We start from the raw sequence: 54898 nt of genomic DNA, 5'->3' as shown, positions 1-54898 counted from the left end.
AAGCCCCAGCCGCCCGTCGAGTCTCCCTGGCCGGAGCGCGCTCACGCCGTGTCTCACATCGGCGTTGCGGGTTGGCGTTCCTCGCTCACCGGGCCGGCGAAGCAAAATCGGGACACCGATGAGAAAATCGAGCGCATGCGCGTCGTGCAGAAGCTCGATGCGGTCAATCGTCTGCGCGGCGGCGTCGCGCACGATCTGAACAACAAGCTGATGATCATCAGCGCGAACGTGGATGCTGTCGCCAAGCAGATCAAGGATCAGCCGACGCTGCAGAGAAAACTGCTCTCCGCTCTCGTCGCTTCCGATCAGGCCGCCGCATTGATCTCTAAGGTTCTGACCTTCACGCGGCGCAACGACCCGGAAGTGCAGTACGTGGATGTGGCGAAGCAGATCGGCTCCGTCGCTATGCTGCTCGGACGCTCGTTCCGTAGCAGCGGCGTCGATGTGCGGTGTTCGATGGTCGACAAGCTCTGGCCGGTGCGGGTCGATCCGCAGGAGCTGGAGGCGACCATCGTGCATCTCGGCGTTTATATCCGCGATGCGATGCCCAATGGCGCGACAGTTACCATCGAGGCCGCGAACAGGTCTCTCGAAAGGGGCGCTCTGGCCAATGCCGACCTGTTCGGCGACTGCGTGCAGGTCACGATCCACGGCACGCAGCCGAGCCTGCCGGTGGAAGATGCGGGGGGCATCGTCGATCCTCTGTTGATGTCGTTCGAAGCGCATGATGCGTCGGGCGATCCGGGGCTCGATCAGGTGCTTGCCTTCGTGCGCGAAAGCGGCGGCGCGGTCGAGATCGGGCAACTCGTCGAAGGTTCGATCTCCGCCTTCCTGTACCTGCCTCGCGCAGAGCTGCCTGCGCGCATCGGCGCACATGACGGGTCGGACGAAGCGATTGCTGACGATGGAAAGATTTCGGCGGACATTCTCGTCGTCGACGACGAGCTGGAAGTTGCGCTCGCGCTGCAGAGCATGCTCGAGGAATCCGGGTATGCCGTGCGTATCGCCACCGGCGTCGATGAGGCCGTGGCCAAGCTCAACCGGAACAAGCCGGACCTCATCATCGCGGATGTGACCATGCCGGGCCCGATGGATGGCGTGACGTTCGCGCGGGAAATCAGGCAGGCTCATCCGGACCTGCCTGTGGTGCTGTTGACCGGCAACACGGTCGTTCCCGAAGAGTGGAGCGAATTCACGCTGCTGCACAAGCCGATTGTCAGTGGCGATCTCGACGCCGCGATCCAGCGCCATCTTCCGCGCCCGAACGACGGCAAGATCGTGCCGTTGTTCCAGGCCTGACACCCGCCGGCTGTCATTTCCGACAAAGAGGGTGGCTTTATTCCCACGTTTCGCGCTAGAAGCGCGAAACCATGACCACGATAGACAATAACGATAAACGCCAAGCTTGGTTGTCGGAACTTAAAGCCACCCTTTCCTTGAGTTGGCCTCTGGTTCTGACGAACGTTGCGCAAAATGCCCTCATGACGTCCGACGTCATCCTGATGGGATGGCTCGGATCGGATGCGCTGGCAGCAGGCGCGCTGGGGACCAATCTGTACTTCGCCGTGCTGATCTTCGGCATCGGCCTGATGAGCGCGACATCCCCGCTCATCGCGGAGGAGCTTGGGCGCAAGCGCCATTCCGTGCGCGATGTGCGCCGCACGGTGCGCCAGGGCCTGTGGTGCGCGGTGACGGTGGCCATTCCGATCTGGTGTGTGGCGTGGAATGCGGAGCGCATCTTGCTCGCCATGGGACAGGAGGCCGTTCTCGCGAAAACGGCGGGCGATTATGTCCGCGCGCTGCAATGGAGCCTTCTGCCTTTCCTGTTCTATCTGGTCTTGCGCTCCTTCCTCGCCGCGCTGGAGCGACCGGGCTGGGCGCTGGTGATCGGCATCATTGCAGTGCCGCTCAATCTCGGCGCGGCTTATTGCCTGATGTTCGGCAAGTTCGGCCTGCCGAACTTCGGTCTTATCGGCGCGGGGCTCGGCACGGTGTTTTCCAGCACCTTCATGTTCGTCGCGCTCGCGCTGGTGATCTCGTTCGATCGCAAGCTCCGGCGCTATCACCTCTTCGGGCGCTTCTGGCGCGCCGATTGGCCGCGTTATCGCACGCTATGGCGCATCGGCGTTCCCATCGGCCTGACGGTGGCGTTCGAGGTGACGATCTTCAACGCAGCGGCGCTGCTGATGGGCCGCATTGGAGCGAATGAACTCGCCGCCCACGCCATCGCCCTGCAGATCGCCTCGTTCTGCTTCATGGTGCCTTTCGGTTTCGGGCAGGCTGTGACCGTGCGCGTCGGGCGTGCCTTTGGTGCGCAGGATGAGGCAGGCATTACCCGTGCGGGGTGGACCGCCTTTGCTCTCGGCGTCGGCTTCATGGTCTTCACGGCCTCGCTGATGCTGTTCGTGCCGCACCTGCTCATCGGCGCGTTTCTCGATCTCAGCGACCCGAAGAACACGCCTGTGGTGGAGTTCGCTGTCTCCTTCCTGGTCTTCGCTGCGCTTTTCCAATTGGCGGACGGCGCTCAGGCCGTGGGTGGGGGCATGCTGCGCGGGCTGCAGGACACCAAGGTACCGATGTTCTACGCCGGGTTCGGCTATTGGGGCGTCGGGTTGCCGCTGGGTGTCGCTCTGGCGTTCGGCCTTGGTTTTAAGGGGGCCGGAATTTGGATCGGACTCGCAGCGGGGCTGGCGGTGGTGGCCGCCCTCATGCTGTGGCGCTGGCTGCGCCGCGACAAGCTTGGCCTAACGATCGCGCCGGGCTGACAGTCCTAAAAGCCGCATCGCAACGCTTTTACAAAGGAGCGCAGGGTCCCCCTTGCGCTCCTTTTCGCATGTCGCTGGCCCGTCATGGAGCCGCGTATGGGTTGCTTTGTTCCGGTTTCCGCAACCCGTGCGAGTAACATTTCGTTACGGTATGTTACAGGTAAAAGCTATATAATATTGTACCCTTGCGAACCTTCACAGGTAGAAACTAGGCTTTTGCTCAAGCTTAGCCATATAAAGCAAGAACCGTTCCAACGCAGAAAGTAGCTTAGCGGGTCTTATTCTCGCCTCTTTGCGCCACATTTTCCCCGGCCAAGCCAACGTAATAGGGGAGATGAATTGTGAAGAACATCCTCGTTCGCGCGCCTATTCTTGTCGCGTTCCTTAGTGTTGCTGCTTGTAACGCTACGACAGCTGAAGTAACGGGATCGATCAGAAAGCCGGTCGGTCCGGAAATACAACGGGGCGGTGCGTCCTGGTACGGCCCGGGCTTCCACGGACGTCGCACGGCCAGCGGTGAATCCTTCAACGCGAACGCCATGACGGCAGCACATCGTACCTTGCCCTTCGGAACGCGAGTCCGGGTGGTGAACGAAAAAACCGGGCAATCCGTCGTCGTGAGAGTGAACGACCGCGGGCCCTTCATACGGGGCCGGATCATCGATCTCGCGAGGGGGCCCGCGCAGGCCCTCGGCGTGACCGCGACCGGCACCGCCTATGTGTCCCTGCACAGGGTCGATACGGTTCAAGACTAACGCTCTTTGCTTGGAGGTGTGCAGGCGAAGAAACAGAATGGGAGGCGCCTCAACCTTCCGTTTCGCGGATTAGGCGCTTCTTAAGGTCTTCTGGCGATCCTTGGTCTCGATTCGGGACCAAGGGTTGCTTAGATGGAAACGACATCTCTCCAGCAGACGAACGTCATCCGCTTTCCGGGCGCGCGCTCGTCGGCTTCTCCACGGCGCGATCAGAAAAGCTTCATGGATGCGGTCTACATGGCCGGCTCCCTGCCCATCGCGGCGGAGGACCGGGCGACCAAGGCCATGGCGACCCGGCTGAACATTTTCGGCTTCGTGACGATCGATGAAGTGCTGGACGACGGCTCTGCGCGCCGCCTGCGGGCGTCGGAAGCCTTTCAAGGCTCCACGGAGCGTCCCTGGCGCGTGTCGCGGCCCTCATCCCGCCCTTATGCCGAGATGCTGAAGGCCTGAAGTAACGCGCCCTGCAGCGGCGCGGATCTTTCGGCGGGGCGGTATCCCCTTCGCCGTGTCGCGCCCTAGGATCTTGGCATGCATCTGGTCCAGATCCTGCTGCCCATGACAGATCCTGCAGGCCATCGCTTTTCCGGTGAGGCCTATGGCCGGGTGCGCACGGAGCTTGCCGGCCGCTTCGGCGGTGTGACGAGCTTCACCCGCGCGCGGCTCGACGGAGCCCGGCGGGAAAACGGGCATCCGGGCCACGGCGATGTGGCGGTGTTCGAAATCATGACCCGCGACATCGATCATACCTGGTGGGAAGACTATCGCGCCGAGCTCGAACGGCGGTTCGAGCAGGAGGCCATCGTCGTGCGGGCGCTCAAGGTGGAGATGCTGTGAGCATAAACGCCCATGTCAAAGCCGCTGATCGTCTCCATTCCGCACAATCTCGGCAAGGATGAAGCCGCCCGCCGCCTGCAAAGCGGCCTGACGCGGCTCGAGACGGAATTCAGCGAGGCGATTGCCTCCCTCAAGCACGAATGGAACGGCGACCGCATGAACTTTCACCTCGGTCTTATGGGCCAGTATGTGGAAGGGCTTGTGGACGTGATGCCGGATCAGGTGCGGATCGAGGTGCAATTGCCCTGGTTACTCTCGCTCATCGCCGAGAAGGCAAAGAGCTTCATTCGCAAGCAGGGAACCCTGATGCTGGAGAAGAAATAAGAGCCTCGTCGAAGGCTCCTCTGACGGTGGCGTTAAAATAAAGCCATCTTCTCCCGCCCTTAAAGCTCGACCGGACAACGGACCTTCCTCCACGGAGGAAGATTTTCGGGCAAAACGCCCTCCAACAGCATCCGCTTGCGCGTTGCCGCCCCCATGGTGACGTTTTCGAAAGTGATTCGCGGGCAAATAGCGCGAATCGAGAAGAGGCCGATTGAATGAAAAATCCGAAGCAGTGGCGCGTTTTGGCCATGGCCGTGGCCCTGAGCCTTGGCTTTTCCGGCCTCGTGGAGGCTCAGCCGCAAGCGCCGGCCAAGCCTGCGCCGCAGGCTCCCGTGGCGGCCCCGGCTGCCCCCGCTGCCGCTGTGCCAGCCTCTGCCGCGCCTGCCGTTGCCGCTCCGGCTCCCGAGACACCGGCCATTCCGCTGTCGAACGAGACCAAGGCCGCCCGCGCCAAGCTCGATGGCTTCAAGGCCGATCTCGATCAGAAGGAAGCCAGCCTGCAGGGTCGCCCGCTCTCGAGCACCGAGCTGCAATCCTTGCGCGACACCCTTGAGCCCCTCAGCGCGAAGATCCGCGCGATCATCGACGAGCAAGCCCCGAAGCTCGAAGCGAGCCGTGCGCGCCTCACGCAGCTTGGCCCGAAGCCGAAGGAGGGTCAGCCCGAGGAAAGCGCTGACGTCGCGAAGGACCGCAGCGAGCGCGAAGCTGCCGTTGCCGAACTCGATGAGACCCAGCGCCTCGCACGCGCTCTTCTCGTGCAGGCCGATCAGATCGGAACGCAGGTCGTCGACCGGCGACGCGCCTCCTTCACTCGTGCGTTGTTCGAGCAGGGCAACGGCGTGTTGAGTCCCAGTCTCTGGATGGATGTGCTGCAGGCGATCCCGCGCGAATTGCGTGTGCAGCGTGTCACCGTGACTGACACGCTGGAGCACTTCAAGCGCAACGCGACCTTCGCCACGCTCTTCTTCCTCGGCCTTTCCATTGGCATCGCCGTCGCGCTTTACGGCGCGCGCCGTTCCATCGCGCCGCGTCTTTCAAGGCGCGATCCGGCGATCGAAGATCCGAGCCGCCGCAGCCGCCTCCTCGCCGCCGTGGTCACGCTCGTTCTCGGAGCCGTGCCCGCGGTTGCCGGAAGCTGGATTGTGTGGATCGCGTTCGATTCCGCGGACCTCTTTCCGCCGCGCCTCGAACGGGTCGTCGCGGCGCTCCTTCAAGGCCTTGCCTTCGTCGCCTTCGTCCGCGCCTTGATCGACGCCATTCTCTCGCCGGATCACGCTGCCTGGCGGCTGATCACGGTGAGCAACGTCGCGGCGACGCGGATCATGCGGTTCGGCGTGTTGCTTGCCTCCGTTATTGTGACGGGCAAGGTTCTCGAAGCCTTCAACCAGGCTATCGCGGCGGTGCTGCCGATCACGGTTCTTACGCGTTCCCTCTTCGCGCTGGCTGCAGCGTTGGTTCTCGCGGAGCTGCTGCGCCGGTTCGCGACGCGAGATGCGAGCGACGAGAATTGCCTCGGCCCTTATGTGGCGAACGAGGTGGATGTCAGCGGGCCGTTGCGCACCTTCGGCTGGGCTGTCGATGTCGCCGTCATCTTCAGCGTCATCTCAGGGTATGTGGCGCTCGCTTCCTTCCTCGTCGATCAGGTGATGTGGATTTCCATCCTCGTCGCGCTGCTCATTCTCGGCATCATGCTGGCGGATGAATTCATCGGCGGCTCGCTGACCAGCGACAGCAGGTTCACGACGACGTTGCAGGCCAACACGGGCCTTCGCCGCCGCTCCATCGAGCAGATCGGCGTTCTCGCGACCGGAGCGGCGCGTCTTGCCCTTATCCTGCTCGCGCTGCTGCTGGCGCTAGCGCCGTGGGGCATCGAATCGACGGATGTTCTCGGCTCCGTACGCGCCGCCTTCTTCGGCTTCAGTGTCGGCGACATGACGATTTCGATCTCCTCGATGCTGATCGCCGCGCTTCTGTTCGGCGTCGGTTTCACCGTGACGCGGCTGATCCAGCGTTGGCTCGACAACACCTTCCTTCCGGCGACGGATCTCGATTCTGGCCTGCGAAACTCCATCCGCACGGCGGCGGGTTATGTCGGCATCATCGTCTCAGGCGTCGTCTGCTTCACCTATCTGGGGCTCAGCCTGGAGCGTTTGACGCTCGTTGCCGGTGCGCTGTCGGTCGGTATCGGTTTCGGCCTGCAATCCATCGTCAACAACTTCATCTCCGGCCTGATCCTTCTGTGGGAACGTCCGATCCGCGTCGGCGATCTCGTGGTCGTCGGCGATGGCGAGGGCTATGTGCGGCGCATCAACGTGCGCTCGACTGAAATCCAGACCGGCGACCGCTCGACGCTCATCGTGCCGAACTCCAACCTCATTTCCGGCGTCGTGCGCAACCGTGTGCGCAACGACCGCATGGGGCGCGTTCTCGTGTCTGTGCCTGTGCCGCGCGCGACGGACCCCGATCTCGTGGCCGACATCATGCGCAAGGCCGCACTCGCCCACCGCGAGGTGATGAGCGAGCCCGCCCCGCGCGTGCTGTTCAAGAAAGTGACGGAAAACACCATCGACTTCGACCTCGTCTGCTTTGTCGATGAAATCGACACCGCCGGCCGGGTGGCGAGCGACCTTTATTTCGAAATCTTCCGTGCGCTACGCAAGGCAGGAGCTGAGGTTGCAGCCCCATCGCCCGCCGCTATTGCGGAGGAAGAGGAACCCGAAAAGAAGAGCGAGCCCGCGCCGAGCGAGGATCCGCTTTCCATGCTCAAGGACAACGCCCCGTGATGACCCGCCTTTCCATCCCCGTCATCGTCGCGCTTCTGCTTTCCGCCTGCGCGGCCCCACGCCCTGCAAATCAGGTCCCGAGCTTCTACCGCTCGATGGCGAGCGCGAATGCCGTCATCGATTCGGCAACCGCTGCGGACATGTTCAGTTCGTACCGCCGCAACAAGAGGCTTGGCGCTCTCACCGTCGATCCGGAATTGACCGCCATCGCGGAAGCGGAGGCCGATGCGATGGCCGGCAGCGACAAACCCGCTTCCGCCGATGCAGTGAAGGCGCGCCTTGCGGCAGCCGGTTTCATCGCGCCCGCCGCCAATCTCTCGGCGGGGTATCATACCCTCGCGGAGGCGTTCTCCGGATGGCGTGAGAGCGCGCAGCATGACCGCGTTCTGCTCGATCCGCGCGCGACCCGCATGGGCATCGCCACGGCCTACACGCCGAACTCGAAATACAAGGTCTACTGGGTTCTCGTGGTCGCATCCGGCAAGCGCTGAGGTCGCAAAGGCTTGCCGGGTCTCTTCGGGAGCTTAGCTCTGTAGTACAATGCGCGCGAAGGCCGCATTGTGGCTTGGCCGTGGAATGCTGATGGGTAGGTGATCCCGCATGTGGCTGATCCGTCTTTATGTGCGCGTCCTCGGCCAACTCGGTTCGGATCTGAAAATCGGAGCCGTTCTCGCCCTCGCCAACGTGGCGCTGGCAATCTCCGCCTTCGCCGAGCCGATCCTGTTCGGGCGCATCATCGACGTTCTGACGCAGGCGCAGAGCACGGGTGGGCGACCCGTGACCTTCGGCGTTTTGACGCCGCTCATCGTCGCCTGGGTCGGTTTTGCCTTCTTCGCCATCGCGGCGGGCGTGCTCGTCGCGCTCTACGCCGACCGCCTGTCTCATCGCCGCAGGCTCGCGGTGATGGCGGATTATTTCGAGCATGTGCTCGAACTGCCGCTCGCTTTCCACACGTCCACCCATTCGGGACGCGTGTTGAAGGTCATGCTCGACGGTTCGAGCGGCATGGCGTGGCTCTGGCTCGGCTTCTTTCGCGAGCATTGCGCGGCGCTGGTGGCGCTCGTGGTGCTCATGCCGCTGACGGTGTTCCTGAACTGGCGTCTTGGCCTTCTTCTTCTGGCGCTCGTCGTGGTCTTCGCCGTTCTCACAACGATCGTGTTGCGCAAGACCGAGAGCCTTCAGGGGCGGGTGGAGCGCTTTCATTCGACGCTTGCCGAACGCGCCTCCGACGCCCTCGGCAACGTGCCGGTGATCCAGTCCTTCACGCGCATCGAGGCGGAATCGCGGGCACTTGGCCATATCATCGAGCAACTGCTGAAAGCGCAGAACCCGGTCCTCTCCTGGTGGGCCATCGCCTCCGTCGCCTCGCGGGCCTCCGCGACGATCACCATCACCGCGATCTTCATCGTCGGTACGGGGCTGCATCTTGCCGGGCTCGCCACCATCGGCGAGATCGTGATGTTCATGAGCATCGCCAACATGCTCATCGGGCGGCTCGAGCAGGCAGTGAACTTCGTCAATCAGCTCTTCATGCAGGCGCCGAAGATGCGCGAGTTCTTCGAGATTCTCGACACCGCGCCCGCTGTCCAGAACCGGCCCGCCGCGAAGACCATCGACCGCTTCAAGGGCGAGGTCGCCTTCGATAATGTGAGCTTTTCCTACGACGGCAAACGCTCGGCGGTGCTGGACGTTTCGTTCCACGTCGCTCCCGGCGAGACCGTGGCGCTTGTCGGCGCAACGGGCTCCGGAAAATCGACGACCCTTGGCCTTCTCCACCGCGCTTTCGATCCGCAATCGGGCGCGATCCGCATCGACGGCGAGGACATCCGCGACATTACGCTCGCCTCGCTGCGGCGGAACATCGGCGTGGTGTTTCAGGAGCCGATGCTGTTCGCCCGCTCCATCCGGGAGAACCTGCAGGTCGGCCAGCCCAACGCGACGGATGAGGACATGATCGCCGCGCTGGAGCGTGCGCAGGCGAGCGAGTTCATTTCCCGCCAGAGCGAAGGGCTTCGCACCATCATCGGCGAGCGTGGCCGTTCGCTTTCAGGCGGTGAGCGCCAGCGCCTGTCCATCGCGCGGGCGCTTTTGAAGAACCCGCCGATCCTCATTCTCGATGAGGCGACGAGCGCCCTCGATGCCGCCACCGAACAGAAGCTGCAACGGGCGCTCGAAGAGGTGATGAAGGGCCGCACCACCTTCGTCATCGCGCACCGCCTGGCGACGATCCGCAATGCGGATCGCATCCTCGTTTTCGATCACGGCCGTGTGGTGGAAAGCGGCACGTTCGACGAGCTTGTCGCGAAAGGCGGGCGTTTTGCGGAACTTGCCAAGGCGCAGTTCATGGCGACGGCCCCGAAGCCCGCGCCCGTCGTCGCGTCGATCACGCCTGCTTCCGCGCAAGCAAAACCGGCGTGATCTTGAGCGCGGTGATGCGGTTGCGGGATTTGCGCAGAACCTGAAAGCGGAAGCCGTGGAATGTGAAGGCCTGGCCCGTGTCGGGAATGGTCTGTGCTTCATGGATCACGAGGCCGGCGATGGTTGTCGCTTCCTCGTCCGGCAATCCCCAGTCCATCACGCGGTTGAGGTCGCGGATCGGCACGGAGCCGTCCACGTTCACCGAGCCGTTGGGCTGCGGGCGCACGCCCTGGACGGAAAGATCGTGCTCGTCCTTGATGTCGCCGACGATCTCTTCGAGGATGTCCTCGAGCGTCACCAGCCCCATCACCTCGCCGTATTCGTCGACGACGAGAGCGAAGTGGGTTTTCTTGGAGAGGAACGCCTTGAGCTGATCGCGCAAGGAAGAGGTGTCGGGCACGAACCAGGTTTCGAGCGCGATGTCTTCCACGTTGAGCTTGCTCGCATCGCCACCGACGGCATCGAGGGCGCGCAAGAGATCCTTGGCGTGCAGAACGCCGATGATGTTCTCCTGACTGCCGCGCCAGAGCGGAATGCGCGTATAGGGCGAGGCGAGAACCTCGCGCACGATCTCTTCGGATGAAAGATCGGCGTCGATGGTGCGCATCTTCGTGCGGTGAACCATCACGTCGGAGACGGAAAGCTCTTCGAGATCGAGAAGGCCGCCGAGCATGTCGCGCTCAATTTTCGCGACGCCGCCCTCCCGGTGCAGCAGATTGACCTGTCCGCGCAGCTCGTCCGCGGCCGAGAGAATCGAAACATTCTCACCGATGCGGATGCCGAAGGGCAGTAGCATCAGGCGCACCAGCTTTTCCGTGGCGTGTGTCAGTGGGCCGAACAGGGCGACTGTCCAGGCGACGGGGCGAGCGATCAGGAGCGAAACGCGTTCCGGCGCGCTGATCGCGAGCGTCTTCGGCATCACTTCGGCGAAGACGATGACGAGGACCGACATGACCACCGTGGCATAGACCACGCCCTCCTTGCCGAACACGCCGACAAGGACGCTCGTCGTGAACGAGGATGCGCCGATGGCGACGATGTTGTAGCCGATCAGCATGGCGCCGATGAACCGTTCGCGCTGGTTCAGGAGGCGGTTGACGATGCGCGCGCGGGTGTCTCCCGCATCCTGAAGACCGAGCATCCGGGCCCGTGAGGATGCCGTGAACGCCGTCTCAGCCGCCGCGAAGAAGGCGGAAAGGATCAACGAGAGAGCGACGATGCCGCTCGCAAGCCAGAGAGAGATGGAAATATGGTCCTCGGACATGGACTCTACCGGGATTGAAGTTGCTCCGCCAGGAAGGCGCGAACCTTCTCAGCCTCCACGCCTTTGGCGATGAAGCTCTGGCCGATGCCCTTTGCCAGGATGAAGGTGAGAGCGCCGCCGCTCACCTTCTTGTCCTGCGACATGGCGTCGAGAAGTTCGTCCGGCGTTCCACATCCGCCGGGCACCTGATCGAGGCGGGTCGGAAGGCCGACCTCCTTGAGATGCGCCTCGACCCGCTCGGCATCGGCCACGGGCGCAAGGCCCAGCGCGGCGGAGAAACGGAAGGCGAGCACCATGCCGATGGCAACGCCCTCGCCGTGTACGAGGCGCTTGGAGTCGTAGGCCGTGATGCGCTCCAACGCGTGGCCGAAGGTGTGGCCGAGGTTGAGAAGCGCGCGGTCGCCGTCCTCGCGCTCGTCGCGGACGACGACAGCCGCCTTCGCGCGGCAGCTTTGCGCCACCGCCTCATCACGCTCCGGCCCGCCCGCGAACACGCCGCGCCAGTTCTTCTCGCACCAGGCGAAGAAGGCGGCATCGTTGATGAGGCCGTATTTCACCACTTCCGCGTAGCCCGCGCGCATCTCGCGCAAGGAGAGACTGTCGAGAAGGGCGGTATCCGCCAGAACGAGGCTCGGCTGATGGAATGCGCCGACGAGATTTTTGCCGTGGGGCGAATTGATGCCGGTCTTGCCGCCGACGGAGGAATCCACTTGTGAAAGCAGGGTCGTCGGCATCTGCACGAAGCGCACACCGCGTCGCACGATGGCCGCCGCGAAACCGGTGAGATCGCCGATCACGCCGCCGCCGAGCGCAATCACGAGATCGCCACGCTCGATCCTGGCTGCGAGAATGGCGTCGCAGACCTCTTCCAGCCGCGCATAGGACTTCGTTGCTTCGCCTGGCGGCAGGGTGACGATGGAGGCGGTCAGACCGTTCTGGCGCAGCGCTCCGGCGAGCGGCTCCGCATAAAGCGGGCCGACATTGGCGTCCGTGACGATGACCGCCGCGCGTGCCTTCAACGCGGCGATGCGCGCTCCGGCCTCGGCGAGAAGCCCGCGTCCGACGAAGATGTCGTAGGCCCTGTCGTCGAGGGGCACCGGAACGGTGGTGAAGGCTGCCGCCGCCTGTCGCGCCGCTGCGCCGCTCATGGTCAGGTTCTCCCTTGCGCCTTGAACCAGGCGGTCAAGGCGTCGATGATGTCGAGGACGACCCGGTCGTGCGGCGCTTCATGGGAATCCACCGTCAGGTCCGCCGTGGCGTAGACCGGATGGCGCTCATCCATGAGCTTTCTCATGGTGCCTTCCGGATCGGGGTTTTGCAGAAGGGGCCTGTTGCCACGCTTGCGCACCCGTTTCATTAAAACGTCGAGGTCGGCCCGAAGCCAGACCGAGATGCCCGATTCCTCGATCCGTGCGCGGGTCTCCGCATTCATGAAGGCGCCGCCGCCGGTGGCCAGCACCATCGGGCCCTGCTGCAGAAGCCTGCCGATCACCCGCCGCTCGCCGTCGCGGAAATGCCCCTCGCCGTGAATGGTGAAGATGTCCGGAATGGTCATGCCCGCCGCGGTTTCGATTTCATGGTCGGCATCACGGAAGGGCAAGCCGAGCTTCTGCGCCAGCCGGCGCCCGACCGTGCTCTTTCCGGCGCCCATCAGGCCGACGAGCACGATGGAGCGCGCGCCGAGAAGGTGGCTGACCGGGTGGCCGCCCTCGGGTGTCTCCACATCCTGCCCGCCGCCCTCGTCCTGGGGGTTGAAGCGGCTGAAATTGTTCATGCCTTGTCCTAGCACGGGAGGGCGGCCCCTGTCACAGCCTTCCCGCAGGCTCCCGCAGTCAAGGTAAAGGCGGGGAGGGCGGGGCTATTCAGGCGGGCTTGCCTCGAACGGCGTGTCATGGTGTATCGGCGGCAAGCTTTTCGAGGATCCCGTGCCGACCCTGTTCCGGTTTCTCGTCGTCATCGCCATTCTCGCCGGCCTTGGGCTCGCGGCGGTTTTCGTGCTGGCGACATTCGTTCAACCGGATATCCGCGAGATCACGGTTCCGATCCCCGCCAACCGTCTGCCGTCCAAATGAGCGGCGCGCGCCACGCCAGCCTCTTTCTCGACATGCTCGCCGCCGAACGCGGAGCGTCGAAGAACACGCTCGACGCCTATCGGCGCGACCTTGACGATTATCTGGAATACTTACGCGAGCAGAAGGCCGAGCCTGCGACCACCCTTGCCGCCACGGTGCGCGGCTTCATGGCGAGCCTTGAGGAGCGCGGCTTGAAGGCCTCATCCGCAGCCCGTCGCCTTTCGGCGGTGCGCCAGTTTCACAAGTTTCTCTATGTGGAAGGCTACGCGCCGGAGGACCCGACGGCCGCCGTCTCCGCGCCGAAGCGCGGGCGAGCCCTGCCCAAGGTGCTCTCGGTCGAGGAGGTGGATCGCCTCCTGCATGTCGCGCAGGAGGGCGCGGACAACGCCAAGGCCAGCTCCGCCGAGCGTCTTCGCTCTGCGCGCATGGCGTGCCTTTTGGAACTGCTATACGCGACGGGTCTTCGCGTCTCCGAACTCATCTCGCTCCCGCGCAGCGCGGCAAAGACCCGCGACCGCTTTCTCGTGGTGCGCGGCAAGGGCGCGAAGGAGCGCCTCGTGCCGCTGACCGACGCGGCGCGGGAGGCGGCGCAAGCCTATCTCGCGTTGCTGGAGGAGAAGGGGAAGGTGAGCGGCACCTGGCTTTTTCCCGCCGACAGTGAGAGCGGTTATCTGACACGGCAGGCTTTCGCCCGCGATCTCAAAGCCACCGCGGCCGCAGCGGGATTGCGCGGCGACAAGGTGAGCCCGCACGTCCTGCGCCATGCTTTCGCGAGCCATCTCTTGCAGAACGGCGCGGACTTGCGCGTCGTGCAGGAATTGCTCGGCCATTCCGATATTTCGACGACGCAGATCTACACCCACGTTCTCGACGAGCGCCTGAAAAGCATGGTGCGCGATCTGCATCCGCTGGCGGCGAAGGAGGGGTAGGTGAGAGAGGCCCGTCATCCCGGGGCCGCGTAGCGGAGCCCGGGATCGTCAGCAGTCGATGCCGCCATTCTCGTCACGCGATCCCGGATCGCCTTTGGTGTCCGGGATGACGCCAATCAGCTCCGCTTCAGCAGAAACACGCCCTGTGCGCCGAAGAGGTTCCACACCCACCAGGGCAGGGCGACGCGGATCGGGTGGCCGCCGGCGTCGAGGGCGACGGCCTTTTCCATCTGCGCGCCGACTTCGTCGCACAAAGCCACGAAGTCGCGAATGGTGCAGAAGTGGATGTTCGGTGTGTCGTACCAGGAGAACGGCATGTTCTCCGTCACCGGCATACGTCCGCGAAAGGCGAGGTCGAGGCGCACGCGCCAATGGCCGAAATTCGGGAACGAGACGATGGCCCGCCGCCCGATGCGCAACAGGTGCTCCAGCACCACCTTCGGCTGGCGTGTCGCCTGGATGGTCTGTGACAGGATGACGTAGTCGAAAGCGTCGTCTGGATAATCCGCAAGGTCCGTGTCGGCATCGCCCTGAATGACAGCGAGCCCCTTGGCGAGGCATTCGCTAACGCCCTCGCGGGAGAGTTCGATGCCGCGCCCGTCCACGTCGCGGCGCTCGCGCAGGAGTTCGAGGAGCGAACCGTCGCCCGAGCCGATATCGAGAACGCGCGAACCCCTCGCCACCATGTCGGCGACGAGGAGGAAGTCGAGGCGTGTCGTGGTCTGCTCCGTCATGCGAGCCCCCGCACGCGCGCCGCCGCGTCGATGAAGCCGCGGGCGGCGGAAAACATTTCCGGCTCGTCGAGCAGGAAGGCGTCGTGCCCCTTGTCGCTCTCGATCTCCACGAAGCCGACGGAGGCCGCCGCCGCATTCAGCGCATGCACGATGGCGCGGGAATCGGAAGTCGGGAACAGCCAGTCGGACGTGAAGGAGATCACGCAGAACCGTGTCGCCTTGCCGCGAAACGCATTGGCGAGCGAACCGCCATGCTCTGCGGCGAGGTCGAAGTAATCCATCGCCCGCGTCACATAGAGATACGAATTGGCGTCGAAGCGTTCGACGAAGGAGAGACCCTGATAGCGCAGGTAGCTCTCGATCTGGAAATCCGCATCGAAGGAGAAGGTCGGCGCGCTGCGGTCCTGGAAGTTGCGCCCGAACTTCCGGTGCAGGGCCATCTCGGACAGGTAGGTGATATGCGCGCCCATGCGCGCCACCGCGAGGCCCTTCGTGGGGCGCGTGTCCTCGGCAAGGTAGCGACCGCCGCGCCAATCGGGATCGGCCATGATCGCCTGACGGCCGACCTCGTGAAAGGCGATGTTCTGCGCCGAATGGCGCGCGGCGGTGGCAATCGGCAACGCTGCGAAAACCCGCTCCGGGTAGCTTGCGGCCCATTGCAGCACCTGCATGCCGCCCATCGAGCCGCCGACCACGCAGAACAGGCTCTCGATGCCGAGCCGGTCGATGAGCGCGGCCTGCGCCCGCACCATGTCGTGGATCGTCACCACCGGGAAATCGAGGGCATAGGGCTCGCCCGTCGCCGGGTTGATGGAGGCGGGCCCCGTGGTGCCCATGCAGCCGCCGATCACGTTGGCGCAGATCACGAAGAACCGGTCCGTATCGACCGGGCGGCCCGGTCCGACCATCGTCGACCACCAGCCGGGCTTGCCCGTCACGGGGCTGACATTGGCCACATGCTGGTCGCCGGTGAGCGCATGGCAGACGAGGACGGCGTTGCTCTTGTCCGCGTTGAGAGTGCCATAGGTCTGATAGGCGATCTGCCAGGGCGCGATGGCGACACCCGCATCCATCATCAAGGGCTCGTCCGCCCCGAAACGCGCCACAAGGCTCGACGGATCGTCGACCTGGCTGCGGGGTTCGGCGGGAACGGTTGGATGGGCCATGAATACCGAAAGAATACCGAAATCGTTCGTCCTTCCGAACACCGGTAATTCGCGGCGGGGCGGGCGTCAACGAGAATGGGCGCAATCCTGCCGCCCGCACACTCCCCCTTGGCAGGGAGGCGCGAGGCTGCGAAAGAAGGGCGGCCTTTTCAGGATCATGCTTATGACCGCTCAACAGCCCGCCCCCTCTCTCGTTGAACTGCGCCAGGAGATCGACCGGATCGACGAGACGATGCACCGGCTTCTGATGGAGCGGGGCACCATCATCGATCGCCTCATCAAGGTGAAGAAGACCTCCGAATCCGGCTCCGCCTTCCGGCCCGGGCGCGAGGCCTCGATGATGCGCGCGCTCGCCGAGCGTCATGAGGGGCTTCTGCCCCTCGATACGGTGGAGAGCATCTGGCGCGTCATCATCGCCACCTTCACCTATGTCCAGGCGCCCTACACGGTGCATGCGGACATTTCCGGGGGCGATGCGCCGATGCGCGATTCAGCCCGTTTCCATTTCGGCTTCACGGTTCCTTATGTGAGCCACCCGAGCGCGGGGGCGGTGATCGAGGCGGTGGCCGGCGGGCGCGGGGATCTCGGCATCTTCCGTATCGATCAGGGCGCCTCGAGCGGGGCCTGGTGGCGGACGCTCGCAGTAGAGGAGCGGCCCAAGATCATCGCCCGTCTGCCCTTCATCGAGCGCCCGGACCATCCCGCCGGAACGCCGGTCTTCGTCATCTCCAAGCCGCTGGCCGATGCCGCCGTCCGCGACGTTGTGCTCTATGCCGCCCAGTTCGAGCGATGGCATAAGGGCGTGAATGCCGTCCTGGCCGAGCTTGGCGGTGAGGTCGTCGCCAGCGCCGCCGACGCGGAGGGGCTCTCGGCCCTCATTGCCATGCATGGCCGTGTGGCGCAGGGCGATCTTCATGGTGCGCTCACCAAGAGCGGTGCCAGCCTCACCGACCTCACCGAAGTCGGAAGCCACGCGGAACGTTTCCACGTGAAATAGAGAAAAACCTGCGCTAGAGCCTTTCCCGTCGAATTCTTTCAGGAAGACCCATGTCCGTTCGTCCCCAGCCGCGTCCCGGCGTGATGCAGATCGAAGCCTATGTGCCCGGCAAGAGCGCCGCCACCGGCGTCGTGAAGATTCACAAGCTCTCCTCCAACGAGACGCCGCTCGGCCCTTCGCCGAAGGCTATCGAGGCGGTGAAGGCGGCGAACCATTTCGAGCTTTATCCGGACGGGTCGGTCGCCAGGCTGCGCGAGGCGATTGCCGGGAAGTTCGGGCTCGATCCCAACCGCATCCTGTGCGGCGCGGGCTCGGATGAACTTCTCTCGCTCATCACCAACGCCTATGTGGGCCAGGGCGATGAAGGCATTTTCTCGGAACACGGCTTTCTCGTCTACCGCATCGCGATCCTTGCCGCCGGCGGCACGCCGGTCGTGGCGAAGGAGAAGGACTACAAGACCGATGTGGATGCGATCCTTGCGGCGGTGACGCCGAAGACCAAGATCGTTTTCCTCGCCAATCCGAACAACCCGACGGGCACCTACGTTCCCTTCGACGAGGTGAAGCGCCTGCAGGCCGCATTACCGCCGCATGTGCTGCTCGTGCTCGATGCGGCCTATGCGGAATATGTCCGCAAGAACGATTACGAATCCGGCCTCGAACTCGTCGCTACCAGCGAGAACGTGGTGATGACGCGCACCTTCTCGAAGGTCTACGGCCTCGCCAACCTGCGGCTCGGCTGGATGGTGGCGCCGGCGCATGTGATCGATGCGGTCAACCGCATCCGTGGGCCGTTCAACATCAACGGCCCCGCGATGGCCGCCGGCATCGCCGCGATTCAGGATGACGCGCATCTCGCCAAGGCGCTTGCGCATAATGATCAGTGGCTCGCGTGGCTGACGAAGGAGATCGAGGCGCTTGGGCTTAAAGTGACGCCGAGCGTCGGTAACTTCCTTTTGATCCACTTCCCGAAGGAAGCGGGCCGCACCTCCAAGGATGCCGATGCGTTCCTGACGAGTCGTGGCCTGATCCTGCGCCGCATCGACGCCTACGGCCTGCCCGACGCGCTGCGCCTGACCGTCGGCGACGAGGAGGCGAACCGCCTCGTGGTCTCGGCTTTGCGCGAATTCATGAGCGGTAAGCCCCATGCCTGAGCGTCTCGGTCCGCCGCTGAAAGAACCGCTGTTCGAGCGCGTCGCCATTATCGGCCTCGGGCTCATCGGCTCCTCGATCATTCGCGCCGCGCGCCAGCTCAATCTTGCGCGTGACCTCGTGGCCGTTGACGCCAATGAGGCCGTGCTGGCGCGGGTGCGCGAACTGAAGATCGCCGACGAGGTGACGGCGGATGCCGCCGTCGGCGTCAGAGACGCGGATCTCGTCATCCTGTGCGTTCCTGTCGGCGCGTGCGGCGTGGTGGCGAGGGCCATGCGCGGCGGGCTGAAAGCGGGGGCCATCGTCTCGGATGTCGGCTCGGTGAAAGCCTCGGTGATGGCGCAGGTCGAGCCGCATCTGCCCGACGGCGTGCATTTCGTGCCAGCGCACCCGGTCGCAGGCACGGAGCATTCCGGCCCCGATGCTGGCTTCTCGACGCTCTTTCACAATCGCTGGTGCATTCTCACGCCGCGTGAGGAAACGGACGAAGCCGCCACCGGGCGCGTGCGCGCCTTCTGGGAGGCGATGGGCTCGAATGTCGAGGTGATGAGCGCGCAGCATCACGACTTGGTGCTGGCGATCACGAGCCATGTGCCGCATCTCATCGCCTACAACATCGTCGGCACGGCGGCGGATCTCGAGACGGTGACGCAATCCGAAGTCATCAAGTTTTCGGCGGGCGGCTTCCGCGACTTCACGCGCATCGCCGCGTCGGACCCGACCATGTGGCGCGATGTCTTCCTGCACAACAAGGAAGCGGTGCTCGAAATGCTCGGGCGCCTCAACGAGGACATCGCGCTTCTTGCCCGCGCGATCCGCTGGGGAGAGGGCGACAAGTTGTTCGACCTCTTCACCCGCACCCGCGCCATCCGTCGCGGCATCATTTCGGAAGGGCAGGACGCGGCGGAGCCGGATTTCGGCCGCCGTCGTCAGGGGTAAGGCTAAGGTTAGTAGAGCGGCATCAGCCTTACGCCCGGAACCACGAACGGCCCCATCGCCAATTTGCCGTTGTCGATCCGCAAGGGCGGCATTGGCACGAGCTTCGGCTGGCCGTTCGCCGACCGCTGGCCCTGGCCGAGCAGCGCGCCGATGAGCGCCCCCGCCGCCTTGTTGCCCGTGGCGTTGCCGAGAAGCCCCTCAAGCCCTGCCGCCGCGATCTCGAACTGTCCCGCCGGGCGGTGCAATTCGTCGAGCCAGAGCGCGCCCTTGCCCTCGAGCTTGCGGTTGCCCTTGGTGAGGGAGAGCATTAGCACGTCCACCTTGCCGTCCGCCGCGCGCCAGCGTTCCAGCTCTTCGACCGCCGGGCGGCCGCGAAAGCCCTGCGCCTTCGTTGCCGTCACATCGAGCTGGAGGTCGGTCGGCTCACCGCCGCCGATCAGGTTGTCGAGGGCCGGGATTTTGGCCTGACGGCTGCTGATGGCGACATCATAGGCGCCCTCGGCGGCGCGTGAGGGGTTGGGCCGTAAGTGCGCCTCGAAATGAGCGCTCGACGTGCCGATCTCTGTGGGCGCAAGGCCGGTAACGGTAAAATTCGGAGCCTCCGCGACGAGCGAGGCGCGCTGCAGGCCATCGGGCGCGGCGTGAACGCTGGTCTGCATCAGGTCCCAGGTGCCTTTCACCGTCACGACGCCATCTGTCAGGGTGAGCGGGCCTTCGATCTCGGTGATGACGAGGCGCGGCTGATAGACTTGGGCGACCGATTCGACGCGCCCGAGGGAGGCGCTGACATTCCCCTGCTTCAGGGACAGGGTCTCGCAGACGACTTCGACCCGAAACGGGAAACCGGCAACCGTGCGGTTGGGGCAGGCCCATTGCCGTCCGCCCTTAGCTTCGGCGGCGACCCAGGCATCGAGACGCTCGACGGTGCGACCCTTGATGACGAACCACGCGGCGCTCCAGGCGATGGCGACAAGCGCCAGAAGGGTCACGGGGGCATAGAGCCAGAAGCGGCTGCCTCGGGTGACCTCGAAGGTTTCGGTCTCGTCCAAGCCTGCTCCCTCGTTCAAGCCCGCCTTGTCCATCGTCATGTCTCCATTGTCTGGCGTCTTGGTAGCTGCTAGCGCATGATTGCGGAAAGAAAAATTCGGCCTTTCCGAAAAGATCATGTGAAGTCAGAGCTTTAGAAGCCGATCGGGTTCGGTCTCTAGCGCCCGAAACGGGCAAGGTTCGGGCGGGACGTTGGCAAAGATGGTGGACGAGAACGGCGATTTATGGGTTTTCGGCTACGGCTCGCTGATGTGGCGACCGGGGTTTCCCTTTGCGGAGCGCCGTCACGCGCATCTTCATGGCTATCACCGCTCGCTGTGCGTCCTCTCCCATGTCCATCGCGGCACGCCGGAGAAGCCGGGGCTGGTGCTCGGGCTCGACCGGGGCGGGCGCTGCCATGGGGTCGCCTTTCGGGTCGTGGCCGGGGAGGCTGAGGCGACGGTGGATTACCTTCGCGAGCGCGAGCAGGTCACCTCGGTCTATCTCGAGCGGGAACTGCCGGTGCGGCTGGATGATGGGCGAAACGTCACCGCGCTCGCCTACATCGTGGACCGCAACCACCCGCAATATACCCGCCGCCCGACGCTGGAGGATGTGCTGCCTCTCGTGCAGCAGGGCCACGGTGTCTCGGGCCCGAACGCGGAATATGTGCGCTCGACCCACGAACACCTCGTCGCGATGGGGGTGACCGATCCGCTGCTGGAGCGCCTTATCCGCGCGCTGGCCGATTAAACCTGCGAGAGACCGGCTTCCGCCGTGGCATCGGTGATGCCGAGGTCGCGGCGGCCTTCCGCCAGCAGGCGGTTGGAGGCGGTCTCGATCCGCTCTTGCACCAGATTGAAGAAGTCGTTGCGCGACAGGCCGTGCGCGATGGGGTCCATGATCTCCACGATCACGGTTCCCGGGCGGCGGATGAACTTGCGGCGTGGCCAGTAGAGGCCCGAGTTCAGGGCCACCGGCAGGCAGGGTGCGCCCAGGCTGTGGTAGAGATGCGCGACGCCGTACTTGTAGGCGGGCTCCGCCCCCGCGGGTCGGCGCGTGCCTTCCGGGAAGATCAGGATCTGGTGGCCTTGCGCAATCGATTTCTTGGCGCGGGCGGTCATCTGGTGGAGGGCGGCGGAACCGCCCTTGCGGTTCACCGGCACGCAGCCTGCCTTCCACAGGTACCAGCCGAAAACCGGAATCCACATCAATTCGCGCTTGAGAATGAAGATCGGCGCGTCGAAGAGGGTGAGGAGCGCGAAGGTTTCCCAGAGGGACTGATGCTTGGCCGCGACGATGAGCCCCCCATGCGGGATCTTCTCCGTGCCGCGATAGTCTACCCGCGTTCCAACGATGACCTTGAACAGCCATAGGCTGGTGCGCGCCCAGCCCTGCGGTCCGCGAATGAAGATACGGCGCGGCACGAAGAACGTCGGGATCAGCAACACCATCCACAGGACCGTGTTGGCATAGAACGCGACGTTGAAGATGAGCGAGCGAAGGAACAGCATGGACATCATCGGAAAAAGGGCGGGGCGAACCCGTGAAGGCCGCTTGTTCTAGAGCATGATCCGGGAAAGTGGAAACCGGTTTTCCGGAATGGTCATGCGGCAAAGGCAAAGCATGATCCGGGAAAGTGGAAACCGGTTTCCCGGAACGATCATGAGGCAAAGGCAAAGCATGATCCGGGACAATGGAAACCGGTTTCCCACGCCCTATCGTTCCGCCGGATCGGCGATCATCATCGGCGCGCCGCCGCTCATGATCTTGGCGGCGGCGGAGGTTTCGGGGTCCTGCTCGAAGCGCGTGCGAACCCAGACGGCGACGAACTTCACGTATTCGGAAAACAGCACGCGCACGGCGCCAAGACTGCGCCACCAGTCGTGCGGGTCGATGGAGGCCGCGACCGAATAGGGAATTTTCTGGATCTTCGGAAAGGCGTGATCGAGCTCCACCAGCGCGCGCGGCATGTGGTAGTTCGAGGTGACGACGATCAGCGAGGAGAACCGGTTGCGCTCGGTCCAGCGGCGGATTTCGATGGCGTTGCCGATGGTGTTGCGGGCGCGGTAATCGAGGTCCACGCAGCAATCGAACAGATGGCGCTGGCCGGGGTTGAGGCGGGAGATCTGCTCGCGGCTGGTTTTTTCGTTCACGCCCGAGATCAGCAGGCGGTCGGCATAGCCCTTGGCGAGAAGGTCGATGGCATCATCAATCCGCTGCGATCCGCCGGTCAGGGCCACGATCCCGTTCGCCCGGGTCTGGGGCGGAGCCTCGAAACGGTCGAGGGAATAGACGAAGCCGATGAAGCCGAAGAACCCGCAGACGATGGCGGCCAAGCTGAGGCAAAAACCGGCGAAGAAGCAGCGCAGAAGCCAGGATTTCCGGGTCGGGGTGTGCTCGGCATGAGCGCTCCACCCCCAGCCGAAAGCCTCCGTGGCTTCCAGGGCGCTCGTGTTTGCCGTTCTCTGCGCGCGAAAAATCATCTTGAGTGACGATAATGCAGAATGAGGCAAGGCGGAGGCGATCCTATTAAACCGCCTGAATATTAACCAGCTTCGTTAAGAAAGCGTCTCACTGTCAACCGCGATATCGCCGCCGTGATGAAGGCGACGATCAGGGCGATGAGAATGACGGTGGCGTAACCCCTCCAGCCGATGCTGAAGGAGCCGAAGAGCGCCTCCAACTGGTCCCCGGCGGGGCTTGCGCGCCAGGATCGCGTGAGCATGCCGAGGATGATCGTCACAATGAGCGCCGCGCCAGCGCCCATCGCGCTGCCGCGCAGGCCGAGGCGGAAGAAGCGGCGCTGGAATTCCCTGGCGATGTAATCGTCGTTGGCGCCCACGAAGTGCAGAACGTCCACCACCTCCCGGTTTCCGGCCATCGCGCCGCGGGTGGCGAAGGTCACCGCAAGGCTTGCCGCGACGAGGACGAGGATGACGAGGACAAGGCCCACCACGATCACGGTGTTGGCCATTGTCGAGAGCCTCGTCAGCCACAGGGCGTGGTCGTCGAGGCTCGCCGTCGGCACCTTTTCCCGCAACGCCTGCCGCAGGCCGGAAAAATCGGGCTGGGTGCCTTCTTGCAGCTTGATGACGATCAGGCGGGGAACGGGAAGGTCGCTGAAATCGAGGCCTGTGCCGAGCCACGGCTCCAGCAGGCGCTCGGATTCCGCCTTGGAGAAGGTCTGCACCTCCTCCACGCCCGGCGCGCGCCTCGCAAGACTGACGGCCTGCTCGATATCCGCCTCGATGGAGCGCTGCGCCTGCGGGCGGACCTGAATGGTGATCTCGCGGGAGACCGCCGATTGCCATTGCGCGGAACTCGCCGCCACCAGTTCGGCCCCTCCCGCACAAAGGGCGGCGAGGAAGGTGAGGATGGCGATGACGGCGGCAAGCGCCCGCCCGCCTGCCGATTCGACGGGGACCAGCGGCGCGTTCCGCCGCAGGGACGCCGGCAACGGGCGCTCGGCGGGAGGCTGACGCGGATTCGGGGAGGAAGGTTCGCTCATGCCGGTCACGCGTCGATATGCAGGTGGCCGTCCCCGAGGACGAGGCGGCGCACGTTGAGCTGGTCCATCAGCGAAAAGTCGTGCGTCGCGATGACGACCGAGGTGCCGAGGCGGTTGAGCTCGATGAAAAGGCGCAGCAGGCGGCGGGCGAGGGAGGGGTCCACGTTGCCGGTCGGCTCGTCCGCAAGAAGAAGATCGGGCCGCACGATCAGCGCCCGGGCAATCGCCGCGCGCTGCTTCTCACCGCCCGAGAGAACCGGCGGCAGGACATGCATGCGGTCACCGAGGCCGACCCAGCGCAGGAGCTCCACCACTTCGGCCCGGTAGCTCGCCTCCTCCTTGCCCTGGACGCGAAGCGGCAGGGCGACGTTCTCATAGGTCGTGAGATGGTCGAGGAGACGAAAATCCTGAAACACCACGCCCATGCGGCGGCGCAGGGCCGTGAGGCCGTCCTTCGAGATCTTCGAGACATCCTGCCCAAACAGCGAGACGAGACCCCGCGTCGGGCGGACGGACAGGAGAATCAGCCGCAGCAGCGTCGTTTTGCCCGCCCCCGAAGGGCCGGTGAGAAACTGGAAGGAGCGGGGCTCGATGGAGAACGTGAGGTCGCGGAGCACTTCGGGGCCCATGCCATAACGTACGCCGACATTCTCGAAATGCACGGCGGGGGCAAGGCCCTGATCGAATTCGTTTTCGTATAACGCTTTCACGCGCTGCAAAGCCAACCTTGTGACAACAAAAAATCCACGAAAGGGCCAAGGAAGCCGCAAGGCATGTCCCCCGTCCCTCTCACCTACCCTTGCGGGAGAGATGAAGCAAACCGGCCCCGGAGGGCCCAAAATCCCCGAATCGACCTTAGACAATATCGGGCGGGGGATGAACACCCTGGTGGATAGTTCGCGCGGAGTCGTTTGACTTCGCCGTTGCGCCGTGGTCGTGAGTATTTATCTCAAATATCGATCAAGGGGCGAGTGCCCCGCTTTCTGCCACGGACCAGCCATGACCAATCCTCCCCGCATCCGGGTGTTGTTCGACGAAACCGCCATTGCTCGCCGCAACGACGAGCTGGCGCAGGAGGTCGCGAAGCAGAAGCCGGAGAATCTTCTGGTCGTCGCTGTGCTGAAGGGCAGCTTCATGTTCGCGGCGGACCTGATTCGCGCGCTGCACAAGGTGGGTCTCGAGCCGCAGGTCGAGTTCGTCCACCTGTCGAGCTATCGCGAGGGCACGGTGTCCTCCGGCCAGGTCGCCATCCTGCGCGATGTGGAGAGCGACGTGCGCGGGCGCGACGTCCTGCTTGTCGACGACATTCTCGAATCCGGCCGCACGGTGGCCTTCGCCAAGGATCTTCTGATGGCCCGCGGCGCGAAGCGCGTTCTGACGGCGGTCCTTCTGGAAAAGCCGCACAAGCGCGCGGTCACCATCGATGCCGAGTTCGTCGGGTTCACCTGCCCGGACGTGTTCGTGGTCGGCTACGGCATGGACGTCGCCCATTCCTACCGCCAGCTTCCCTATGTGGGCGTCCTCGACCACATGGATTCGGAACCGCACCTCTTCGACAAGCAGTGACGCTCAATTGAGCTCCCAGATGGCGAGGTTGAGCGCGCTCGCGAAGATGACCCAGGCGAGATAAGGCACCAGAAAAAGCGCCGCGAGCGGATCGAGCGGCTTGAAGCGGTAGATCGTGATGACGATCGCCGCGATCAGCGCCACGATCACGATCAGCCCCGCAAGCGGGCTGTGGCCGGCAAAGAACGCCCAGGACCACAGGGCGTTGAGAGCAAGCTGCACGAAGAAGGTCGCAATTGCCCCTGCGCGGCCGGGCTCCGAGCGCGGCAGCGAGAGAATGCGCCAGAGCGAGAAGGCCATCAGTGCATAAAGAATCGTCCATGCCGGGCCGAACACCCAGTTCGGTGGGGTGAATGGCGGCTTTGCAAGGCTCGCATACCATGTCGGGATGTTCGGGATCGTCGCCAGATTTCCGAGGAACGCCACGATCACGACCGGCAGAACGGCCAGAATGAACCGCTGCAACAGCGGTGTGGGCGTGTCGGCAAGTGAATGGCCTGTAGGCATTGTAGCGCAAATCCCCTTTAATGGACGAGCTTCCCGCTTATCCGAAAACCCGCCCCATCCCTGGAGGTTCCCGATGTCCCAACCAAGCTGGTCGAAACGCTCTCTGGCGGCGCAGGCGTTGGGGCATGTGGACCCGATCACGAAGGCGCTGGTGCCGCCGATCCATGTGGCGACCACCTACATTCGTGACGAGGATAATGCCTATTCGTCGGGTTACGTCTATGGCCGCCCCGACAACGCGACGATCCGCGAGGCGGAGGGCGTGCTCGCGATGTTGGAGGAGGCCGAGGCCGGGGCGCTGCTCTTTTCCTCCGGCATGGCCGCCGCGACGGCGGTGTTTCAGGCGCTCGATCCCGGCGACCATGTCGTTGTCTCGAAAGTGATGTATTGGGCGCTCCGCAACTGGCTGATGACGGAAGCCACGCGCTGGGGGCTTAAGGTCGATTTCGCCGAAACCGACGATCTCGATGCCTTGCGGAAGGCCGTCGTTCCCGGCCGCACGAAACTCGTGTGGATCGAGACGCCCTCGAACCCGCTCTGGACGATCACCGACATCGCCGCCGCCGCCGCAATCACCCACGAGGCCGGGGCGCGGCTCGCGGTGGATTCCACCACCGCATCGCCCTACCACACGCGGCCCCTGACGCTCGGTGCGGATATCGTGATGCACGCCGCGACCAAGATCCTCAACGGCCATTCGGACGTGGTCGCCGGCGCGCTCGCCGCCGCGAAGGCGGATGAGTTCTGGACGCGGATCACCGGCGTCCGGAAGATGCAAGGTGCAATCCTCGGGCCCTTCGAGGCCTATCTGCTCATGCGCGGTCTGCGGACCTTTCATCTTCGCGCCGCAGCACAAGCGAGGAGTGCGCAGGCCCTCGCGGAGCGCTTCGCCGCGCATCCCAAGGTGGCGCGGGTGCTCTATCCGGGCCTGCCGCAGCATCCGGGCCACGACGTTGCGGCGAAGCAGATGGAGAACGGCTTCGGCTACATGATGTCGATCCAGGTCACGGGCGGGGAGGCCGCGGCGATCAGGGCGGCGGCCCACGTCAAACTCTGGAAGCGGGCGACCTCCCTCGGCGGCGTTGAAAGTCTCATCGAGCACCGCGCCTCCATTGAAGGCCCCGGCACGCCATGCCCGCCGGACCTCTTGCGCCTGTCCACAGGAATCGAGGATCCGGAAGACCTGTTCCGGGATCTCGACGAGGCGTTGCGGGCGTGATCCGGAACGCGGATTGCCAGGCAGAACGTGGGGTGTCTCCCGCGTTCTCTGGACCCTCCTTCGAGACGCGGCTGCGCCGCTCCTCAGGATGAGGTTGAGCGGACAGAAACGCGGGATGAAGCGGGCCGCCATGCCCACGCAGCCTCATCCTGAGGAGGACCGTCAGGTCTGTCTCGAAGAGCGAGGCGTCTCCAGCGGGCGTCGGGGCTAAGACGCCTCCCCCTACTCAGGCGAGGAGCGCGATCTGGCGGATATGGGGAGAAACCCTTCTTCTTAGCCGCCTATTATTGATCTCGTCACAAAAGTCGTGTTCCCTCGGCAATGGCGAACGCTGTTTCATCAGGGAACTAAAAAATGTCAGGGACTTCACTTACCCGCCGTCGCGCGCTCCAGACCGGCGCGGCCGCTGCGGCCATCGCGGGGCTGCCGAAATTCGCCTTCGCGGCGGATCCGGTCGTCAAGCTCCGCGTGCTCGAGACCACGGACATCCACGCGAACATCTTTCCTTACGACTACTACCGCGACGCGGGTGACGACACGGTGGGCCTTGCGCGCACCGCGAACCTCGTGAAGGCGGCGCGGGGTGAGGCGAAGAACAACCTGCTTTTCGACAACGGAGACTTGATCCAGGGTTCGCCGCTTGGCGATTTCATCGCCTATCGGCGCGGCATGAAGCCGGGTGACGTTCACCCGATGGTCGCCGCCATGAACACGCTCAATTACGATTGCGGTACCCTCGGCAATCACGAATTCAACTACGGCCTCGACTTCCTGCAGAATGCGATGGGCGCGGCGAAGTTTCCGCTGGTCTGCGCCAACGTCGTCAAGGCCGACGGCAAGAACCTGCGCCAGCCCTGGCTCATCCTCGACCGCGAATTCGCGGACGAGAGCGGCGCAAAGCACAAGATCAAGGTCGGCGTGATCGGCTTCACACCGCCGCAGATCGTGCAGTGGGACAAGGCCAATCTCGACGGCAAGGCGACGACGGTCGATATCGTCGATTCCGCCAACAAGCATGTGCCCGAGCTGAAGAAGGCGGGTGCCGACATCGTCGTCGCGCTCTGCCATTCCGGCATCGCGGGCGGCGAGCGCAAGGGCGGTGAAGAAAACGCCGCTCTCCACCTCGCCAAGGTCGAGGGCATCGATGTCATCCTCACCGGGCACCAGCATTTCGTGTTCCCCGGCGGCAAGGAATTCTCCAACATTCCGGGTGTCGACGTGCAGAAGGGCACGCTGCACGGCAAGCCCGCCGTCATGGCCGGCTTCTGGGGCAGCCATCTCGGCATCGTCGATCTCGAACTCGTCAAGGAAGGCAACGCCTGGAAGGTCGCGAACTTCAAGACCGAGGCGCGCCCGATCTATGATCGCGTCGACCGCAAGGTCGTGGCGAAGGCGGAATCGGAAGCGCTCGTGCTTGCCGCCGCGCAGGCGGATCACGATGCGACGCTGAAATATGTGCGCGAGCCGGTGGGCCAGACCTCCGTTCCGATCCACTCCTACTTCTCGCTCGTCGCGGACGATGCGTCGGTGAAGATCGTCGCGGAAGCACAGGCCTGGTACGTGGCCGATCTTCTCAAGAGCACGCCCTACAAGGATCTTCCGCTTCTCTCGGCGGCGGCGCCCTTCAAGGCGGGCGGGCGCGGTGGCCCGAACTACTTCACCGAGATCAAGCCCGGTCCGCTGGCCATCAAGGATATGGCCGACATCTACATCTATCCGAACACGGTGCGTGCGGTGAAGGTGACCGGCGCGCAGGTGCGCGAATGGCTGGAGCGTTCGGCAGGCGTGTTCAATCAGATCGATCCGGCGAAGGGCGGCGAACAGGATCTCATCAATTCGAAGTTCCCCGCTTATAACTTCGATGTCATCGCGGGCGTGCAGTACAAGATCGATCCGACGCAGGCCTCGCGCTACGACGATAACGGCAAGGTCATCGCGCCCGATGCTCACCGCATCAAGGAACTGACCTATAACGGCAAGCCCGTGACGGACGATCAGGTCTTCATCGTCGCGACGAACAACTATCGCGCGGGCGGCGGCGGCAACTTCCCCGGCGCGGATGGCAAGACCATCGTGTTCGAAGCGCCTGACCTGACGCGCGATGCGATCATGCGCTTCATCATCGAACGCAAGACCGTCGCGCCGAAGGCGGATGGCTCGTGGTCGCTCGCCGTTCCCGCGGGTGTCACCGCAACCTTCACCACCGGCCCGAACGCCGCCGCTTACCAACCGGCGGGCATCAAGGTGGAGAAGATGGGCGATGCGCCGGAAGGCTTCGTGAAGTATCGCATCGTGAGCTGAGCGATTTAAGCATTGCGAACGTGGAACGGCCGGGCATCGTCCCGGCCGTTTTCGTTTGTCGCTCAGCTTTCCTTCGGGCTGTCGTCGAAGACGACGGTCTCGTCTTCCTTGCGCCAGCGGCGGCGTTTGACGATGGAGATCGCGCCGTTCAACTCGCCGCCATAGAGAAAGATCGCGCCGAGCGTGTAGAGAAAGATCAGCGCCACCATCGCGGTCGCAAGGCCGCCATAGGTCGAGGCGTAGGAGCCGGGATAAAATTCGAGATACCAGCCGAAGCCGATGCCGCCGAGAAGCCACAAGACGAGCGTGACGCCGACACCCGGCAGGATCGAGAGAAACGAACGCCGCCCTGCGGGGACGAGCTTGTGCGCGCCGATGAGGCCGATGACGATGACCAGCGTCGCAACGCCCAGCCGTAGAAGATCGGCAACATCGCCAAAGGCCCGCAAAGCGGGAAGGGCGCGCACGGCGAACCGCCAGATGAGAGGGCCGAGCACCACAAGAAAAGCCAGAGCCAGCATGACGAGCGCGCCGCCGATCACGAAGGCGATGGATTCGAGGCGCGTGAGCCACCAGGCCCGCGTTTCGCGCACCCCATAGGCGCGGTTGAGACCGACGCGCAGGCTCTCGACGCCACTCGATGAGAAATAGAGCGCAAGCGCGAGGCCGAGAGTCAGCACGTCGCTGCGCCGCCCGGTGAGAATGCGGTGGACTTCGCGGGCGAGGGGCTCGGCCACCTCGCGCGGCCAGGCCTCCAGCATGAGATCAGCCGCTTCGTCGGCAAGCGGGCCGGTGCCGAGAAGACTCGCAAGAGCGGTGAGCAGGATGAGGAAGGGGAACAGCGAAGTCAGGACCGAAAGAGCGATATGACTCGCGATCGCCCAGGCATCGTGCACCAGGAAGCGGTTGAAGGCGATGCCGAGGATTTCGAAATAGAGGCGTAGACGGGTCAAACAACATCTCTCCAGGTGCTGGAGATGGCGCGGCAAGCGGGTGAGACAAGTCAAGTCGTGGCGATGTTAGCCTTGTATGGCAACGATCGCGACAAGTTTTGCATGTTCTGTCGATGCAACCCATAAAAAAGGCCTCCGCAAGGGAGGCCTTTTCATGGGGCGGAGGCTTTCGGGATCAGATCACGAAGAAGTCTTTGTAATCGAGCTTCGCGCCCTTCTTGACCTTCGCGAACTGAACGGCAGCTGCTGAGCCGTTACCGTCCTTGTCGTAGTAAAGGATACCCTTGGCCTTGTCGTAGATGATGAAGTCGTTGGCATCCTGGGCCTTGTCGGCGATCTTGAAGAAGTCCTTCTTCAGCTTGCCGGGCTTTGCCAGCGTGCCCTTCCCGATCTTGGTGAAATACTTGTTGTCCAGCCAGATCGAGTCGTCCTTGGCCGTAAAGTCCGTGATCGTGTCGACGTTCTTGGTCTTGTTCAAAGCGGTGTCGAAGACGAACGTGTCCTTGCCCCTGCCGCCGGTCAGGATGTCATTGCCAGCCTTGCCATAGATCTTGTTGGCGCCGTCATTGCCCTTGAGCGTGTTGGCGACTTTGTCGCCGATGAGGTCGATAGCGTTCGAGCCAAGGGAGATGATGTTGAAGCCAGCCAAGGAACCGGGATTGAAGTTGACGTAGGTATAGACAGTATTGATGCCCGAGGTATCAATGATCCGGTCATTGACGTCATCGACATAATAAATGTCGTTGCCGCCACCGCCCATCATGGTGTCGGCTCCGCCGCCGCCGATGATGATGTTGTTTCCGCTGTTGCCGACGATGACGTTGTTGCCGCTGTTCCCGGTGAGCGTGATGGCAGCCGTGCCGATACCGGTCAGATTTTCCACGTCGTTGGACAAGGTGTGGCTGACGCTGGTCAGAACATGATCGAAGCCGCCGCCGGCTACTTCAATGACGACATCGCCGGGATCGTCGACATAATAAGTGTCGTTGCCTCCCTTGCCGGTCATGACATCCGCGCCCTTCTTGCCGTCGATCACGTTGTCGCCGTCGTTGCCGACAATGACATTCGCGTATTCGTTGGCCGTGAGGTTGATAGCGGCGGTGCCGTCAACAGCCTGCAGGCCTTCGACCTCCTCGGAAGTCAGGGAGTAGCTGATGCTGGTGATGACAGTGTCGAAGCCCGCCCCCCAACGCTCACGGACATAGTCGCCTACGTTGTCGACATAATAGGTATCGTTGTCCTCCATGCCCTGCATGTCGTCCGCGCCGGTACCGCCGATCAGGGTGTCGTTGCCAGCCCGGCCGATGAGAATGTCGTTGCCACCGCTACCATCGATGAGGTTGGCTCCGTTATCGCCGGATAGAGTGTCCCGAAACTGCGATCCGAGGATGTTCTCGAATTCTTCATAACGGTCCGTCGTGTTGTCTTCCGCTGAGCCGGAATTGTTGTAGAGATCGGCCGAGACGCCGCCGGTTGCACTGGCGAAGGAAAGCGTATCGATACCCTCGCCGCCGTAGAGGCTGTCCGCGCCCAGGCCGCCCTCAATGGTATCGTTGCCGGCGCCGCCAAAAATCTTGTTGCCCCCATTGTCCCCCTGCAGCCAGTCGTGATGGCTTGAGCCGACAAGTCCCTCTATCGAAATGAAGATGTCGCCTGCCGCTTCGCCCGTGTTCAGTGTGGAATTGAGGAGGCTGACTGCAACGCCCGTATCCGCAAATTCATAGGAGGCGTAATCGAGATCGTAGATGCTGCTATTGGCCGAGCCATCGAGGGTGTCTGCGCCAAGGCCGCCGACCAGCGTATCGCTGCCGTCGCCGCCGGTCAGCCTGTTGGCGGTCTGATCGCCGACGATCTTATTATGCTTGGCATTGCCCAGCACATTGGTGTCGGCAGGCGTCGCGCCTCCGCCGGGAAGGGTTGCCGGGATGGCAAAGTCCGTATCGTTGATCTCGAGCGTAAAGAGATTGTCGGCATAGGTGGCCATTGGAGGTCTCCCGATGATGAGAAGCTTATGAGGCTTGGGACCACGAGGGCTATGAGCGGAATCGCCCGAGCAGCCTGAGGTTAAGCCGGTTCGAATCGGAGTTTATGTATATATTATTACGTATCACTTAAAGCCTGACGTGACGTGAGGTCAACCGAATATTGTTTGAGTTTTGCGGGTGTTGTGCTCTGGCACACTCATCGGGATCGAGTAATCTTCAATGAGGCGGCCCAGGGCTGAATCGCGTCAGATAGCCCACTGTCGCAGTTGACCTTCATTTTTGGATCATCATGCAAAAGATGTTTCTTGCACGGCTTGCGCCGCCGCTTTTCGTCGTGATTTGGGCGACCGGCTTCATCGTCGCGCGGACTATCGCGCCTTATGCCGAGCCGCTGACCTTTCTTCTGGTCCGCTATGTGCTGGCCGGTCTCGTGCTGGCGCTCGTGGTCGTGGCCGCGCGGGCATCCTTCCCGAGGACGGGGCGCGAGTGGCGGGACGGGCTCATCGCGGGTGTCCTGTTGCACGGGTTCTATCTCGGCGCGGTGTTCTGGTCCGTGAAGCATGGGCTTCCGGCGGGCATCATGGCGCTTGTTGCGGGGCTGCAGCCGCTCGTGACAGGCCTTCTCGCGCGGCCTCTGCTCGGCGAGCATGTTTCACCGCGTCGCTGGCTCGGCATCGGGCTCGGCTTTGCCGGAGCGGGCCTCGTGGTGCTCCCGAAGCTCGGCGGGGGCATTCCGCCGCTGGCGCTCGGTGTCGGCGTTCTCGGCATGCTCTCGATCACGCTCGGTACCATCTGGCAAAAGCGCACGGCGGCCGCGGCGGATCTGCGGGTGAACGCCCTCGTGCAATATATCGGCGCGGCGGCGGTCACCGTTCCGATGGTGCTGCTCAGTGAGCAGGGGCATATGGACTTCACGCTGCCGCTCTGGCTCTCGCTGGTCTGGGCCGTGTTCGGCCTCTCCATCGGCGCCATCGGGCTTTTGCTCTTCCTCATCCGCCACGGCGCGGTGACGGGGGTTGCGACGCTGCTCTACCTCGTGCCGCCGGTCTCCGCGCTCATGGCTTATGTGCTATTTGGCGAGACCTTGAGCCTCGTGCAGATGCTCGGCATGGGGCTTGCCGCGCTGGGCGTCGCCGTCGCAAGCCGCGCCTGAACGGCAAGCGCGGCTTTTCTTATTTCGTGATCTTCACGGAAACCGGATCGCTTGCAGGAAACGATTCTTCTTCCGCTTCATCGAGGCGGCGATCCAGCTCTTCCTTGGTGTTCTCCGGCAACTTGCGATCCTTCTCGCCGCTTTCCTTCTGGCGGGCGTTCCGGTCCTGCTTCTCCTTCTCTTTCTCGGTCATGCAAAACCTCCATCGTCTTGTCTTGAAAGATAACGCGCCTGCTCAAGCCTTGATCCTTAGGCCATGAAAAAGGCGGCACACCGTTTGTGATGCGCCGCCGCTGGAGAAGCGAAAAATCGATCGCCCGTCAGGGCTTTTGCTGGTTCTGCGTGGTGGTGAACAGATCGAACGGCAGCTCCGCGATGCGGAACCAGGTGCTCTCCTTCTCGCGGAAGGCGTTCCAGGAATCGTAGATCTTCTTGAACTTCGGATTGGACGCCGCAATTTCGTTGTAGTGCGCGTAAGCGGTCTTGTAGCTCGCCTCCATCACGTCCTTCGGGAAGGCGCGAAGCAAGGCACCCTGCGCCACGAGACGGCGAATTGCCTCAGCGTTCTGCGCGTCGTACTTCATCACGCATTGGGCGTTGGCTTCCGCGCAAGCCGCTTCGAGAATGGCCTGATAGGCGGGCGGCAGCGAATTCCACTTGTCGAGGTTGATGTAGAGCGAAGGCTGCGCCGAACCTTCCCAGAAGCCTGGGTAGTAATAGTACTTGGCGACCTTCACGAAGCCGAGCTTCTCATCATCATAAGGCCCGGAGAATTCCACCGCATCGAGAGTGCCACGCTCCAGCGCCGGATAGATGTCACCGCCCGCGAGCACCTGCGGCACAACGCCGAGTTTCGACATGATCTGCCCGCCCATGCCCGCGATGCGGAACTTCAGCCCCTTCAGATCCTCGACGGAGTTGATCTCCTTGCGGAACCAGCCACCCATCTGTGCGCCGGTCTGACCCGCCTGGAAGGTCTGGATGTTGTAGTCCTTGAGGAACTCGCGCACGAGATCGAGGCCGCCGCCGAAATTCATCCACGCATTGTGGTGGCGCACGTTCATGCCCCACGGCACGGAGGTCTCGAACATGAAGGTCGGGTCCTTGCCGATATAGTAGCTCGACAGGGTGTAGCCGCATTCCACGGTGCCGTTCTGCACCGCATCCATCACTTGCAGACCGTTGACGATTTCACCCGCCGCGAAAACCTGGATCTGGAACTTGTTGTCGGTGGCTTCCGCCACGCGCTTGGCGATCTGCACGCCCGCGCCATAGAGCGTGTCGAGGCTCTTCGGATAGCTCGACGGCATGCGCCAGCGGATCTCCGGCTGCGATTGCGCGATGGCGGGGGAGGCCACGCCAGTGGCAGCGGCAAGCCCCGCGCCGCCCTTGAGTATCGTTCTTCTGTCCATGATGGGTGTTTCCTCGATGTTTGTTATGGCTGGGGTGAAGGAATAAGACCAAAAGCCTCCCGGGTCATCTGACCGAAGGTAGGGTGGGGTATGCGTTAGGCCGGCATCGCATGAAAAAGGCCGCCAACGGCGGCCTTTCCCGGTCTCGGTTTCGCTATTGGCGAGAAGTCAGCCACCCGAGCAATTCGGCGTGGAACAACGCACTCTCCTCGAATTGCGGCGTGTGGCTGCTCTTGTCGAACACCCGCACGGTCAGGTCGCGGAAATGCGGACGATAGGCCTCCCAGGTCTGGTAGGGAGCGACGAGATAGTCGAACCGCCCTAGCGAGAGGAAAACCGGCACGTCGAGCTTGTCGAGACCTTTCGCGATGTCGATGTCGCGAAACACCTCGCCCCACATGGTGTCGAACATCGGCATGTTCACATGCACGTCCGCCCAGAGAGCGCTTGCATCGAAGCTGTGATCGAACCAACTCCGCGCGCCCATCTTCAGGCAGAAGGCGATGAAGCGCTTGTCGGGCGCGGCGGCGATGGCCTCGCCCAATGTCGCCATGTCGGCATCGAGACGCTCTTTGCGCTCGGGGCAGGCGGCTTCCTGCCAATGGCGCTCCAGCGCCGCCATGTGCGCGGCGCTGTGGCTCGGGCCGGTCGCGACCATCACCACATGAGAGACGTGTTGCGGGTAAGCCTTGGCATATTCCAGCGCCATGTAACCGTGGCCCGAATGGCCGAGGATCACGACCTTATCGAAGCCGAGCTTTTCGCGGACGAGGTCGATATCGGCGAGGACGCGTTGCAGCGAATAATCCGGGTTCTCTTCGCCCGAACCTTGCGCGAAACCGCGATGGTCCGCGAAGACGAGCTTGAGCGAGCGGCGGAGATTTTCGGAGAAAACGCGCGGGTAATAGACCGCGCTGCCGATGACAAGCACCGGCTGACCTTCGCCTTCGATGGAATAACCGAGATCGAAAAACCCGGAGCGGATCGTGCCGCGCACGATGGCGAGCGGCGTCTTTTCACAATGAGACATTCTGTTGTCCTGACATGCGTTAGCTTTGGCCGAAGTAGAGCTTCGGCGCGCAAAAGATCGGCGTGATGCCCGCTTCATGCGGGCCGCGTCTCGATTCTCTTTCGCGGGAGCGTCGCTAACGGATGAGCTTCACGGGAATGTCCTCTCTGTTCGAAATCAGGCAAAAGGTCCTTTAGCGGAAGGCGGCCGGAATTGGAAATAGCCCGCCAAACAAAATGGCCGGGCGTAAACCCGGCCACTGTCATGTTCATTGCTGCGGTGTCGCTCAGTTCAACCGCACGCCCTCCGGCGCGCGTTCCGCCTTCCGGTTCGCGGTGAACTCGCCGATCATCAAGCCATCGGCGCCGAGCGTCACCGGCACGGTTTCGCCATCGTGGATCTCGCCGCCGAGGATGAGCTCGGCCAGCGGGTCCTGCACGTTCTTCTGGATCACGCGCTTCAACGGGCGCGCGCCGTAGGCGGGGTCGTAACCTTTGTCGGCGAGCCAGTCGCGGGCTTCCGGCGAGAGTTCCAGGGCGATCTTGCGGTCGTCCAGGAGCTTCTGCAGACGCTTGATCTGGATGTCGACGATGGCGCCCATCTCGCTGCGCTTCAGGCGGTGGAAGAGGATGATCTCATCCACGCGGTTGAGGAATTCCGGACGGAAGTGCGAACGCACCACCGCCATCACCTCGCCGCGCACAGCATCCGTGTCCTCGCCTTCCTTCTGCGCCACGAGATATTCCGCGCCGAGGTTCGACGTCATGATGATCAGCGTGTTGCGGAAATCCACCGTGCGGCCCTGTCCGTCCGTGAGGCGTCCGTCGTCGAGCACTTGCAAAAGGACGTTGAACACGTCCGGATGCGCCTTCTCGATCTCGTCGAACAGCACGACCTGATAGGGCCTGCGCCGCACCGCTTCCGTCAACGCGCCGCCTTCCTCATAACCGACATAGCCGGGAGGCGCGCCGATGAGGCGGGCGACCGAGTGCTTCTCCATGTATTCAGACATGTCGATGCGCACGAGCGCGGTCTCATCGTCGAAGAGGAAGGACGCGAGCGCCTTCGTCAGCTCCGTCTTGCCAACGCCGGTGGGGCCGAGGAACATGAACGAGCCGATGGGCCGGTTCGGATCCTGCAGGCCCGCGCGGGCGCGGCGCACGGCGGTCGCGACGGATTCCACCGCCTCGCGCTGGCCGATGACGCGCTTCGCCAGTTCCTGCTCCATCTGAAGCAGCTTCTCGCGCTCGCCCTCGAGCATCTTGTCGACGGGAACGCCGGTCCAGCGGGAGACGACCTGCGCCACATGGTTCGGCGTCACCGCCTCTTCCATCATGCCGCCGCCATTGGCGTTGGCTTCGGTGTCCGCAAGCTCCTTCTCGATCTGCGGAATGACGCCGTAGGCGAGTTCGCCCGCGCGCTGATACTGACCCTGGCGCTGCGCGGCAGCGAGTTCGTTGCGCGCGTCGTCCAGCGATTTCTTCAGCTTCGCCGCGTGACCGAGCTTGTCCTTCTCCGCCTTCCAGCGCGTGGTGATGGCGGCGGAACGCTCTTCGAGATCGGCAAGCTCCTTCTCAAGCCGCTGCAGGCGGTCCTGCGAGGCGCTGTCGGTTTCTTTCTTGAGCGCTTCCGCCTCGATCTTCAGGCGGATGATCTCACGGTCGAGGTTGTCGAGTTCTTCCGGCTTCGAATCCACTTGCATGCGCAGGCGCGAGGCTGCCTCGTCAACGAGGTCGATGGCCTTGTCGGGCAGGAAGCGATCGGTGATGTAGCGGTTCGACAAGGTCGCCGCCGCAACAAGCGCGCTGTCGGTGATGCGCACGCCGTGATGCTGCTCGTACTTCTCCTTGATGCCGCGCAGGATCGACACCGTGTCCTCGACAGACGGTTCGTCCACGAAGATCGGCTGGAAACGACGGGCGAGCGCCGCGTCCTTCTCCACATGCTTGCGGTATTCATCGAGCGTCGTCGCGCCGACGCAGTGCAATTCGCCGCGCGCCAGAGCAGGCTTCAGGAGGTTCGACGCATCCATTGCGCCATCGGCCTTACCTGCGCCGACAAGCGTGTGCATCTCGTCGATGAACAGAATGATGCCGCCTTCCGCCGACGTCACTTCGTTCAGAACGGCCTTCAGGCGTTCCTCGAACTCGCCGCGATATTTCGCGCCGGCGATCAGCGCGCCCATGTCGAGGGCGAGCAACTGCTTGTCCTTCAGGCTCTCGGGCACGTCGCCGTTGACGATGCGAAGAGCCAAGCCTTCCACCACGGCGGTCTTGCCGACGCCGGGCTCGCCGATGAGAACAGGGTTGTTCTTCGTGCGGCGGGAGAGAACCTGAATCGTGCGGCGGATTTCCTCGTCGCGGCCGATCACCGGATCGAGCTTGCCGTCGCGGGCGGCTTCCGTGAGATCGCGCGCGTATTTCTTCAGCGCGTCATAAGCGTTCTCGGCCGTCGCGTTGTCGGCGGTGCGGCCCTTGCGAAGAGTGTTGATGGCGGCGTTGAGGCTTTGCGGCGTCACGCCGGCCTGGGCGAGAATCTTGCCAGCATCGGTATCTTTCTCAACGGCAAGGCCAAGCAGCATGCGCTCGACGGTGACGAAGGAATCGCCCGCCTTTTCCGCCGTCTTCTCGGCGGTGTCGAAAAAGCGCATGAGATCGCGCGTCGCCTGCGGCTGGGCGGCGGAGCCGGAGACCTTCGGCTGCTTGGCAAGCCACTGCTCGACGGCGGCATGAGCCTCGCGGGAGCGGCCGCCGGCGCGGTCGATCAGCCCGGCGCAGAGGCCTTCCGGATCATCGAGCAAAACTTTCAGGACGTGGCCCGGCGCGAATTGCGGGTGGCCTTCCCGCATGGCGAGGTTTTGCGCCGCCTGAACGAAGCCACGGGCGCGCTCGGTATATTTCTCGAAATTCATCATTCACCCCTTCTCAGGCCCATCCGTCCTCTTGTGAGGCCCGGCCAAGCCCTGCGATGTCGGACCCTCGAAGAGGCATCCGCTAGGCTTAAGTTGGTGTGATATCCGCGCCGCAACAAGGGGAGGGGGAGGGAACAGTGCGATTTTGCGGGCATTGAACCCCAAGGACCATGCAGGAGGCCGGTTCCATGACAGGCAAGCCCTACGATCCGCGCTCGCAGGCCGAGAAGGCTCGCGCCGATCTTGCCCGCAACGATGCCATCGGCAGCGCTGTGCCCGAGAGCTCTCTCGAGCGTGGTCCTTCCGTGACGCGCGAAACGTTTGGCGACACGACGGGAAAGGCGCGGCGGCGCGAGGAGCAGAAGGGCGTCGAGGCAGGCGGACGCAAATCGCGGAGCACGCTTTCTCATCTGCTTTCGGCCTTTTGGGGCCGTAAATGATGGCCCAACATTCAGGTTGAAGCGTAACCGAACCGACACGCCTTGCGCATGGCCACGGCTCTTTCTATCGATAGGCCATGAGCATTCGCATCGCTTCCCTCTATCGCTACCCGATCAAGGGCCTGTCCCCCGAGCGCCTTTCGCGGACAACGCTGACGCGCGGGGCTTACTTTCCGGGCGACCGGCTCTATGCCATCGAAAACGGCCCTTCGGGCTTCGATCCGGCAAAGCCGGAGCATCAGCCCAAGATCAAGTTCCTGATGCTCATGCGCAACGAGAGCCTCGCCCGGCTGAGGACACGCTATCTCGATGAGACGGCGACCCTCGTCATTGAAGAAGGCGGGCGGGAGGTCGCGCGGGGTGATCTGACGACGAGCGAGGGGCGGGCCGCCATCGAGGCATTTTTCGGGCGCTTCATGCACGACGAGTTGCGTGGTTCGCCCAAGGTGCTGGCGAGCCCCGACGGGTTCCGCTTCACCGATTCGCGGCGAGGGTTCGTCTCGCTCATCAATCTGGCGAGCGTGCGGGCGCTGGAGAAGGTGGTTAATGCGCCGGTCGATCCCTTGCGCTTTCGCGGCAATCTCCATGTGGAGGGGCTCGAGCCTTGGGCGGAGTTCGACCTCGTCGGGCAGGTCCTGACAGCACCCTCCGGTGTTCGGCTGCGGGTGACAAAGCGAATCGAGCGTTGCGCCGCCACCAATGTGGACCCGGCGACCGGCCTCCGCGATCTCGCCATTCCAAAAAGCCTGATGCAGGCCTATGGCCATTTCGATTGCGGCATCTATGCCGAAATCCTCGACGGCGGCGAGCTGGAAGAGGGGGCCACCTTCACGGCGGAGCAGGAGAGCCTGCCTTTGGGCCAATAAACTCCCGAGCCAATAAAAAAGGAGGGCAAAGGCCCTCCTTTTCGGATCGATATTCGCTTTATCCGCTTATTCGGCGCCCTCGGCGGCGAAATCGGGACCGTCCGTCCGGCCTTCATCGAGATCCTTGCGGACGCGGCGACGGCGGCGCGGGCGCGCATCGTCGCCCTCATCGTTCAGGTTAAGATTTTCCTGGACCGGTGCTGCCTTTTCGCCCTCGACCGTGATCGGCGCGCGGACCGGGTTGGTCAGGAATGCGGGCAGGTTGCCGGCATCCGCGGCCTCGCCCTCGTCCTGACGGCGACGGTCGCGGCGGAAGTCGCTGCGTTCGCCACGCTCCGGACGATCCTGGCGTTCCGGGCGATCCTGGCGCTCGAAACGCTCCTGACGTTCGGAGCGCTCTTGACGCTCAGGGCGCTCACCCCGCTCGGGGCGATCCTGGCGCTCAGGGCGATCTTGGCGCGGCTGGTCGTCACGCTGGAAATCCTGACGTGGACCGCGTTCGCGCGGGAAACGCTCGCGTCGTCCTTCGCGCTCACCCCGCTCTCCCCGCTCCTGGCGCTCGCCGCGATCGAAGCGCGGCTGGCGCTCGGGGCGCTCGAAGCGCTCGCCCTCGGGGCGCTGCTCGTAGGGCTGCGGCTGGCCGGCGAGGTCGACATCCTCCCCACCGAAACCGGGGCGCTCGCCCTGGCCGGCGCCTTCCTCGTCGCCTTCCTCGTCGAAGCGGCCCTGATAGCCGTATTGCTCGCGCAATTGCTCCTGAGCGGCGGCGATGATGCGGTAATAGTGCTCGGCGTGCTGGTGATAGTTCTCCGCCGCCACCGGGTCGCCGCTGGCCTGCGCGTCGCGCGCGAGCTGGCTGTACTTCTCCGCGATATGCTGGGCGGTACCCCGGATCTTCACGTCCGGACCGTTCGACTCGTAGCTCCGCGTCAAGGGATTGGGGCCCTTGTTGCCGTTACGGTTACGGCCGCGCATACGCCTGTTCTGTCCTGGTCTCATGATTGGTCTACGACCCTCGTTGGTTTCTAGAGCCCGCGCGATTCAAAGCCTGTCCTTCAGCGAAGGGGCGGTAGCACACCGTTCGCGTGGCGAGCCGTCTGACGTTCAGCTCCGGCGTTCTTCAAGAAGCCTGGCCGTCCTTCAGTGTCGGGTTCAAATGATCGCGCCTGGCCGTTCAAAAGCCCCTGCCTGCGCGATTGATATCGTTTGGTCTGCCGGCGTGCGTCCTAAATGGGTTTTCGCCGATTTGTTCGGACCGAGGACGATCTCTGAACCCGAATCTAGCGGGTTCCTCCCGGTCCAACAAGTGCTTTTTCTGATCTTGCTCTCTTCGTGGATGAGCTTTTATCCCCCGCGATCATGTCCGTTTCAGGGCGGCGCAGCGGGGATTGCCCGCGAGATCGGGGACGAGTTCAAGAAATTCGAGGGCGCGGCCCCCGGTAAGGGCTTTCAGCGAATCGCCCTGGTCGTAGCCGATTTCGAAGACGAGGAGCCCGCCGGGAGAAAGAAGCCGCTCCGCCTCCCTCAGCAGGACCCGGTAGGCGTCGAGCCCGTCCGCCCCGCCATCGAGGGCAAGGAGTGGATCGTGCTCCCGCACCTCCTCGTCGAGGCCGGGAATCACGGAAGAGGCGATGTAGGGCGGGTTCGAGACGATGAGGTCGAACCGCCCCGCGATGGCCGAGGCCCAGTCGGAGGCGACGAACCGCGCCCGCGCGCCGACTCTGTTCCGCCAGGCATTCTCACGGGCGGTGCGCAGCGCGCCGGGGGACCGGTCAACCCCAAGGCCGAAGGCGTTCGGCAATTCGTGCAGCAACGCGACCAGTAGGCAGCCCGAGCCGGTGCCGAAATCGGCGATTTTCAGGAAAGCTCGCCTGTCGGGCAAAAGCCGGAGCGCCGTTTCGACCACGGTTTCCGTGTCTGGCCGGGGTACGAGAGTCTCGGGGGAGAGCCTGAAAGGCAGGCCCCAGAACTCCCGCTCCCCCAAAATCCGCGCCACTGGTTCATGCGCGAGGCGACGGCTGGCGTAAGCGCGAAGGAGGTTCTCTTCATCGTCCGTCAGTAGCTGCTCCGGCCTGAGCGTCAGTTCGGTCGCGGAAATTCCCAATGCGCCGAGGAGCAGTAGCCGTGCATCAAGGGAGGCGGTTTCGAACCCGGCCTCGCCCAAGCGCTTACGCAGATCCTGCAGGGCTCGCGCGCGCGTCATGCCGAAGGCCCCTGCCGGTAGCGATTCAGACGCTCCCCGAGCGTGCCCGTGTGCAACTCGAACAGGTGGTTGTCGTCGTCGTAGAAATAGAGCGAGCGGCCCTCGCCATCGACGCGCGGGCGTGACTCGCGGACGGCGAGGCCGAGGCGCTCGATCCGCACGCGATAATCGTCAATCGAAGCGGCGTCGATCTTGAAGGCGATGTGGTTGTAAGTCTGCGAGGGCAGGCTTTCGCCTTCCATGATCGCGATCCACAGGCCCGCGACGTCGAAGAATTTTTCCCGTGAGAGCGAAAACGTATCCTCGCCGGAGGAATAGATTTCGCGCCCCTCGAATACTGTCTCGACGATCTCGCTCATGCGCTCGAGATCGCGCGTGATCAGGGTGATGTGGCTCAAGCCCTCGATCACGCCGCATCCTGCGCGGCAAGCTGCGCGGCCTGATGTTCGGTGACGAGCGCGTCGATGACCTCATCGAGCGCGTTGCCGCTCATGATCTCTTCGATCTTGTAAAGCGTCAGGTTGATGCGGTGATCGGTGACGCGCCCTTGCGGGAAATTGTAGGTGCGGATGCGCTCGGAGCGGTCGCCGGAGCCGACCTGCGACTTGCGGTCAGCGGCGCGGGCGGCATCCTTCGCGGTGCGCTCGGCATCGTAGAGGCGGGCGCGCAAAAGCGCCATCGCACGAGCGCGGTTCTTGTGCTGGGAACGCTCGTCCTGCACGAACACGACGGTGCCGCTCGGGATATGCGTGATGCGGATCGCGGATTCCGTCTTGTTGACGTGCTGGCCGCCTGCGCCTTGTGCGCGCATGGTGTCGATCTTCAGGTCCGCATCGTTGATGACGATATCCACATCCTCCGCTTCCGGCAACACGGCGACAGTCGCGGCGGAGGTGTGAATGCGGCCTTGCGTTTCCGTGTCGGGCACGCGCTGCACGCGGTGGACGCCGCTTTCGAACTTGAGCCGTGCGAATACGCCGCGTCCCTTGATCTCGGCGGAGATTTCCTTGTAGCCGCCCGCCGTGCCTTCGCTTTCGGAAAGGACCTCGACCTTCCAGCCCTTGATCTCGGCATAGCGCGCATACATGCGGAAAAGATCGCCCGCGAAAAGCGCTGCCTCGTCGCCACCGGTGCCGGCGCGCACTTCGAGGATCGCGCTTTTCTCGTCCGCCTCGTCCTTCGGCAGGAGCATGATGCGCAGATTCTGCGCGGCCTTTTCGAGATCTTCCCGCGCCTGCGGCAGCTCGTCTTCGGCGAGCGACTTCATCTCGGCATCGGTCGCCGCATCAGTGATGAGCGCTTCGAGACCTTCTAGGTTCTCTTCCATGCCCTTGTAGGCGCGGATCGATTCCACCACGCCGTCGAGCTCCGATAATTCGCGTGAGAGCGCGACGAAGGTGTCCGGATCCGGCCCGGCATTGAGCGTCGCCGTGATGATGTCATGGCGCGCAAGAATGGCGTTGAGGCGGTCGGCGGGAGGCGCAATTGTCATTAGATCGGAATACCATGAGTTTCGGCGAAGCGCATGAGCTGCGGCCGTAAACTGTCGCCGCTTCCGGCATGTTCCAGCTCTTCATGAATGAAGGAGCCGACCTGGCTGGCGTTGAGTTCCAGCAGCATGGCCTTTACGGGGCCGATGGAAGCGGGGGACATGGACAGCGAGCGGAAGCCGAGGCCGATCAGCGCCATCGCCTCGAGGGGGCGGCCGCCGATCTCGCCGCAAACGGTCGCGACGCAGCCCGCCTTCTGAGCCTCTTCCGCCACTTGCCGCAAGGCGCGCAGCATCGGTGCGCTCAGCGGGTCGAAGCGGTTCGCAACGCGCCGGTTCTCACGGTCGATGGCGAACAGGAACTGCATCAGGTCGTTCGAGCCGACCGAGATGAAGTCCGCGACGGCGCAGATCTCGCGAAGCTGGAACAGCAGGGAGGGGACTTCCAGCATCGCGCCGAGCTTGAGATCCGCCGGCAGAACATGGTCGTGGCGGGAGAGATGCGCCTTTTCTCGCTCGACGATCTCCTTCGCGCGGATGAATTCGTCGCAGGTCGCGATCATCGGGAACATGATCTTCAACGGACGGCCCGCAGCGGCCTTGAGAAGCGCGCGCAACTGCACGCGCAGCAGGCCCGGACGATCAAGGCCGATGCGGATGGCGCGCCAGCCGAGGGCGGGGTTCTCCTCCTCGATCGACTGCATGTAAGGCAGGATCTTGTCGCCGCCGATGTCGAGCGTGCGGAAGGTGATCGGCAGATCGCCCGCTTCCGCGAACGCGGCGCTGTAGAGCGCCTGCTGCTCGCTCGCCGTCGGCATGCGCTCTGCGACCATGAACTGCAATTCGGTGCGGAAGAGCCCGACGCCTTCGGCGCCGGTTTCCTCTAGGTGAGGCAGATCGACGAGAAGACCCGCATTGAGCTGAAGCTTTACCGCCACGTCGTCCTTCGTGACGGACGGCAGATCGCGCAGTTTGCGGTACTGCTCCTGCCGGCGGGCGCGCAGGCGCGCCTTTTCGGCATAGGCCGCCTCCACATCGGAGGTCGGACGGATCTGCACATCGCCCACCGAACCATCGACGATGATGGCGTCTCCCGGATCGGCGAGGGAGGTGGCGTTCGCCACTTCACCCACGGCGGGCAGGCCGAGCGCGCGGGCGACGATGGCGATATGGCTCGTCGGCCCGCCTTCCTCGAGAACGAGGCCGCGCAGGCGCGAACGGTCATAGTCGAGCAGCGCCGCCGGACCCATCGAACGCGCGACGAGGATTGCGTTGTCAGGCAGCGATGCCCGCTCCGACACCATGTCGCGCCCGACGAGGCGATGCAGCATGCGGTTGGCGAGGTCGTCGAGATCGTGCAGGCGCTCGCGCAGGTAAGGATCGGTCTGGCGCAGCATCCTGGCGCGGTTGTCCGATTGCACGCGCTCCACCGCCGCCTCGGCGGTCAGGCCCGAGGTCACGGCCTCGCGCATGCGGCGCAGCCAGCCCTGGTCGTGAGCGAACATGCGGAAGGTTTCGAGAACTTCCCGGTGCTCGCCGTGATGGGCGACATCGCCGCGCTCGATCAGTTCGTCGATGGAGGCGCGCACCTCCCCGATGGCCTCTTCGAGGCGCTGCAGCTCGGCGTCGATGTTTTCGGCGATGAGGTTCTTCACCACCACACGGGGTTCGTGGAGCACCACATGGCCGAGGCCGACGCCGTCGGAAAGGGACACGCCGCGCTGGCTCACCGCGCGGCGAAGGGCGCTGCCGGTCTCGACGGGGGCGAGCGCCTGCAATTCGCCGGTCGCGACGAGTTCGGCGAGCACCATCGCGGTGATTTCGAGGGCCTCGATTTCCTCTTCCGTGTAGATCCGGTAGGTCCGGTTCTGGACGACGAGAACGCCGAGCGTGTTGCCGGCGCGCAAAAGCGGCACGCCGAGGAAGCCGTGATAGATCTCTTCGCCCGTTTCCGGCTTGTAGGAGAAGGCGGGGTGGCTCTGGGCGTCGGATAAGGCGAGGGGCTCCGCGGTGGAGGCGATGAGGCCGACAAGGCCCTCGCCCGCGCGCATGGTGGTCAGGTGGACCGCTTCGCGCTTCAGGCCCTCGGTGGCGAAAAGCTCAAGAACGCCGTCGCCGCGCAACACATAGACGGAGCACACCTCCGCCACCATGTTTGCGGCAATCAGAACGACGATCTTGTCGAGGCGGTCCTGCGCGCCAACCGGCTCCGCCATGATCTCGCGGAGGCGGCGCAGCAGGAGGCGCGGACCGCCGGGAGCGCTAGGCATGAGCTTAACTGTTCCCGTCCTTGGGTTAGGCCGACGGGGCGTGCCCCGCCAGTTTCATGAAGAAGTGTCGCAGCCTCATGGGCCGGCCGTCAATCAGGCTTTGTCAAGGCCGTATAGCGAGTGGAGCGTGCGGACTGCAAGCTCCGTATAGGCCGAGTCGATCAGAACTGAGAACTTGATTTCCGAGGTGGTGATGGCCCGGATGTTGATGCCCTTGTCAGCCAAGGCTTTGAAGGCTTTGGCCGCAACGCCCGCATGGCTGCGCATGCCCACCCCGATGGCGGAGACCTTCACCACGTCCGTGGCGCCCTGGAGGTCCCTGAACTCGATCTCGGCCTTATGCTGGTTCAAAACCGCCACTGCCCGATCGTAATCGGCGGTGGGGACGGTAAAGGTGATGTCCGTGGTGGTGGTGTCGTCGGACACGACCTGGATGATCATGTCCACGTTGATGTTCGCGTCCGCCAGCGGCACGAAGATCGAGGCGGCGATGCCCGGCTTGTCGGAGACATTCCGCAGCGTAATCTGTGCTTCGTCGCGGGAATAGGCGATGCCGGTGACGACCTGCTGTTCCATGATGTCTTCCTCGTCGCAAATGAGGGTGCCGAGCTGCGGGTCGGCGGGATCGTCGAAGCTGGAGCGCACGTAGGTCGGCACCCGGTGCATCATGGCGAGCTCGACCGAGCGCACCTGCAGCACCTTGGCGCCAAGCGACGCCATTTCCAGCATTTCTTCGTAGGAAACCTTATCCAGGCGGCGCGCCTTCGGCACGATGCGCGGATCGGTGGTGTAGACGCCGTCCACGTCCGTATAGATGTCGCAGCGCTCGGCCTGGATGGCCGCCGCGAGGGCGACCGCGCTGGTGTCCGAGCCGCCACGGCCCAGCGTCGTGATGCGCTGGGTCGGCTGGTGCATGCCCTGGAAGCCGGAAACGACGGCGACTTCCCCGTTTTCCACGAAGCCCTTGATGATGCCGGTGCCGTCGATGGCGGCGATTCGCGCCGAGCCGTGGGCCTCCGAAGTCAGGATCGGGATCTGCCAGCCCTGCCAGGAGCGGGCCTTCAGCCCCATTTCCTGCAGAGCGACGGCCAGAAGGCCGGAGGTGATCTGCTCGCCCGAGGCTACGACCGCGTCGTATTCCCTGGCGTCGTAGAAGGTCGAAGCCTCCTTCACCCAGCCGACGAGCTCGTTGGTCTTGCCGGACATGGCCGAAACCACGACGGCGACGTCGTAGCCTGCCTCCACCTCGCGTTTGACGTGCCGCGCCACGTTGCGAATGCGCTCAACGTTGGCGACGGATGTACCGCCGAACTTCATGACGAGACGGGGCATGGCAGGGGAGGCCGTTCGAGGATAAGGGAAAATTGCCCCTTCGCGAAGCGAAAGGGCGCGTATACATGACGACGGGGGAGCGCCGTGTCAACGCGGCCAAATGCATAGCTTGCCCCAAGCGACAAGGAGACGGGATTCGCCATGACGGACGAGACCACGACCATCGATCCGCAAGAGGTCGCCCGCTTCGAGGGCATCGCCGAAACCTGGTGGGACCCGAAGGGCCCCATGAAGGTGCTCCACCGGTTCAACCCGGTGCGGCTGGCCTATATCCGCGACGAGGCCTGCCGCCGGTTCGGGCGCGACCCGCGCTCCGCCCGCTCGCTCGAGGGACTGACCATCCTCGATGTCGGCTGCGGCGGCGGCGTGCTCTCCGAGCCGCTGGCCCGCCTCGGGGCGAAGGTGACGGGGCTCGACCCTGCTCCCACCAACATCGCGGTGGCGAAGCTCCATGCGGAGCGCGCGGGCGTGCCGGTGGACTACCGCAACGAGACGGTGGAGGCCGTGGTCGCGAGGGGCGAGACCTTCGACATGGTGCTCGCAATGGAGGTGGTGGAGCACGTCGCCGACGTGCAGGCCTTCGTGACTGCCTGCGGCCAGGCGGTGAAGCCGGGCGGCGGGCTCGCCATGGCGACCCTCAACCGGACCATGCGTTCCTTCGCGCTTGCCATCGTCGGCGCCGAGTATGTCCTGCGCTGGCTGCCCAAGGGCACGCACGACTGGGACAAGTTCGTGACGCCCGACGAGTTGGCGGCGGCCCTCTCGGTCGCCGGGTTCAACGTCACCGACGAGAAGGGCGTGACCTACAATCCCCTCACCGGCATCTGGTCCCTCTCTGGGGACATGGCGGTGAATTACATGCTGCTCGCCGAACGGGCCTGAGCCCGCCCGTCGGCGATGATCAGCACGAGCCAGCCTGCGAGCGCTGAGAGAAGGGAGCCTGCGAGCACGCCCATCTTCGTCGCGCTCATCAATTCCGGCGTGTTCTCAAAAGCCAGCGCGCCGATGAACAGGCTCATGGTGAAGCCGATGCCGCACAACAGCGCGACGCCGTAGAACTGCAGGTTCGTCGCGTGCGCCGGCACATCGGCGAGGCGCAGCTTCACGGCGATCATCGAAAAGGCGAACACGCCGATCTGCTTGCCCGCGAAGAGGCCGAGCGCGATGCCGAGCGGCAGCGGACTGACGAGGCCTTCCATCGTGACGTTCGCGAAAGACAGTCCCGCATTGGCGAAGCCGAAGATCGGAATGATGATGAAAGCGACGAAAGGCTGAAGTGCATGTTCCAGCCGATGAAGCGGTGAGATCTCCTCCCGCGTCTTTTTCGATGCGGAACCGAGCGGTACGGTCAACGCGAGAAGAACGCCCGCCAGCGTGGCATGGATGCCGGATTTCAGAACGAAGAACCAAAGCAGCGCGCCGACAGTGAGATAAATGGCGAGCCGCGAGACACCGAGACGGTTGAGCGCGATGAGTACGGCAAGACACGCGGCGGCGGCTCCCAGCATCGGCAGATCGAGGCCCTCCGTGTAGAAGACCGCGATGATGACGATGGCGCCGAGATCATCGAGGATCGCAAGCGCCGTCAGGAACACCTTGAGCGAAGCCGGAACGCGCGAGCCGAGAAGCGCGAGGACGCCGAGAGCGAAGGCGATGTCCGTTGCCGCCGGAATGGCCCATCCGCGATAAAGCGACGGGTCGCCCCGCGTAAATGCGAGAAAGACGAGCGCCGGAACAACCATGCCGCCGAGCGCCGCGATGCCCGGTAGCACCCGACGGGACCAGGTGGACAATTGCCCGTCGAGGAACTCGCGCTTGATCTCAAGGCCGACGAGCAGGAAGAACAGCGCCATCAGTGCATCGTTGATCCAATGCTGGACGCTGAGGCCGAGAATCTTGGCGTGGAGCGCGTGGAAATAGGTATCGGCGAGGGGCGAATTGGCGACGACAAGCGCGAGAACCGTCACGCCCATGAGAATGAGGCCGCTCGCCGCTTCGCTTCCGAGAAAGCTTCGCAGGAGGGTGATCCGCCGCAAAGACGTTATGGGGCCTGGTTGCCGATTCACGCTTGCCTCCTCACGCGCCGAGCTTTTCTTCTTAATGCGCAGCTCGGTCCGATGTAAAATTCACCGCTGTGTCTTTCCCCATCGTCGCATGGTGAGAATAGTCTCCAGCGTGACCGGCCGAAAGTCCCAGACATCGACGCCGACATCGTATTGGTGCGTCAAGTGCGAGAGCCTGCCGTGAGAGTGGCCGTGCAGATCAAGCCAGCCCTTGGAGTTGTTCTTCCATGTGCGGAAGGCGTAGTGGCAAAGAACCAAATGCTTGTCGTCAACATCGAGCTCCGCATAGGCCTGAACGCTCGCCCATCCTTTTGCGGCGAGGGTGTCAGGGCCGTCGTTGTTGCCGGTGACGAGATGTTTTTTGCCGCGCAGGTTGCCGAGCAGCTCCCCGATCCGTTCCGCGCTCACATGCAGGGCGAAATCGCCGAGATGCCAGACCGTGTCGGTTGGCGAGACAGTCCCGTTCCAGCGCGCGACCAACGCTTCGTCATGCTCCGGAATCGTCCTGAAGGGCCGGTGATCCTTGGTGAGAACGCGCGGATCGCCGAAATGCGTGTCGCTGGTGAAGAAGACGGTCAAGCCTGTTCCCTCAAGCGGTATCACCCGGGGAAATGGGGTGCGGCGGGAGCGAGAAAAGCGGGCCGTGCCTGATCGAATTCCCGTGATGGGATCAGAATCCGCGAGATATTTGCGAATCCTGACCTATCTGACATCCCGTGGCGTTTGGCGTGGGGGCTCTAACTGTGGAGGTTCCAATGTTTTTCGTCAAAAAAGGCGTATTGCTCACAGCTTTGCTTGTGGCCTCGGCGGGAGCCGTGGCGCAAAACGCCAAGCCGACAGATCCACAAATCGCTCACATCGCCTACACGGCGGGCGAGATCGACATCAAGGCTGCCGAGCAGGCGCTCAAGATATCCAAAAACAAGGATGTCCATGCTTTCGCAAACGACATGGTGCGCGACCACACGGCCGTAAACCAGAAGGCGCTTGCTCTCGTCAAAAAACTCAAGGTCACGCCGGAAAACAACGGCACCAGCAAGGCGCTGCTCAAACAGGCGGACGAGGAGCATGCCAAGCTGGCGAAGCTGAGCGGTGCGGCCTTCGACAAAGCTTATGCTGAGAACGAAGTCGCCTATCACAAGACGGTCAATGGGGCGTTGCAGAACACGCTGATTCCATCCGCGACCAACAGCGAATTGAAGGATCTTCTCTCGACGGGACTGAAGGTCTTTCAAGGGCATGAACAGCATGCTGAAAATCTCGTGGAGAAGATGAAATGACAGATGGCTCGCGACACCTCTATCGGGTTCTTCTCGTCGCGATCTTCGCGCTTGCAGGGCCTGTCTCCGCAAGCGCGGAGGTGATCCAGGTCAAGGTCTCCGGCTTTGCCTTCAACCCGGCGCAAGTGGTCGCTCACGTCGGTGATACGATCCAGTGGGTCAACGGCGACTTTCTGGCTCATACGGCGACGGCGAGAGACGGGAAGTGGGATGTTTCGCTTCCGGCCGGCAAGTCCGGCGCGCTCGTCGTCAAGAAGGCTGGCGCGATCGACTATTATTGTCGCTACCACCCGAACATGGTCGGCCGTATCGACGTCGTGCGGGGCAAGGCGCGTTGATGCTTCAGTTCCCGGCAGCCTTGACGATGATCTTGCCCACCATCCTCGGATGGAGAGAGCAGAAGTAGCCATACTCTCCCGGCGTCGAAAAGGTGAAGGTGAAACGGTCGTTCGTATCGAGCGCCTTCGACCGGAAGGAGTGATCTTCGGCGGTGACGGTGTGCGGAATGTCGTCCGCGTTGATCCAGGTGACCGTTGTTCCAACGGGTACGGTGAGGGTTTGGGGAGCGAAAGTGAAGTTCTCGATCTTCACCTCTCTTGCCGGGGTCTCGGCGGCGAGTGCCGTTCCGCAGGCAAGAAGCGGACCGAGAAAAGCAGTGGCGATATATCGGGCTGCTGTCGTGACCATTGATCTTCTCCCGCCGCAAAGTGCGACCGCTCTCATGCGAGCGGTGTGTCGATGATCGCGAGACGCTTGTTGCCGGGCACGAAATTGACATGGCCGACACCGAGAAATTTGCGCAACTCGCCCGCAGGAACCTGCATTGGCCCCGGCCCGGGAGCCGTACCCGGCGCGGGCTGCGGAAAAGCCGTCGAGCGAGCGGTATGGAAAGCGATATTGCCTTCGATCTTTTGCATGATCTGGTGAATGTGCCCGTTCATCACCGTCACCGAGCCGAAGCGTTTCAGGAAGGACAGGGCGCGCGCGCCATCATCCGTGCCCCAGCCCCATTCGGGATAGACGCTCCAGAGCGGAATATGCGCAAACACCACGATGGGCGTACTCGCCGAGAGCCCCTTCACGTCGTCTTCAAGCCATTTGAGCTGCTCTTCGCCGAGATTGCCGAGCCCTCCCGCCTTGAGATCGACCACGTTCACCAACCCGATGAAATGAATGCCGTCCTGATCGAAGCTGTACCATCCGGCTCCCTTGGAGCCTTTGCCGTAACGCTCGCGGTAGAGCTTGCCCGCCTCCTCATCGAGCACATCATGCTCGCCAGGGACATAGAAAACGGGAAGACCGACCTCCTTGATGAGCTGATCGGCGTCGTCGAATTCTTTTGCGCGCGAGAGATGGCTGATATCGCCCGTGTGAACCATGAAGGATGGCTTGACGGGAAGCGCCTTGATCTTTGCAACGGCCTCGCGCAGCGTCGCTAGGGCATCCGGATTGGCGGGCTTGTCGAAGCCGATGTGACTGTCGCTGATCTGCAGGAAGGTGAGCTTGCTGCTCTTGAGCGCCGTCGCCGCCTCGGCGCTCGAAAGGCCGAGCGAGCGCGGGAGGCCGTCATTCACCATCCACAGGACGCCTGTTCCGGCCCAGGTCATGCATCGGAGAAAACCACGACGGCTGATGCCATCGTCATCGTCACGCAACGGTTCATCGGGGGTGGGAATGTTCATCGGGACCTCCATTGGCCACCGACGCGGGCACTCAGCATGCACTTGAAAAGCTCAGGTGCCGATGCGTCTGCCGGGATAAACGCATTGCAGCGGCATTGGCTCCGCAGTGATGTTTAGACGAAAGTGCTTAGTTTCGGTCGTCGGGAACGAGCGGAAGCGGCAGCACATCGATGCCCTCTTCCATGAGGGCCTGCGCCTCCCGCGAGTCCGTCTCGCCGTAGATCGAGCGTTGTTCGGCTTCGCCATAGTGCATCTTGCGCGCCTCTTCGGCGAAGCCTTTTCCGACGTCTTCCGCGTTCTGCGTCACGTGCTCGCGCAGCGCCCGCAGCATGGTACGGATCTCGCGTTCCTTCTCCGTCAGCGCCGCGACGGGCTGCGGCTCGCGCGTCGCGGGTGTCTTGTCGGTCCGCGAGACGGAAGGAGCCATGATCTGCTTTTCGATCCTCTCCGAGTGGCAGAACGGGCACGTCACGAAGCCGCGCTTGCGCTGCGTCTCGAACGCATCGCTCGAGGGAAACCAGCTTTCGAATTCGTGAGCCTGCTCACAGGCCAGGGCGTACTTGATCATGCGTTCGAGATAAGGGTTGAACGGCGCGAAGCCAAGAAGGAGCTCAGGCGCTCTTGGCGTCCTTGGCGGGCGGGATGGAGGCCCGTTCGATCTTGAAGGGGCGCGCATTCTTCAGCGTCGGAATGCGGGAGCGCGCATCAAGCACGAGCGCGGGGTCGATCTCGGCGAGAATCACGCCGGGCTCGGATCCCGCTTGAGCCAGAATACGGCCCCACGGGTCGACGATGATCGAATGGCCGAACGTCTCGCGGCCGTCCTCATGCAGGCCGCCTTGCGCGGCCGAGATCATGAAGGAGCCGGTTTCGATGGCACGCGCGCGGTGCAGCACGTTCCAATGCGCCTCGCCGGTCTGCTTCGTGAAGCAGGCCGGAGCGGAGAGGAAGGACGCGCCGCCTTCGGCAAGCGCGCGGTAGAGCGCGGCGAACCGCACATCGTAGCAGATCGTCATGCCGAGCAGCCCCCACGGTGTTTCCGCCAGCACGGCCTTGTCGCCGCCGGAATAGGTGGCCGATTCGCGCCAGCTTTCGCCGTTCGGCAGATCGACATCGAACAGATGGACCTTGTCGTAAGATGCGAGGATCTCGCCGTCCGGACCGATGAGGAAGGCGCGGTTGGCGATCTTGTCGCCGGCCTTCACGGCAATCGAGCCCACCTGGATCACGGTGCCGCGCTCGCGCGCCACTTCACGCAGGCTCGCAAGGGTCGGGTCCGCCTCCTGCGGGCCGACCTTCGCCAACATGTCGTCGCGCTTGCGGTCGACGAGGGAGGTCATCTCCGGCGTCTGGACGAAATCCGCCCCACCCGCCACCGCCTCACGCACGAGGGCGACTGCCGAATCGCGGTTCTTGAGCGGATCGCGCCCCGAACGCATCTGGACGCAGGCGGCGGTGAAGCGGGTGGTCATGGCATTCTCCATCAGGCCTGCAAGAGTGACTCAAGTCCCCCTTTGGCGTCCAGCGCATAAAGATCGTCACAGCCGCCGACATGGCGAGCGCCGATGAAGATCTGCGGCACGGTGGTGCGGCCGCCGGCCTTCTCGATCATCTCCGCGCGGGCCTCGGGCATCTTTTCGATGTCGATTTCGCTGAAGGCCGCTCCCTTCTCGGTGAGAAGCTTCTTTGCGGAGGCGCAATAGGGGCACCAGCTTTTCGTGTAGATCGTGACGGGGGACATGAGCACTCTTCCAGTTCGTCCCGACATATAGGAATTCTCAAGCCTCCACGACAACCCTTGCGAAAGCGAGGATATCGACCTTGGCCGCTCCGGCTTTCAGAAGGGCGCGAGAGGCGGCGTTGGCCGTCGAGCCCGTGGTGAGCACGTCGTCGATGAGAAGGACGCGCCTGTCCTTGACGGCGGGACGGGAACTTTCGGGCACGCGAAAAGCACCTTGCAGATTCTGCTGGCGCTGCGCCTTGGTGAGGCCGACCTGCTGGCGGGTGTGTTTCACGCGGACAAGGAGGGAGGGATCGCAGTCGATGCCGCTTTCCTTCGCGACGATGCTGGCGAGCGCCATCGCCTGATTGAAGCGCCGTTGCCATAACCGCCAGCGGTGCAGCGGCACCGGCACGATCACATCGGCGTCCTTCAGCAATTCTGCGCCCGCACGGACCATCATGGTGCCGAGCGCGCGGGCGAGGTCCGGGCGGTCAGCGTATTTGAGGCGGTGGATGAGGGCGCTGGCCGTGCCGTCATATTGGGCGACCGCGCGGGCGCGGGCGAAAACCGGCGGATCGGCGATGGCGGCGGGCGAGAGCAGCGGCACGCCGATATCGACGGAGAAAGGCGTGCCGAGGCGCTCGCAATAGGGCCGCTCGATGAAGCGGATGCCGGACCAGCACGCGGCGCACAGGCTGTGCGGCTCCCCGATCGCCGCCTGGCAGGCGATGCAGGTCGGTGGATAGACGAGGCCGAGCGCCCCACGCAAGGATCCTTGCGCCAGGCGCAACAGGCGCAGGCCCCGGGGCGCGGTTTCGCTCGTCTCGCTCACATCGCTCATGGGACAAGCTTAGCTGAACTC

Annotated in this window: 55 protein-coding genes (1 of these 55 running past the window's edge); 24 read left to right on the top strand and 31 right to left on the bottom strand. The window is 63.7% G+C overall.

Annotation, left to right across the window (positions count from 1 at the left end):
- The 9 genes from DQW91_RS00995 to DQW91_RS00955 all read left to right on the top strand — a co-directional run.
- Window positions 1–1299, top strand: the 3' portion of a protein-coding gene (locus tag DQW91_RS00995; RefSeq protein ID WP_112661724.1) for a response regulator. It extends 213 nt beyond the left edge of the window; only the last 1299 of its 1512 coding nucleotides appear in the window; its start codon lies beyond the left edge, outside the window; its stop codon occupies window positions 1297–1299.
- A 71-nt stretch (window positions 1300–1370) separates the two neighbouring features.
- The gene (locus DQW91_RS00990) at window positions 1371–2765 is read left to right on the top strand and encodes an MATE family efflux transporter (protein ID WP_112661723.1); all 1395 of its coding nucleotides are present in this window, start codon (window positions 1371–1373) and stop codon (window positions 2763–2765) included.
- A gap of 341 nt (window positions 2766–3106) precedes the next feature.
- On the top strand, window positions 3107–3520 hold the full coding sequence (locus tag DQW91_RS00985) for a septal ring lytic transglycosylase RlpA family protein (protein ID WP_112661722.1): 414 nt from the start codon (window positions 3107–3109) through the stop codon (window positions 3518–3520).
- 132 nt (window positions 3521–3652) lie between these two features.
- Window positions 3653–3973 (top strand): hypothetical protein, encoded by a 321-nt coding sequence (locus DQW91_RS00980; protein WP_112661721.1) that lies wholly within the window; start codon window positions 3653–3655, stop codon window positions 3971–3973.
- A gap of 78 nt (window positions 3974–4051) precedes the next feature.
- Complete coding sequence (locus DQW91_RS00975; RefSeq protein ID WP_112661720.1) at window positions 4052–4357, top strand: hypothetical protein; 306 nt, start codon at window positions 4052–4054, stop codon at window positions 4355–4357.
- Window positions 4358–4369: 12 nt separating this feature from the next.
- Window positions 4370–4681: a polyhydroxyalkanoic acid system family protein gene (locus DQW91_RS00970; protein ID WP_112661719.1), complete on the top strand. Its 312-nt coding sequence runs from the start codon at window positions 4370–4372 to the stop codon at window positions 4679–4681.
- A gap of 215 nt (window positions 4682–4896) precedes the next feature.
- A complete protein-coding gene (locus DQW91_RS00965; protein ID WP_245410855.1) occupies window positions 4897–7464 on the top strand; it encodes a DUF3772 domain-containing protein in 2568 nt (855 codons plus the stop codon).
- On the top strand, window positions 7464–7955 hold the full coding sequence (locus DQW91_RS00960) for a CAP domain-containing protein (RefSeq protein ID WP_112661718.1): 492 nt from the start codon (window positions 7464–7466) through the stop codon (window positions 7953–7955). Before DQW91_RS00965 ends, DQW91_RS00960 begins: the two co-directional genes overlap by 1 nt.
- 109 nt (window positions 7956–8064) lie before the next feature.
- Window positions 8065–9882, top strand: a complete 1818-nt coding sequence (locus DQW91_RS00955; protein WP_112661717.1) for a glucan ABC transporter ATP-binding protein/ permease — start codon at window positions 8065–8067, stop codon at window positions 9880–9882.
- Here DQW91_RS00955 and DQW91_RS00950 read toward each other — a convergent pair.
- From DQW91_RS00950 to DQW91_RS00940, 3 genes are read right to left on the bottom strand one after another with little or no spacing between them, the layout of a single operon-like run.
- Window positions 9848–11146 carry an HlyC/CorC family transporter gene (locus DQW91_RS00950; RefSeq protein WP_112661716.1) on the bottom strand — a complete coding sequence of 433 codons (1299 nt, stop codon included), beginning with the start codon at window positions 11144–11146 and terminating at the stop codon, window positions 9848–9850. The genes DQW91_RS00955 and DQW91_RS00950 overlap by 35 nt on opposite strands.
- A 5-nt stretch (window positions 11147–11151) precedes the next feature.
- Window positions 11152–12294 (bottom strand): 3-dehydroquinate synthase, encoded by a 1143-nt coding sequence (aroB, locus tag DQW91_RS00945; RefSeq protein ID WP_112661715.1) that lies wholly within the window; start codon window positions 12292–12294, stop codon window positions 11152–11154.
- 2 nt (window positions 12295–12296) lie between these two features.
- The gene (locus tag DQW91_RS00940) at window positions 12297–12920 is read right to left on the bottom strand and encodes a shikimate kinase (RefSeq protein ID WP_112661714.1); all 624 of its coding nucleotides are present in this window, start codon (window positions 12918–12920) and stop codon (window positions 12297–12299) included.
- A gap of 112 nt (window positions 12921–13032) precedes the next feature.
- Between DQW91_RS00940 and DQW91_RS00935 the strand changes: the two genes are divergently transcribed.
- Window positions 13033–13218 (top strand): histidine kinase, encoded by a 186-nt coding sequence (locus DQW91_RS00935; RefSeq protein ID WP_425373352.1) that lies wholly within the window; start codon window positions 13033–13035, stop codon window positions 13216–13218.
- Window positions 13215–14147 carry a site-specific tyrosine recombinase XerD gene (gene xerD, locus DQW91_RS00930; protein WP_112661713.1) on the top strand — a complete coding sequence of 311 codons (933 nt, stop codon included), beginning with the start codon at window positions 13215–13217 and terminating at the stop codon, window positions 14145–14147. The genes DQW91_RS00935 and xerD overlap by 4 nt, the downstream gene beginning before the upstream one ends.
- 116 nt (window positions 14148–14263) lie before the next feature.
- On the opposite strand, the gene metW is transcribed toward xerD, so the two are convergent.
- Complete coding sequence (gene metW / locus DQW91_RS00925; RefSeq protein ID WP_112661712.1) at window positions 14264–14881, bottom strand: methionine biosynthesis protein MetW; 618 nt, start codon at window positions 14879–14881, stop codon at window positions 14264–14266.
- Complete coding sequence (gene metX / locus DQW91_RS00920; RefSeq protein ID WP_112661711.1) at window positions 14878–16047, bottom strand: homoserine O-acetyltransferase MetX; 1170 nt, start codon at window positions 16045–16047, stop codon at window positions 14878–14880. Before metX ends, metW begins: the two co-directional genes overlap by 4 nt.
- Window positions 16048–16210: 163 nt before the next feature.
- Between metX and DQW91_RS00915 the strand changes: the two genes are divergently transcribed.
- From DQW91_RS00915 to DQW91_RS00905, 3 genes are read left to right on the top strand one after another with little or no spacing between them, the layout of a single operon-like run.
- Window positions 16211–17044: a chorismate mutase gene (locus DQW91_RS00915; RefSeq protein ID WP_112661710.1), complete on the top strand. Its 834-nt coding sequence runs from the start codon at window positions 16211–16213 to the stop codon at window positions 17042–17044.
- Between the two features lie 50 nt (window positions 17045–17094).
- A complete protein-coding gene (hisC, locus tag DQW91_RS00910; RefSeq protein ID WP_112661709.1) occupies window positions 17095–18198 on the top strand; it encodes a histidinol-phosphate transaminase in 1104 nt (367 codons plus the stop codon).
- Window positions 18191–19135: a prephenate/arogenate dehydrogenase family protein gene (locus tag DQW91_RS00905; protein ID WP_112661708.1), complete on the top strand. Its 945-nt coding sequence runs from the start codon at window positions 18191–18193 to the stop codon at window positions 19133–19135. Before hisC ends, DQW91_RS00905 begins: the two co-directional genes overlap by 8 nt.
- Window positions 19136–19143: 8 nt before the next feature.
- On the opposite strand, the gene DQW91_RS00900 is transcribed toward DQW91_RS00905, so the two are convergent.
- Window positions 19144–20223 carry a DUF2125 domain-containing protein gene (locus DQW91_RS00900; protein ID WP_157961291.1) on the bottom strand — a complete coding sequence of 360 codons (1080 nt, stop codon included), beginning with the start codon at window positions 20221–20223 and terminating at the stop codon, window positions 19144–19146.
- A gap of 160 nt (window positions 20224–20383) precedes the next feature.
- Here DQW91_RS00900 and DQW91_RS00895 point away from each other — a divergent pair, with 160 nt between their 5' ends.
- A complete protein-coding gene (locus tag DQW91_RS00895) occupies window positions 20384–20914 on the top strand; it encodes a gamma-glutamylcyclotransferase (RefSeq protein ID WP_112661706.1) in 531 nt (176 codons plus the stop codon).
- On the opposite strand, the gene DQW91_RS00890 is transcribed toward DQW91_RS00895, so the two are convergent.
- The 4 genes from DQW91_RS00890 to DQW91_RS00875 all read right to left on the bottom strand — a co-directional run bounded on the left by DQW91_RS00890 (window position 20911) and on the right by DQW91_RS00875 (window position 24301).
- On the bottom strand, window positions 20911–21675 hold the full coding sequence (locus DQW91_RS00890; protein WP_342633202.1) for a lysophospholipid acyltransferase family protein: 765 nt from the start codon (window positions 21673–21675) through the stop codon (window positions 20911–20913). The two genes, DQW91_RS00895 and DQW91_RS00890, sit on opposite strands and share 4 nt — an antisense overlap.
- A 204-nt stretch (window positions 21676–21879) precedes the next feature.
- The gene (locus DQW91_RS00885; RefSeq protein ID WP_112661705.1) at window positions 21880–22647 is read right to left on the bottom strand and encodes a YdcF family protein; all 768 of its coding nucleotides are present in this window, start codon (window positions 22645–22647) and stop codon (window positions 21880–21882) included.
- A gap of 62 nt (window positions 22648–22709) precedes the next feature.
- On the bottom strand, window positions 22710–23672 hold the full coding sequence (locus DQW91_RS00880; protein WP_112662383.1) for a cell division protein FtsX: 963 nt from the start codon (window positions 23670–23672) through the stop codon (window positions 22710–22712).
- A gap of 5 nt (window positions 23673–23677) precedes the next feature.
- On the bottom strand, window positions 23678–24301 hold the full coding sequence (locus DQW91_RS00875; protein WP_245410895.1) for a cell division ATP-binding protein FtsE: 624 nt from the start codon (window positions 24299–24301) through the stop codon (window positions 23678–23680).
- Between the two features lie 370 nt (window positions 24302–24671).
- Between DQW91_RS00875 and hpt the strand changes: the two genes are divergently transcribed.
- On the top strand, window positions 24672–25238 hold the full coding sequence (gene hpt, locus DQW91_RS00870) for a hypoxanthine phosphoribosyltransferase (protein WP_112661704.1): 567 nt from the start codon (window positions 24672–24674) through the stop codon (window positions 25236–25238).
- A 3-nt stretch (window positions 25239–25241) separates the two neighbouring features.
- Here hpt and DQW91_RS00865 read toward each other — a convergent pair whose 3' ends face one another.
- On the bottom strand, window positions 25242–25745 hold the full coding sequence (locus tag DQW91_RS00865) for a TspO/MBR family protein (protein WP_112661703.1): 504 nt from the start codon (window positions 25743–25745) through the stop codon (window positions 25242–25244).
- Between the two features lie 73 nt (window positions 25746–25818).
- Here DQW91_RS00865 and DQW91_RS00860 point away from each other — a divergent pair, with 73 nt between their 5' ends.
- Window positions 25819–26964: a trans-sulfuration enzyme family protein gene (locus tag DQW91_RS00860; RefSeq protein WP_112661702.1), complete on the top strand. Its 1146-nt coding sequence runs from the start codon at window positions 25819–25821 to the stop codon at window positions 26962–26964.
- Window positions 26965–27318: 354 nt separating this feature from the next.
- A complete protein-coding gene (locus tag DQW91_RS00855; RefSeq protein ID WP_112661701.1) occupies window positions 27319–29265 on the top strand; it encodes a bifunctional 2',3'-cyclic-nucleotide 2'-phosphodiesterase/3'-nucleotidase in 1947 nt (648 codons plus the stop codon).
- Between the two features lie 62 nt (window positions 29266–29327).
- Here DQW91_RS00855 and DQW91_RS00850 read toward each other — a convergent pair whose 3' ends face one another.
- A complete protein-coding gene (locus tag DQW91_RS00850; RefSeq protein WP_112661700.1) occupies window positions 29328–30218 on the bottom strand; it encodes a YihY/virulence factor BrkB family protein in 891 nt (296 codons plus the stop codon).
- A 175-nt stretch (window positions 30219–30393) separates the two neighbouring features.
- Window positions 30394–32202, bottom strand: a complete 1809-nt coding sequence (locus DQW91_RS00845; protein ID WP_112661699.1) for a calcium-binding protein — start codon at window positions 32200–32202, stop codon at window positions 30394–30396.
- 290 nt (window positions 32203–32492) lie between these two features.
- Here DQW91_RS00845 and DQW91_RS00840 point away from each other — a divergent pair, with 290 nt between their 5' ends.
- Window positions 32493–33356 (top strand): DMT family transporter, encoded by an 864-nt coding sequence (locus DQW91_RS00840; RefSeq protein ID WP_112661698.1) that lies wholly within the window; start codon window positions 32493–32495, stop codon window positions 33354–33356.
- 19 nt (window positions 33357–33375) lie between these two features.
- On the opposite strand, the gene DQW91_RS16800 is transcribed toward DQW91_RS00840, so the two are convergent.
- The 4 genes from DQW91_RS16800 to clpB form a co-directional block, all read right to left on the bottom strand.
- A complete protein-coding gene (locus DQW91_RS16800) occupies window positions 33376–33549 on the bottom strand; it encodes a hypothetical protein (RefSeq protein ID WP_198411739.1) in 174 nt (57 codons plus the stop codon).
- A 127-nt stretch (window positions 33550–33676) separates the two neighbouring features.
- Window positions 33677–34768, bottom strand: coding sequence for a TRAP transporter substrate-binding protein (locus tag DQW91_RS00835; protein ID WP_112661697.1), 1092 nt, complete (start codon window positions 34766–34768; stop codon window positions 33677–33679).
- Between the two features lie 154 nt (window positions 34769–34922).
- On the bottom strand, window positions 34923–35798 hold the full coding sequence (locus tag DQW91_RS00830) for an alpha/beta fold hydrolase (RefSeq protein ID WP_112661696.1): 876 nt from the start codon (window positions 35796–35798) through the stop codon (window positions 34923–34925).
- Window positions 35799–36063: 265 nt separating this feature from the next.
- Window positions 36064–38688, bottom strand: a complete 2625-nt coding sequence (clpB, locus tag DQW91_RS00825) for an ATP-dependent chaperone ClpB (RefSeq protein ID WP_112662381.1) — start codon at window positions 38686–38688, stop codon at window positions 36064–36066.
- A gap of 188 nt (window positions 38689–38876) precedes the next feature.
- Between clpB and DQW91_RS00820 the strand changes: the two genes are divergently transcribed.
- Together DQW91_RS00820 and DQW91_RS00815 are read left to right on the top strand one after the other, a co-directional pair.
- Complete coding sequence (locus DQW91_RS00820) at window positions 38877–39128, top strand: hypothetical protein (RefSeq protein ID WP_157961290.1); 252 nt, start codon at window positions 38877–38879, stop codon at window positions 39126–39128.
- Between the two features lie 77 nt (window positions 39129–39205).
- Window positions 39206–39994: an MOSC domain-containing protein gene (locus tag DQW91_RS00815; protein ID WP_112661694.1), complete on the top strand. Its 789-nt coding sequence runs from the start codon at window positions 39206–39208 to the stop codon at window positions 39992–39994.
- A 66-nt stretch (window positions 39995–40060) separates the two neighbouring features.
- On the opposite strand, the gene DQW91_RS00810 is transcribed toward DQW91_RS00815, so the two are convergent.
- The 6 genes from DQW91_RS00810 to DQW91_RS00785 form a co-directional block, all read right to left on the bottom strand.
- Window positions 40061–40969 carry a DUF4167 domain-containing protein gene (locus DQW91_RS00810; RefSeq protein WP_112661693.1) on the bottom strand — a complete coding sequence of 303 codons (909 nt, stop codon included), beginning with the start codon at window positions 40967–40969 and terminating at the stop codon, window positions 40061–40063.
- Window positions 40970–41351: 382 nt separating this feature from the next.
- Window positions 41352–42197, bottom strand: a complete 846-nt coding sequence (gene prmC / locus DQW91_RS00805; RefSeq protein ID WP_112661692.1) for a peptide chain release factor N(5)-glutamine methyltransferase — start codon at window positions 42195–42197, stop codon at window positions 41352–41354.
- Window positions 42194–42607, bottom strand: a complete 414-nt coding sequence (gene fosX / locus DQW91_RS00800) for a FosX/FosE/FosI family fosfomycin resistance hydrolase (RefSeq protein ID WP_112661691.1) — start codon at window positions 42605–42607, stop codon at window positions 42194–42196. Before fosX ends, prmC begins: the two co-directional genes overlap by 4 nt.
- Window positions 42604–43689, bottom strand: coding sequence for a peptide chain release factor 1 (prfA, locus tag DQW91_RS00795; RefSeq protein ID WP_112661690.1), 1086 nt, complete (start codon window positions 43687–43689; stop codon window positions 42604–42606). Before prfA ends, fosX begins: the two co-directional genes overlap by 4 nt.
- Window positions 43689–45956, bottom strand: a complete 2268-nt coding sequence (gene ptsP, locus DQW91_RS00790) for a phosphoenolpyruvate--protein phosphotransferase (RefSeq protein ID WP_112661689.1) — start codon at window positions 45954–45956, stop codon at window positions 43689–43691. Before ptsP ends, prfA begins: the two co-directional genes overlap by 1 nt.
- A gap of 93 nt (window positions 45957–46049) precedes the next feature.
- The gene (locus DQW91_RS00785) at window positions 46050–47288 is read right to left on the bottom strand and encodes an aspartate kinase (RefSeq protein ID WP_112661688.1); all 1239 of its coding nucleotides are present in this window, start codon (window positions 47286–47288) and stop codon (window positions 46050–46052) included.
- 141 nt (window positions 47289–47429) lie between these two features.
- On the opposite strand from DQW91_RS00785, the gene ubiG reads away from it, so the two are divergent.
- The gene (ubiG, locus tag DQW91_RS00780; protein WP_112661687.1) at window positions 47430–48170 is read left to right on the top strand and encodes a bifunctional 2-polyprenyl-6-hydroxyphenol methylase/3-demethylubiquinol 3-O-methyltransferase UbiG; all 741 of its coding nucleotides are present in this window, start codon (window positions 47430–47432) and stop codon (window positions 48168–48170) included.
- Here ubiG and nhaA read toward each other — a convergent pair.
- Both nhaA and DQW91_RS00770 read right to left on the bottom strand, forming a co-directional pair.
- Window positions 48143–49354 (bottom strand): Na+/H+ antiporter NhaA, encoded by a 1212-nt coding sequence (gene nhaA / locus DQW91_RS00775; protein ID WP_245410854.1) that lies wholly within the window; start codon window positions 49352–49354, stop codon window positions 48143–48145. The genes ubiG and nhaA overlap by 28 nt on opposite strands.
- 60 nt (window positions 49355–49414) lie before the next feature.
- The gene (locus DQW91_RS00770; RefSeq protein ID WP_112661686.1) at window positions 49415–49930 is read right to left on the bottom strand and encodes a metallophosphoesterase family protein; all 516 of its coding nucleotides are present in this window, start codon (window positions 49928–49930) and stop codon (window positions 49415–49417) included.
- A 176-nt stretch (window positions 49931–50106) separates the two neighbouring features.
- Between DQW91_RS00770 and DQW91_RS00765 the strand changes: the two genes are divergently transcribed.
- Window positions 50107–50631, top strand: coding sequence for a DUF4142 domain-containing protein (locus tag DQW91_RS00765; RefSeq protein WP_112661685.1), 525 nt, complete (start codon window positions 50107–50109; stop codon window positions 50629–50631).
- The gene (locus DQW91_RS00760) at window positions 50628–50969 is read left to right on the top strand and encodes a cupredoxin domain-containing protein (RefSeq protein ID WP_112661684.1); all 342 of its coding nucleotides are present in this window, start codon (window positions 50628–50630) and stop codon (window positions 50967–50969) included. The genes DQW91_RS00765 and DQW91_RS00760 overlap by 4 nt, the downstream gene beginning before the upstream one ends.
- A 4-nt stretch (window positions 50970–50973) precedes the next feature.
- Here DQW91_RS00760 and DQW91_RS00755 read toward each other — a convergent pair whose 3' ends face one another.
- From DQW91_RS00755 to DQW91_RS00730, 6 genes are all read right to left on the bottom strand, one after another.
- Window positions 50974–51318 carry a cupredoxin domain-containing protein gene (locus DQW91_RS00755; RefSeq protein ID WP_112661683.1) on the bottom strand — a complete coding sequence of 115 codons (345 nt, stop codon included), beginning with the start codon at window positions 51316–51318 and terminating at the stop codon, window positions 50974–50976.
- A 32-nt stretch (window positions 51319–51350) separates the two neighbouring features.
- Window positions 51351–52313: a metallophosphoesterase family protein gene (locus DQW91_RS00750; protein ID WP_112662379.1), complete on the bottom strand. Its 963-nt coding sequence runs from the start codon at window positions 52311–52313 to the stop codon at window positions 51351–51353.
- 127 nt (window positions 52314–52440) lie between these two features.
- Window positions 52441–52881, bottom strand: a complete 441-nt coding sequence (locus tag DQW91_RS00745; protein ID WP_112661682.1) for a DUF1178 family protein — start codon at window positions 52879–52881, stop codon at window positions 52441–52443.
- Between the two features lie 43 nt (window positions 52882–52924).
- The gene (locus tag DQW91_RS00740; protein WP_112662378.1) at window positions 52925–53785 is read right to left on the bottom strand and encodes a carbon-nitrogen hydrolase family protein; all 861 of its coding nucleotides are present in this window, start codon (window positions 53783–53785) and stop codon (window positions 52925–52927) included.
- 11 nt (window positions 53786–53796) lie between these two features.
- A complete protein-coding gene (gene grxC, locus DQW91_RS00735; protein WP_112661681.1) occupies window positions 53797–54054 on the bottom strand; it encodes a glutaredoxin 3 in 258 nt (85 codons plus the stop codon).
- Window positions 54055–54091: 37 nt separating this feature from the next.
- Entirely contained in the window at window positions 54092–54877 is a 786-nt protein-coding gene (locus DQW91_RS00730) for a ComF family protein (protein ID WP_112661680.1), read from the bottom strand.
- Window positions 54878–54898 lie beyond the last annotated feature (21 nt).

The sequence above is a fragment of the Microvirga flavescens genome (assembly GCF_003290125.1).
Classification (GTDB): Bacteria; Pseudomonadota; Alphaproteobacteria; order Rhizobiales; family Beijerinckiaceae; genus Microvirga; species Microvirga flavescens.
Note: the sequence above shows the minus strand (reverse complement) of the source record. Positions and strands in the feature narration are given on the sequence as shown.

What these genes read in the sequence shown, in the direction of transcription:
- DQW91_RS00990 (WP_112661723.1), top strand. Translation starts at nt 1,371, where the DNA reads ATGACCACGATAGACAATAACGATAAACGCCAAGCTTGGTTGTCGGAA.
- DQW91_RS00980 (WP_112661721.1), top strand. Translation starts at nt 3,653, where the DNA reads ATGGAAACGACATCTCTCCAGCAGACGAACGTCATCCGCTTTCCGGGC.
- DQW91_RS00975 (WP_112661720.1), top strand. Translation starts at nt 4,052, where the DNA reads ATGCATCTGGTCCAGATCCTGCTGCCCATGACAGATCCTGCAGGCCAT.
- DQW91_RS00970 (WP_112661719.1), top strand. Translation starts at nt 4,370, where the DNA reads ATGTCAAAGCCGCTGATCGTCTCCATTCCGCACAATCTCGGCAAGGAT.
- DQW91_RS00965 (WP_245410855.1), top strand. Translation starts at nt 4,897, where the DNA reads ATGAAAAATCCGAAGCAGTGGCGCGTTTTGGCCATGGCCGTGGCCCTG.
- DQW91_RS00960 (WP_112661718.1), top strand. Translation starts at nt 7,464, where the DNA reads ATGACCCGCCTTTCCATCCCCGTCATCGTCGCGCTTCTGCTTTCCGCC.
- DQW91_RS00955 (WP_112661717.1), top strand. Translation starts at nt 8,065, where the DNA reads ATGTGGCTGATCCGTCTTTATGTGCGCGTCCTCGGCCAACTCGGTTCG.
- DQW91_RS00950 (WP_112661716.1), bottom strand. Translation starts at nt 11,146, where the DNA reads ATGTCCGAGGACCATATTTCCATCTCTCTCTGGCTTGCGAGCGGCATC.
- aroB (WP_112661715.1), bottom strand. Translation starts at nt 12,294, where the DNA reads ATGAGCGGCGCAGCGGCGCGACAGGCGGCGGCAGCCTTCACCACCGTT.
- DQW91_RS00940 (WP_112661714.1), bottom strand. Translation starts at nt 12,920, where the DNA reads ATGAACAATTTCAGCCGCTTCAACCCCCAGGACGAGGGCGGCGGGCAG.
- xerD (WP_112661713.1), top strand. Translation starts at nt 13,215, where the DNA reads ATGAGCGGCGCGCGCCACGCCAGCCTCTTTCTCGACATGCTCGCCGCC.
- metW (WP_112661712.1), bottom strand. Translation starts at nt 14,881, where the DNA reads ATGACGGAGCAGACCACGACACGCCTCGACTTCCTCCTCGTCGCCGAC.
- metX (WP_112661711.1), bottom strand. Translation starts at nt 16,047, where the DNA reads ATGGCCCATCCAACCGTTCCCGCCGAACCCCGCAGCCAGGTCGACGAT.
- DQW91_RS00915 (WP_112661710.1), top strand. Translation starts at nt 16,211, where the DNA reads ATGACCGCTCAACAGCCCGCCCCCTCTCTCGTTGAACTGCGCCAGGAG.
- hisC (WP_112661709.1), top strand. Translation starts at nt 17,095, where the DNA reads ATGTCCGTTCGTCCCCAGCCGCGTCCCGGCGTGATGCAGATCGAAGCC.
- DQW91_RS00905 (WP_112661708.1), top strand. Translation starts at nt 18,191, where the DNA reads ATGCCTGAGCGTCTCGGTCCGCCGCTGAAAGAACCGCTGTTCGAGCGC.
- DQW91_RS00900 (WP_157961291.1), bottom strand. Translation starts at nt 20,223, where the DNA reads ATGACGATGGACAAGGCGGGCTTGAACGAGGGAGCAGGCTTGGACGAG.
- DQW91_RS00895 (WP_112661706.1), top strand. Translation starts at nt 20,384, where the DNA reads ATGGTGGACGAGAACGGCGATTTATGGGTTTTCGGCTACGGCTCGCTG.
- DQW91_RS00890 (WP_342633202.1), bottom strand. Translation starts at nt 21,675, where the DNA reads ATGCTGTTCCTTCGCTCGCTCATCTTCAACGTCGCGTTCTATGCCAAC.
- DQW91_RS00885 (WP_112661705.1), bottom strand. Translation starts at nt 22,647, where the DNA reads ATGATTTTTCGCGCGCAGAGAACGGCAAACACGAGCGCCCTGGAAGCC.
- DQW91_RS00880 (WP_112662383.1), bottom strand. Translation starts at nt 23,672, where the DNA reads ATGAGCGAACCTTCCTCCCCGAATCCGCGTCAGCCTCCCGCCGAGCGC.
- DQW91_RS00875 (WP_245410895.1), bottom strand. Translation starts at nt 24,301, where the DNA reads ATGGGCCCCGAAGTGCTCCGCGACCTCACGTTCTCCATCGAGCCCCGC.
- hpt (WP_112661704.1), top strand. Translation starts at nt 24,672, where the DNA reads ATGACCAATCCTCCCCGCATCCGGGTGTTGTTCGACGAAACCGCCATT.
- DQW91_RS00865 (WP_112661703.1), bottom strand. Translation starts at nt 25,745, where the DNA reads ATGCCTACAGGCCATTCACTTGCCGACACGCCCACACCGCTGTTGCAG.
- DQW91_RS00860 (WP_112661702.1), top strand. Translation starts at nt 25,819, where the DNA reads ATGTCCCAACCAAGCTGGTCGAAACGCTCTCTGGCGGCGCAGGCGTTG.
- DQW91_RS00855 (WP_112661701.1), top strand. Translation starts at nt 27,319, where the DNA reads ATGTCAGGGACTTCACTTACCCGCCGTCGCGCGCTCCAGACCGGCGCG.
- DQW91_RS00845 (WP_112661699.1), bottom strand. Translation starts at nt 32,202, where the DNA reads ATGGCCACCTATGCCGACAATCTCTTTACGCTCGAGATCAACGATACG.
- DQW91_RS00840 (WP_112661698.1), top strand. Translation starts at nt 32,493, where the DNA reads ATGCAAAAGATGTTTCTTGCACGGCTTGCGCCGCCGCTTTTCGTCGTG.
- DQW91_RS16800 (WP_198411739.1), bottom strand. Translation starts at nt 33,549, where the DNA reads ATGACCGAGAAAGAGAAGGAGAAGCAGGACCGGAACGCCCGCCAGAAG.
- DQW91_RS00835 (WP_112661697.1), bottom strand. Translation starts at nt 34,768, where the DNA reads ATGGACAGAAGAACGATACTCAAGGGCGGCGCGGGGCTTGCCGCTGCC.
- DQW91_RS00830 (WP_112661696.1), bottom strand. Translation starts at nt 35,798, where the DNA reads ATGTCTCATTGTGAAAAGACGCCGCTCGCCATCGTGCGCGGCACGATC.
- clpB (WP_112662381.1), bottom strand. Translation starts at nt 38,688, where the DNA reads ATGAATTTCGAGAAATATACCGAGCGCGCCCGTGGCTTCGTTCAGGCG.
- DQW91_RS00820 (WP_157961290.1), top strand. Translation starts at nt 38,877, where the DNA reads ATGACAGGCAAGCCCTACGATCCGCGCTCGCAGGCCGAGAAGGCTCGC.
- DQW91_RS00815 (WP_112661694.1), top strand. Translation starts at nt 39,206, where the DNA reads ATGAGCATTCGCATCGCTTCCCTCTATCGCTACCCGATCAAGGGCCTG.
- DQW91_RS00810 (WP_112661693.1), bottom strand. Translation starts at nt 40,969, where the DNA reads ATGCGCGGCCGTAACCGTAACGGCAACAAGGGCCCCAATCCCTTGACG.
- prmC (WP_112661692.1), bottom strand. Translation starts at nt 42,197, where the DNA reads ATGACGCGCGCGCGAGCCCTGCAGGATCTGCGTAAGCGCTTGGGCGAG.
- prfA (WP_112661690.1), bottom strand. Translation starts at nt 43,689, where the DNA reads ATGACAATTGCGCCTCCCGCCGACCGCCTCAACGCCATTCTTGCGCGC.
- ptsP (WP_112661689.1), bottom strand. Translation starts at nt 45,956, where the DNA reads ATGCCTAGCGCTCCCGGCGGTCCGCGCCTCCTGCTGCGCCGCCTCCGC.
- DQW91_RS00785 (WP_112661688.1), bottom strand. Translation starts at nt 47,288, where the DNA reads ATGCCCCGTCTCGTCATGAAGTTCGGCGGTACATCCGTCGCCAACGTT.
- ubiG (WP_112661687.1), top strand. Translation starts at nt 47,430, where the DNA reads ATGACGGACGAGACCACGACCATCGATCCGCAAGAGGTCGCCCGCTTC.
- DQW91_RS00765 (WP_112661685.1), top strand. Translation starts at nt 50,107, where the DNA reads ATGTTTTTCGTCAAAAAAGGCGTATTGCTCACAGCTTTGCTTGTGGCC.
- DQW91_RS00760 (WP_112661684.1), top strand. Translation starts at nt 50,628, where the DNA reads ATGACAGATGGCTCGCGACACCTCTATCGGGTTCTTCTCGTCGCGATC.
- DQW91_RS00755 (WP_112661683.1), bottom strand. Translation starts at nt 51,318, where the DNA reads ATGGTCACGACAGCAGCCCGATATATCGCCACTGCTTTTCTCGGTCCG.
- DQW91_RS00750 (WP_112662379.1), bottom strand. Translation starts at nt 52,313, where the DNA reads ATGAACATTCCCACCCCCGATGAACCGTTGCGTGACGATGACGATGGC.
- DQW91_RS00745 (WP_112661682.1), bottom strand. Translation starts at nt 52,881, where the DNA reads ATGATCAAGTACGCCCTGGCCTGTGAGCAGGCTCACGAATTCGAAAGC.
- DQW91_RS00740 (WP_112662378.1), bottom strand. Translation starts at nt 53,785, where the DNA reads ATGACCACCCGCTTCACCGCCGCCTGCGTCCAGATGCGTTCGGGGCGC.
- grxC (WP_112661681.1), bottom strand. Translation starts at nt 54,054, where the DNA reads ATGTCCCCCGTCACGATCTACACGAAAAGCTGGTGCCCCTATTGCGCC.
- DQW91_RS00730 (WP_112661680.1), bottom strand. Translation starts at nt 54,877, where the DNA reads ATGAGCGATGTGAGCGAGACGAGCGAAACCGCGCCCCGGGGCCTGCGC.